This window comes from Bartonella sp. LB28NMGDW, assembly GCF_042194435.1.
In the GTDB taxonomy this organism is placed as follows: domain Bacteria; phylum Pseudomonadota; class Alphaproteobacteria; order Rhizobiales; family Rhizobiaceae; genus Bartonella; species Bartonella grahamii.
Map to the genome: position 1 here is coordinate 1 of NZ_JBHIMX010000004.1, position 57,671 is coordinate 57,671.

A 57,671-nucleotide genomic window follows, 5' to 3' on the forward strand; every position below is an offset into this window, starting at 1 on the left:
TGGAAAGATTGAAACGGGCTCGCATGAAGCTGTTAATGGGGGTCAGTTACATGATTACACCGAACAGCAGATGAAGACGGTTCTTGAAGATGCCAATAAGTATACGGATGAGAAAGTTTCTCATATTGTAAAAGATGGAGTTAATGAGGCTAATTCGTATACGGATATGAAGTTTGAAACGTTAAATTATGCTATTGAGGATGTTCGAAAAGAGGCAAGACAAGCTGCAGCGATTGGTCTAGCGGTGTCAAACTTACGTTACTATGATATACCAGGATCTTTAAGTGTTTCATTTGGTAGTGGTTTATGGCGTAGTCAATCCGCATTTGCTATTGGGGCGGGTTATACATCTGAAGATGGAAATATTCGCTCGAATGTATCTATTACGAGTGCTGGAGGTCACTGGGGGATAGGTGCTGGAATTACTCTGAGGTTGAGATGATAATAGAAAAAATGGCTGTTATTGTAAAAAAGAGAAGTATGTTAGTAAAGGTTTTGTTTGCTCTTGCCTTAATAGGCAAGAGCGAAAGCTTTGCTAATGAGAACAATAATATTTATACAGTGCATCCACCGCACTTATCGATACCTAAGGGAGAACCTGGTGAAACACGTCGAATTATTATGCAGTTTTATGACTGGACTTTGATTTGTGACGAAAAACAAAAGCTTAAACATAAGCAAGGTATATGTAATGTGACACAGACTGTTCATGATCAAGAAGGAAATACCATTTTTAGTTGGTCTCTTGTGTCTACGACAAGTGGTCAAGCAGTGATGCTTTTTCGGACATTGCCAAATTCTGATATAAATGTTCCGATTCAAATGTTTGTAAAAGGTGTTAAAAAACCTGTTCTTATTCATTATACGCAATGCAATGAAACTGTTTGTTTGGCACAATCGCCTGTAGGGCCGGTTTTGACTAAACAAATAGAGCAGGACAATAAAGTACGTATTTCCTATAAAATTAAAGAAGGAAAGGTATTTTCTTTTACTGTACCATTTAAAGGATTAAATGCGGCACTTAATTCTTTACGTCCTTAGAATCCATCGAGTGTTTTTAACAAGATTTATTTTTCATAAATTGTTGTATTATATTTTTGAGTGTAAATTATAAGGCCAAATAAGTAAGAATTTTTATATAATATGATATAGAGGTAATTTATTGGAAAGAGCGAGAGTTTTATGAATATAAAGTCACAATAAGTTCTTTGTATGTAATAGAAATTCAAGTTAGTAATTTCCATAAAGCTTAAAGAGTGATTTCGTTAGTTATTAAAAGTAAAAAAGATTAGCAATACTCGATTTAAAATAATTAAAAAGATAGCTTCCTTACAATAATAAGTAGGCTAAATTCTTTTTTAAAGCTTTAAATGGATTTTTAGAGCGATCTGATTAAGCATTAATATTTTTTAGATAAATTTATAATCCTAGAGAATTTTTTGAACGATAGTTTTAATTGGTATTCACAAAATAACAGCTATTGTAATTGCATTTTGTAGTACTACGGAACTTTTATTCCAGCATAATCAAAGCCATTTCATTGTATACAACAAACGAGGCTCGTGTGTGGATAACGAGATTGAAAAAAGAAAAATTTTTTTATAAACCGTACTAATGTATAGGTTGTTGTGACCTTAAGAGTCAGCAAATAGTATTGTTATAATAGAGGTGTGCTCCGTGTAAATGGTATAAAGAAAAGAGCAAAATTTATAAAAATTGATGCGAACGTAAACGATTAATTTATAGTTTTAAGTACATAAAGAGAAGCATGATTTTACGGAAACAATCAAAAGATTATACAAAAATCTGAATGATGCTAGTGTAGAAAATTTTAATGATAGGCAAAGAAAGAATGATTTTTTGTATTTATCATTTGATGCTGCATTATTGCTTTATTTAGGAATGAGCAGAAGAGTTTTCGCGTTTATTTATTGGGGGGAACGCTCAAGGGATAAAAGAAATGACCCCGTTAAATTATGGTTCAAAAGAGTTAAAGCGAGGAGAAATATACGATACCAAAGCAGATCAGTTGTATGATCAGGGCGGTAGTAATACAAATAATCGTTCTGCATTGTCACGAACAGAGGCATACTCTGTCTTTGTTGATATAAAGAGACAACAGAGAAAAAAACATTATGAACAGAAACAGGCTTTTGTTCAATCTGAGACAGCTTTTGAGTTTCATAGTCAGATAATGATAGGTGCTCAAAAAACAAAAAAACTCAAAGCGCCTTTTCTTCGACGGTTCCCTCCAGTAAAATCTCCACCTCTTTATGCGGCACTCGATCTCGGAACGAATAATTGTCGTCTTCTTATCGCATCTCCCAGTAAACCTGGATATTTTCGTGTTGTTGATGCTTTTTCTCGTATTGTACGATTGGGAGAAGGTTTAATAAATAACGGTTTTCTTAATACACAAGCTATGGATCGTGCGATTGAAGCATTAAAGATTTGTCATTTAAAGCTAAAACAAAGGCATATTAAGTGTTATCGCTTGATTGCAACAGAAGCTTGTCGTTCTGCAGAAAATGGTAGACATTTTATTCAGCGTGTTTTGGAGGAGACAGGTCTTGAATTGGAAATTGTTGATCGGCAAACAGAAGCGCGTTTTGCTGTTACAGGGTGTAGTACACTTGTTGAACCAAATACTGACGCAATTGTGCTTTTTGATATTGGAGGAGGATCATCAGAAATTGTGCTACTTGATGTTTCTCAAAAGCGTTCTTTTCGTTTAGCGAGACAAATTATCGCTTGGACTTCTCTTCCCGTTGGTGTTGTTACGCTTGCTGAACGTTTTGGAGGGAATGATATTAGCTTAGACGATTTTGAAAAAATGAAAAGCTATGTGCGAGGGTTGTTAAATAATTTTTCAGATCGTCATAAATTAGGAGAGTTAGCGCAAGGTTCGAAGTTTCATCTTTTGGGAACTTCTGGTACGGTTACGACTTTAGCAGGAATGTATCTTAATTTAGAGCGTTATGATAGGAAAAAAGTGGATGGCATTTGGATGAATGATGCAGACATTACACTTATGACACAACGCCTATTATCATGGGATATAGAAAAACGTGTCATAAGTCCTTTTATTGGGCGCGAGAGAGCAGATTTAGTTTTAGCTGGTTGTGCAATTTTAGATGTTATTCGGGAAGTTTGGCCAAGCCAGCGTTTAAGAGTTGCTGATCGTGGATTAAGGGAAGGAATTTTGATAGATCTGATGTTACGCGATGGGGTATGGTGTCGTCATAGAAAGAGCAGAGGTTCCAAGCGTTAGAGAATTAAATATGGAGACAATGAATAACGATGAAAAAAACAACAAAAACACCGAGAGGTGGCTATGGAGGTTCAGGGTCACATGAATTATATCAGCGCGTAAAAAAGAAAGCAGGAACCATTAAAGCTTCATCACGACGATGGTTAGAGAGGCATCTGAATGATCCTTATGTTCATCAATCAAAAGTAGATGGTTATCGTTCGCGTGCGGCTTATAAACTCATTGAAATTAATGAGCGTTATAGGTTTTTGAAAAAAGGTCAAAAGGTTATTGATCTAGGAGCAGCACCTGGGGGCTGGTGTCAGGTGGCTGAGCGTATAGTAGGGTCAAGTGATGAAGATCCTAGCGTTGTTGGTATTGATTATTTACATGTTGATCCATTGCCTAGAGTTGCCATGTTGGAAATGGATTTTTTGCATACAGATGCACCGCAGAAATTAATTGAAACTTTAGGGACCAAACCGGATGTGGTTCTTTCTGATATGGCAGCACCAACAACAGGTCATCGTCAGACGGATCATTTAAGAACGATTTATTTATGTGAAGTTGCGGCTGATTTTGCTCTTTCGGTTCTTAAGCCTGGGGGACATTTTTTAGCAAAGGCTTTTCAAGGAGGAGCAGAAAACACTCTTCTCACGATATTGAAACAGCATTTTAAAAAAGTTTATCATGTTAAACCACCCGCAAGCCGATCAGAATCAGTAGAGCTTTATCTTCTAGCACTTGAATTTAAGGGAAAAACAAAAATACAAGAATAGCGCCTTCTTTTAAGAAGACTTAACTTCACTTAACCTATTTAGATGTGATGATTTTTTTCTCAAAGAGTTATTGGCGATATTGACAGTTTTTTTGTTATCAATGATGAAAAACTGGTAAAACTAATGTATTGCCTATAGAGGTAGAGAGATTGATTCCTCAGAGAGTGCTTCCAATGAAATTTCTTGATCAAGCTAAGGTTTATATTCGTTCTGGTAACGGAGGTTCTGGAGCAGTATCATTTCGTCGTGAAAAATTCATAGAATTTGGGGGACCTGATGGGGGGAATGGAGGACGGGGTGGTGATGTTTGGGCTCTTGTTGTTGATGGGCTTAACACGCTGATTGATTATCGCTACCAACAGCATTTTAAAGCAAAAACAGGGGGGCATGGCAAGGGTCGTAATATGACGGGTGAAAAGGGTGATGATGTCATCCTTAAAGTTCCGGTTGGGACGCAAATTTTTGAAGAAGATAATACAACGTTAATCTGTGATTTAACAGAAGTGGGACAGCGCTATCGTCTTGCAAAAGGAGGGAATGGCGGTTTTGGGAATCTTCATTTTACAACATCGACAAATCGGGCACCGCGTCGTGCAAATCCAGGTTTGGCTGGAGAAGAGCGTGCAGTATGGCTTCGTTTGAAGTTAATTGCTGATGCTGGGCTTGTTGGTTTACCTAATGCTGGAAAATCAACTTTTTTAGCTTCTGTAACGGCTGCAAAACCAAAAGTTGCAGATTATCCTTTTACCACTCTACATCCTCATCTTGGTGTTGTACGTATTGATGGTCGTGAATTTGTTTTGGCTGATATTCCAGGATTAATTGAAGGAGCGCATGAAGGTGTGGGAATTGGAGATCGTTTTTTAGGACATGTGGAACGTTGTCGCGTACTGCTTCATCTAATTTCTTCTCAAGAAGAAGATGTAGCAAAAGCATATCAAATTGTGCGTCATGAACTTGAGGCATATGGAAATAATCTAAGTGATAAGATTGAAATTGTCGCTTTAAGCCAGATAGATACTCTGACAATTGAAGAGCGTAAAATGAAACAGGAAGCTTTGCAAAGAGCAGCGGATCAACCTGTTATGATGTTTTCTGCGGTTAGCCGCGAAGGTTTAGAAAATGTGCTGCGTGCTGGTGCACATATTATTGAAATGTCACGCAAAGAGGAGATTAGTGGGGATAGCAAGGTTGATTGAGATGGCTTTTGGATCGCAAAAACTTACACACTATAAACGTATTGTGGTCAAGATTGGATCTGCCCTTTTGGTTGATCCTCAGACAGGTTTACGGGTTGAATGGCTTAAAAGCTTAATCAGTGATGTTGTTGAATTGCACAAAAAAGGCGTAGAGATATTGTTGGTGTCTTCAGGCGCTATTGCTTTAGGAAGGACATTGCTACAGCTTCCTAAAGGGGCTTTGAAATTGGAAGAAAGTCAGGCATGTGCTGCTTTGGGGCAAATTGAGTTAGCAAAAACCTATGGTGATGCCCTTGCTCAACATGGGCTCAAAACAGGCCAAATTTTGCTCACTTTATTTGATACAGAAGAGCGAAGGCGTTATCTCAATGCACGTGCGACGATTAATGTGCTTTTACGTTTTAGAGCAGTACCTGTTATTAATGAGAATGATACTGTTGCGACAAATGAAATTCGTTATGGTGATAATGATCGTTTAGCTGCACGTGTGGCAACAATGATGGGGGCAGATCTTTTAATACTTTTATCTGATATTGATGGTCTTTATACAAAGTCTCCCCATAGTGATCCAACGGCTGAATTTATACCTTTTGTTGCATCCATTACGCATGATATCGAAAAAATGGCAGATGTTGCTGTTTCAGAGTTTTCACGGGGAGGAATGAAGACCAAGCTTGATGCTGGAAAGATAGCTAATGCTGCTGGAACGGCGATGATTATTACCTCAGGCAAGCGTATGAATCCTCTTGCTGCAATTGACAAAGGTGAACGCAAGAGTTTTTTTGCGGCTGGTGAGAAATCTGTTAGTGCTTGGAAAACATGGATTTCTGGTCATTTAGATCCATCTGGTGTTTTGACGATTGATCAAGGAGCCATTAAGGCTCTTGAATCAGGAAAATCATTATTAGCTGCAGGGGTTATTGCCGTTGAGGGAAATTTCCATCGTGGGGATACGGTTGCAATTGTTGATACAAATGGGGTTGAGATTGCGCGTGGACTTGTAAGCTATGGCAAAGATGAGGCTGTACGCATTATAGGATGTAAAAGCGAAGAAATTGAATCTATTCTTGGGTATGAGGCGCGCTCTGCTATGGTGCATCGTAATGATATGATTTTACGTTGCTTGACCAATTCTGTTTAAAAAAGTTACTTTTGTTTTTATTGTTTTGGCAGAGTGGATGATACGATGACTTTAGAAGAACAAATGAAAGATATGGGACAAAAAGCACGTTATGCCGCTGCAGCGTTGGCTGTTGCTTCTTCTGAGCAAAAGAATAATGCATTGGAAATGATCGCTTTAAGTCTAGAGGCTCAATCAGATGAAATTTTACGAGCGAATTGTCAAGATTTAGAGAATGCTGCTCAGAATAATTTGAAAGCTGCAATGATTGATCGGCTAAAATTAGATGACTTGCGTTTACGTGCAATGATAGACAGTGTTCGCCAAGTTGCTCGTTTATCTGATCCTGTTGGACAGGTCATGAGTGCGTGGAAACGTCCAAATGGGCTTCATATAAGTCGTGTACGAACACCTCTTGGTGTGATTGGTATTATTTATGAAAGTCGTCCAAATGTTACAGTTGATGCGAGTTCTTTGTGCTTAAAAGCAGGTAATGCTGCGATTTTGCGCGGGGGTTCGGATAGCTTTCATTCTTCTCATGCCCTTCATTTAGCTTTGGTACAAGGTTTAGAACGCTCTGGTTTACCTAAAGATGCTATCCAAATGGTTGGAACGACAGATCGCGCTGCCGTTGGGGAAATGCTCAAAGGATTGGATGGAGCGATTGATGTGATCGTACCACGTGGTGGAAAGAGCCTTGTTGCCCGTGTTCAGTCTGATGCACGTGTTCCAATTTTTGCTCATCTGGAGGGACTTTGTCATATTTATATTGATAAATCGGCAAATTTAGATATGGCACGCAATATTATTTTAAATGCAAAGTTGCGGCGGACAGGGATATGCGGTGCTGTTGAGACAGTTCTCATTGACAGCCAAGCATTAAAAAAATTTCTTCCTGTTTTAACTGCTTTACAGGAAAAGGGGTGTGAAATTCGTGCCACAGAAGATATTGTTTTTCTTATGCCAGATGTCAAATTAGCTTCTGAAGAAGATTGGTCGCATGAATATCTTGATGCTATTCTTTCTGTTAAAACGGTTGAGGGTGTTGAGGGAGCCATTTCTCATATCAAGCGTTATTCATCAGGACATACGGAATCGATTATTGCTGAGGATTTGGAAGTGGTAAAGAAATTTTTTAATCATTTAGATTCAGCTATTTTGCTGCACAATGCGTCCACACAATTTGCTGATGGAGGTGAATTTGGTTTTGGAATGGAAATTGGTATCGCAACAGGAAAAATGCATGCACGTGGCCCGATAGGTGTTGAACAGCTAACTTCATTTCAATATCATGTTAAAGGAAATGGTCAGGTTAGAGCTTGAGAACACCATTTTTTCCATGGAAAAATTGTATGCCACATGTTGAAAGATCCAATGTTGTGGGTCTTTTTGGTGGTTCCTTTAATCCACCGCATGCGGGGCATCTTCTTGTTGCAAAAATTGCCATTCGGCGTTTGCATCTTGATCAGTTATGGTGGATGATCACTCCAGGAAATCCTTTAAAGGATTGTACACAGTTGCTCTCTTTAGAGGAGAGAATGCAATTAAGTTTTAAACTTATTGACCACCCGAAAATTCGCTTAACAGGTTTTGAACAGGCTATAGGGAGTAAAGTATCAGTAGATACAATTTTTCATATTCTTACCCATTATAGTGACGTAAATTTCGTATGGATTATGGGGGCAGATAGTTTTACGACGATACATCATTGGTATCGATGGCATGATATCGTTTCTATGCTTCCTATTGCGATTATTGATCGTCCTTTAGGCAATCGGTCAGCACTTTCTTCTCCTATGGCACATATTTATCGTCGTTTTCGTTTGGATGAGAGAGAAAGTAAGCGATTACCTTTTATAAAGCCACCAGTTTGGACTTATTTGCATGGACCTTTATCTTTTCAATCTTCAACAAACCTGCGTTTGAAAAAGAATGATTTTTCTTGAACATTTCATAAGATTCTGCTTCTCTTTAGAGAAATCTCTTTTTTAGATTCCACAACGATAAGAAAGGATATTGATCTGAAAAACATTGCACACAAACACTCTTGCGATAGTATGCTTTCAAAAGAAAAAAAAGTTTTTTCTGTTAGTGAGAGTCTTGAAGTTATTCTCAAGAGTTTAGAAGATACAAAAGCAGAAGATATTGTTACTATTGATATTCGAGGAAAGTCATCTTTGGCTGATTATATGGTCATAGCTTCAGCAAATTCGCAGCGTCATGTATCTTCTGTTGCTGATCATTTATTACATACTTGGAAAGATAGTGGGCAGGGGCTTGCGCGTGTAGAAGGGCTTGCTGGAGGTGACTGGGTATTGATTGATACAGGTGATATTATCACTCATCTTTTTCGTCCAGAAATTCGTCTTTTTTATAATTTAGAAAAAATATGGATGACTCCGGATTTAAACGATACAGCTTTGCGTTTCTTCGGAGATCATTAAAATGCAAATTTCTATTTTTGCGGTTGGTCGTATGAAAAGTGGGGCGGAGCAAAAATTAGTTCAGCATTATTTGGATCGTTTTTCTAAAGTTTCTGGAGTTGTAGGCTTTCATTTAAAAAAGTTACAAGAGATACCAGAAAGTCGTGCTCAAACAGCGTGTCAACGTATGGAGGAAGAGGGGAGAAAACTTATTGAATTTTTACCTGAAAAATGTCGATTAATTGTGTTAGATGAGCGTGGAGAATCGATTTCTTCAACTTCTTTTTCTGAAAAATTGAGGTGTTATCGTGATGAAGGCATTCGAGATGTTGTTATTGCTTTGGGAGGACCTGATGGGCATAATGAACAAATAAGGAAGCATGCTGATTTTCTTTTATCTTTTGGTTTGATGACGTGGCCACATCAAATTGCACGTATTCTTCTTACAGAACAACTTTACCGCGCTGTGACAATTGAAAATAATCATCCGTATCATCGTTTTTAATATTTTTGTGCAATTTTTAGCACTTATTTATATATTTATTAATATTGTTTTAGCTGACACCATTTAAAGCATCTCTAATGTATACGATGAGGTGTCATGGTTGGGCAAATGAAAAAGCTTCTTCATAGAAAGACGCTATATTTATATGGGGAGTGCGTGATATTTGTCATTTTGCTCTTGAGTATGTTTTTTTGCTTTTCTGTATCACATGCGGAAGATACAATGAGGAGTACGCAAGCACATAAAGAATTAGGAGAAATTCGCCAAAATATTTCACTTTCGCGTGAGCGTGTTGCTTTTCTTACGCATCAAGTTGAGCATTTAAAAAAAGATCAACGTGTTTTGAGTGATGCACTCATAAAGGCGGCTAAAGAAGAACGTACAGTAGCAGATGATATTGCTAAAAGGGAAGAAAAGCTTAAAAAAATGATAGAAGAGCGGGTACAAGTCTATCAAAGTTTAAAAAGTCGTCGCGCTGAATTTGCGGAAGTTCTTGCAATTTTGGAACGTATGGGATTGAATCCACCTCCTGCTCTTATGATACAGCCAGAGGACGCGTTGGCTTCTATACGTAGTTCTGTTTTATTAGGTACTGTTATTCCTCAGATGCAAGAGAAAACGCGAGATTTAACACAGAAACTCAAGGAGTTGACCAATTTGAGTAATTCCATTACTACGGAATATACGGCATTAAAGACAAAACTGCAAAATCAAGCAGAGCAGCGAAAACGTCTAGAGCTTTTATTAGACAAAAAAAATAAACTACAAAAAAAATCAGAAAAAGAACTTACAGAACAACAACAAAAGAATATTGCTCTTGCTAAAAAAGCGCAGTCTTTGGAAGAATTGATTTTAGAGCTCGACCGTCAGTCAAAATTTAGCTCTGATGCATCAGTACAGGTACGGAAAAGTTTGCAATTGTTAGAACAGTCCAATTTTGAAAGCCGAAAAGGTTCTTTACTTTTTCCTGTTTCAGGAAAAAGAATACATCACTCTAACAAGAATTCGCAGATTACGCGCTTTGGTGAAACGATAGAAACAGAGTCAGGAGCTGTTGTTATATCACCTGTGGATGCTTTTGTTGCTTTTGCTGGGCCATTTCGTTCTTACGGACAGTTAATTATTCTCAATGTTGGAAATGGTTATCATATCATTCTTACTGGAATGTCGAGAATTAATGTAAAACAGGGGCAGTTTGTTCTTTCAGGTGAGCCTCTGGGTATAATGGAGATGCAATTTATTTCAAACAGTGTTGCATTGGATATAGGAAAAACTTCTCCAATGCTTTACATTGAGTTTAGAAAGCAGGGAAAACCTGTAAATCCAACTCCTTGGTGGCAGACTGAAAAAATAAGAAGGAGCCAAAATGATTCGTAAAGTTATTCTTTTGGTCGCTGGGGTATTGCTCGGCGCCTGTTCAATGATTATGGTGCAGTCTGTTGCTGCAAATAATGAAGATAATGCATATAAAAAGCTAGCTATATTTGGCGATGTTTTTGAGCGCGTGCGTATGCAATACGTTACAGTTCCAGATGATAAAAAGCTTATTGAAAATGCTATCAATGGCATGCTCACATCACTGGACCCTCATTCATCTTATTTGAATGCTGAAGAAGCCAAGGATATGCGGGATTCTACGAAAGGAGAGTTCGGAGGTCTTGGTATTGAGGTCACTATGGAAAAAAACTTAATTAAAGTTGTTTCACCAATGGATGATACTCCCGCTTCAAAAGCAGGTATTCTAGCAGGAGACCTTATTTCAAAAATTGATGATGTACAAACGAATGGTCAAACATTGAATGAAGCTGTTAATAAGATGCGAGGTGCTCCTGGAACACCAATTACCTTAACAATTATTCGTTCTGGCGTTGATAAGCCATTTGAAGTGAAGATTGTTCGTGATATTATCAAAGTAAAAGCGGTGAAATATCGGGTTGAGGGTGACATTGGATATTTAAGAGTTATCCAGTTTTCTGAGCAGACATTGAATAATCTTCTGGCGGCAATTAAAGATATCCAATCTAAAATTCCTGAAGATAAGCTAAAAGGTTACGTCCTTGATTTGCGGCTTAATCCGGGTGGGCTTTTAGATCAAGCTGTTAGTGTTTCGAGTGCTTTTCTCAATAAAGGTGAAATTGTGTCGACTCGTGGGCGCAAAAAGAGTGATGTGACAAGATTTGATGCGAAGCCAGGTGATGTCATCAGTGGAAAACCGCTCATTGTCCTTATTAATGGTGGTTCGGCAAGTGCTTCTGAAATTGTTGCTGGTGCATTACAAGATCATCGTCGTGCAACAATTTTAGGGACGCAGTCTTTTGGTAAAGGATCTGTTCAAACAATTATTCCTTTGGGTGAAAATGGAGCTTTACGCTTAACAACAGCACTTTATTACACGCCATCTGGCACTTCTATTCAAGGGACAGGGATTACGCCTGATATTATTGTAGAGCAACCACTCCCTGAAAAATATAAGGGTTATGATGTAAAAGTTGGTGAGTCTGCATTAAAAGGACATATCAAAGGAAAACGAGAGAGTAATAAAGGATCTGGTTCAGCTGCTTTTGTTCCGAAAGACCCTAAAGATGATATTCAATTGAATGAGGCCTATAAGCTGTTACGAGGTGAAATGGCAAATGCAGCATTTCCACCAGATCCCAATAAGGATGTGTTAAAGTGAGAAATGATATCTATAGCTTGCGATTTTGAGGAATATTAAATGGATGCAGGTATTAATTTGAAGATTCTTCCATATCGCAAATGTGTTGGGATTGTAGTCTTTAATCATGAGGGTAAAGTTTGGGTTGGGCGTCGTTTAATGGCGCCCATTCATGCAGATATTGACATATCTCATCGTTGGCAGCTTCCTCAAGGAGGGATTGATGAAGATGAAAAACCATTGGATGCAGCATATCGTGAACTTTATGAAGAAACGGGTATTCGATCTGTAAAGTTAATTAAAGAAGCACAAAATTGGTTCCACTATGATTTTCCACAAGAACTTATTGGGTGCACATTAAGCAATAAGTATCGTGGGCAAATACAAAAGTGGTTTGCTTTCCAGTTTACGGGAAAGCTTTCTGAAATTGCGATTAACCCGCCACCAGATGGCAATAAAGCGGAATTCGATCAATGGAAATGGATCGATCTAGAAACCCTTCCGTTGATTGCTGTTTCTTTTAAAAAGCACGTTTATACGAAAGTGGTCAGCGAATTTCGAGGTAGCCTTAGACCATTATAAAAGCTATATGATGATGAGAAAGCTTTTTTTATTAAGATGCTTTATATTATAATAAATAATAAACATGTTTCTCTTTTATGTAAAGAACAGGAATATAAAATGAAAAAGTTATTTAATTTACTTATAGTTTTTACTCTCTTGAGTATTTCATCTGTTGCATTTGCAACAAGTTCAAAGCCTCCTGCATCAAAAGATGCGGCAGCGACATTGCCAAATGGAGCTTCTTCTTTGACTGAAACCTACGGTTTATGGACTATTAACTGTGGTATACAAGAAGGGAAAAGAATTTGTTTTATGCACCGTCAAGAAGTGAATGAGCAGGGGCGTGTTGTTGTGGCTATGGGCCTTACTCTCGATGCTGAGGGTGTTGTATCTGGTAATTTAACAGTTCCTTTTGGTATTTTGGTCTCTAAGCCTGTTCGTTTACAAGTTGATGAGGGAAAAGCTGTTATCGAAACTGGTATTCGGACTTGTGTACCAGCAGGTTGCATGGTTCCTGTCGTTTTTGACAAAAATCACGTAGCAGCTTTACGTTCTGGAAAACAGTTAAAGTTGGCAATGACAATTGCTGCTGCAGGTGAACCAGCTTTGAATGATTTATTTGTTCAGCTCAATGGTTTTAGCAGTGCTCTTAACCGTTTGACTGCTTTGCAGAAATAATTTTAAAAATAAAAGCGGCCTTTAAAAGGCCGTTTTTATTTTGTTTGTTTTTTATATATTAATAATTAAAACGATGAGATTTAAGATTAATCCTATAAGGGATATTCAGATTTTTTGCTGTTTCTTCTATTTTCATGTGCTATTTTTAATTTTGATATTTGTTTTCTAGCTGCATCGTCATTAAATAGAGAGATGAAGAATTTAGATGTCTGGTTTTTATTCAAGAAAAAAGAGTATTGAAGTATAAAACCATTTTTTGATACACAAACCTGCTTTAATGAAGGTTTTCTATACGCTCTTCTGTTTCCTTGATTGAAAGGGATCACGCATGATTTATGCATTGCTTCGGACGATTGATTTGATTTTTGATATTTATATTGATATTTTAATCGCTAGTGTTATTTTTTCTTGGCTTTATGTCTTTAATATTATAAATTCGCGCAATCGCTTTGTTGTTTTGATAGGAAGCTTTCTAAATCGTCTTACAAATCCTGTTCTAAGCCGTATCCGGCAAATTTTACCAAATTTTGGAACAATTGATATTTCACCTATTGTAGTGTTCATTATTATTTATTTTATTCGTAATTTCATGTGGCGCGTTTACGCAAACATGTATTTATAGAAATATTATTTGAGGCGAATACATGTTTTATCAAGTTGATAAAAATAACTTGATTTTGTTTGTATATCTCATTCCCAAATCATCTGTTGACAAAATAATAGGGGTTGAATGTAGAGATGGTGAAAAACAATATCTGGTTATACGCCTTCGTGCTGTTCCTGAAGATGGAAAAGCGAATAAAGCTCTCATTAAATTTCTTGCGAAGCAGTGGAGAATACCGTCTTCTTCTATTTCTCTGAAAAATGGCGCAATATCTCGCTACAAACAACTTTACTTTTCAACACATTTAGAAGAGTTAAAGCAGATATGGCAATCCTTTAGAGATTGCATCTCGTAGAAAAAATAAATAATAAAGCCTATTATAAAAACAGGCTTTATTTTATTAAAATCGTTATATTTTTTTATTGCGCTCAACAGCTTGCTTAATTAATTCATAAGCAAAGTTTTTATCACGCCATCCTTCAATTTTAGCCCATTTTCCAGGTTCCAGATCTTTGTAATGCTTGAAGAAATGTTCAATTTGTTTGAGAGTAATCTCGGGTAGATCTGTATAGTCATGAATATTGATATAGCGTTTTGTTAATTTTGGAGTGGGAATGGCAATAATTTTTTCATCTTTACCACCATCATCTTCCATCATCAGAGCTCCGATGGGGCGAACATTGATAACACAACCAGGCATAAGTGGACGGGTATTACAGATAAGGACATCAATAGGATCACCGTCATCTGAAAGCGTATGAGGGACAAAACCGTAATTTCCAGGATAAACCATTGATGTATGAAGAAAACGGTCAACAAATAATGCGCCCGACTTTTTATCCATCTCATATTTTATTGGTTCACCACCAAGGGAGACTTCCACAATAACGTTAATATCTTCTGGTGGATTTTTGCCTACGGGTATTTCCTTAATATTCATAGAGACATCCTTTCTGGGATATAGTGAGGCTCAATACAATTAAATATTTTACCAAAGAGATTATGAAATTAACTTGAAATTGATGCACGTGTTTTTTCAAAACGTTTACGTTCATTAGGATCAAGATAGAGTTTGCGGAGACGAATATTTTTAGGGGTTACTTCCACAAGCTCATCATCTTGTATCCACGATAAGGCACGTTCTAATGTCATTTTAATGGGAGGCGTTAGCTTTACGGCTTCATCTTTTCCGGAAGCGCGCATATTGGTGAGTTTTTTTCCTTTTAACACATTAACTTCTAAGTCATTATCTCGTGAGTGGATGCCAATAATCATACCTTGATAGACTTTCACACCCGCATCGATGATCATAGGTCCACGATCTTCAAGATTAAAAAGAGCATAAGCGACAGATTCACCGTTGTCATTTGAAATCATAACACCATTAACACGACCAGCAATGTCTCCTTTATAAGGTTCATAAGCATGGAAAAGGCGATTCATAATTGCTGTACCACGTGTGTCCGTTAAAAGTTCAGATTGATAACCAATGAGTCCTCGGGTTGGTGCATAAAAGACAAGGCGGACACGATTACCTCCAGAAGGGCGTAATTCCACCATTTCTCCCTTACGTTCAGACATTTTTTGTACAACAGTACCGGAATATTCTTCATCAACATCGATAACAACTTCTTCGATTGGCTCAAGAGTTATTCCATTTTCATCTTTTTGCATAACAACACGTGGGCGTGAAACACTAAGCTCAAATCCTTCACGGCGCATATTTTCAATGAGAACTGCAAGCTGTAATTCTCCTCGCCCTGAAACGTAGAAAGAATCTTTATCGGCTGATTCTTCAATTTTAAGAGCGACATTGCCTTCTGCTTCTTTTAACAATCGGTCACGAATGACACGACTTGTTACTTTATCGCCTTCAGTTCCAGCAAGGGGACTATCGTTGACGAGAAAACTCATAGTAACAGTAGGAGGATCAATTGGTTGGGCAGTAAGGGGTTCATTAACAGCAGGATCACAGAAAGTATCAGCTACGGTACCTTTTTGTAGGCCTGCAATCGCAACAATATCACCAGCACTTCCTTCTTCAATGGGTTGCCGTTCTAAGCCACGAAATGCTAAAATTTTTGAAATACGCCCAGTTTCTAAAAGTTTTCCATCTTGTCCAAGAACCTTGACACTTTGATTGGGTTTTAGAGAGCCAGAATGAATCCGCCCTGTAATAATTCGTCCCAAAAACGGATCCGCTTCAAGAATAGTTCCAATCATGCGGAACGGTCCTTCTGCTACACTAGGAGAAGGGACATGCTGTGTCACAAGATCAAATAAAGGACCTAATCCATGATCTTTTGGTCCCTCGGGGGCTTCAGCCATCCATCCATCGCGTCCAGATCCATAAAGAATAGGAAAATCAAGCTGTTCATCGGTTGCGTCAAGAGCAGCAAAAAGGTCAAAAACCTCATTAATGACTTCATCAACGCGTGCATCCGGTCGGTCAATTTTATTAATAGCAACAATAGGGCGCAAACCCACTTTCAATGCTTTGCCAACGACAAATTTTGTTTGTGGCATTGGTCCTTCAGCAGCATCAACAAGTACAATGGCTCCATCAACCATATTTAGGATACGTTCAACTTCTCCGCCAAAGTCGGCGTGTCCTGGTGTATCAACAATATTAATTCGAGTATCTTTCCAAACAACAGATGTCACTTTCGCTAGGATTGTAATTCCACGTTCTTTTTCAATATCGTTTGAATCCATCATACGTTCGCTTGTACGCTGATTATCACGGAAGTTTCCTGATTGCTTGAGAAGTCCGTCTACAAGCGTTGTTTTCCCATGGTCAACGTGGGCAATGATGGCAATGTTACGCAATTGCATAAATTTTCTTCTTTTCGTTTAATGAAATTTCATTTGAGGCAAAGTCTTTACATTCTTTGCCTGACTATTAAAAAACCTTTTACATGTTTTTTTATAATTTTGGAAGATGGAGGCAATATTTTTATGGCAAAACTATTTATCCAAGTCTTTAAGGCTCTATTAAGCTTCAATTGCTGGAGCTTCGTAAAAGGATTTTTATAGTACGTATGTTCTATTCTTGAGCTAAGAATTATCCCAAAAATCACCGTCAACTTGATTTTTATCAATATGATGTAAGGAATTTATATGAGCTCTTGTAAGAGTAAGTAAGTATAAAGCTAGCCGTATTATTGTTGTTTTTTTGCAAAGAGATTGATAAAAATCCGGAATATCTCTTAATTCATAGCCAATTTATTACAACTGTACGATATTTTTATTCTAACACAGCTTTTTCTTATTCTATAACTTGTCAATCAAAATCCAGATCTAATGCAACCGTGTATTTGAGGTAAATATTGAGACGATTAAGCATTTTATAAGAAGTTCTAGCTTTTGTATGACAGATTGGGGCAAGAATTATATCTGTTTTATTTATTTATTTATGAAACCGGAATACAGTCTTTTTTAGAAAGAAGATGAAGGCATCAAAAGAAAATTCTTATCTTTGCCGTTAAGCCAAACTTATGCTTTCAAAAGCATCTAAGCAATATCTTCTAAGCCATGGAGATAGTGCATTACCTCACACTTTTGTTAATCGCATTCTCTAATAGGAGTATGCTTTTCATGCCAAACAGAACGCTTCAAACAGAATACACTTGTTGTTGCATATTCATGTACTTAAGAGAGTTTTCTGAACGTACACTAAATCCATTCCATGATAGGGCTCATAAATGATGTAATATACGTGAATAGTATACCTATCAACACCTTTGTGAAGAAATATAAAGCCTATAGAGCATATCATTATTATTCTTTCTCAGCTGTCAATATTGCAACAGTTTTTGATACGAGAGAGAGGATATAAGGAGTATTTAATTTTTTTCTTGAATAGTTTTTAGCTATACACCAATCCCGTTTGTGACTGGCAAGAAGATGACTTTAATTGATTTAATATGAGAAGCTTTATGATGAGGCAAATTCACGATATTCGGAGCTGTTATTCAATAAAAATAATAAATTGTTTATGGAGCGGTGCGCTAGAAAATAAATTAATGGAGCTTATTCTCTTCTGGAAAGATCTTAGGTTACATGACAAAGTCTTTCCAGAAGAAAGAGTTTCTACTTTACATGTTTAAAGAAGAGTTCCTGACAAAATGATGGAAGCTACAGAGAAATAGATTATAATGCCCATGACATCTACTAAAGTTGCCACAAAAGGAGCAGAAGCACTTGCTGGATCAAATTTTAAACCTTTAAGAATAAAAGGCAGCATAGATCCAGAAAGAGAACCAAAGGTAACGATTCCGACTAAAGCTGTACCTACTGTTGTCGAAACAGCAATCCAATGTTGCCCATAGTCGTAGATACCGAATTGTTGCCAAAGAGCAATGCGCGTAATGCCAATAATTCCGAGTAAGAGACCAAGAGATAGTCCTGTTGGAATTTCACGAATGAACACTTTCCACCAGTCTTTCAACGTGAGTTCACGTAAAGCCAATGCACGGATAATAAGGGATGTAGCCTGTGAGCCGGAATTTCCTCCTGAGCTCATAATGAGAGGTATGAACAGTGTAAGAATAATCGCTTTTTCGAGTTCTGTTTCGAAATGTTGCATAGCACTTGCTGTCAGCATTTCACCGACAAAGAGTAAAGCGAGCCATCCGCCACGTTTTTTCATCATTTCAGGAAATTTAATTTGCATATAGGGCTTATTAAGCGCTTCCATACCCCCAAATTTATAGGCATCTTCATTCATCTCATCAACCATAGTATCAAGCACGTCATCGACGGTTACAATGCCAATGACATGGTTACTTTCATCAACTACAGGCACAGAGAGAAGATCATGGCGCTGGAAAAGGCGTGCGATATCTTCATGATGTGTGAAGGGCGATATTGTAATGGGCGAGTCATGGGTAGGGACATTAAGAATTTGTTCATCAGGTGAGGCAAGAATAAGGTTACGCAGTGAAACAGCTTTGAGAAGAATACCTGTTTTAGGGTCAATTACATAGCTGGTATAAACGGTTTCACGTGTTCGCTCGACCTCACGAATGTGATCCAACGTTTTTTGTATAGTCCAGTTTGAAGGAACGGCTATAAACTCTGTTGTCATCAGTGCCCCTGCTGTATGATCAGGATAACTGGTGAGTTTTTTAAGTTCAGCGCGCGTTAAGGGTTTAAGCAAGGCATAAAGTCGTGTGCGGGTTTCTTTATCCATTTCTTGAAAGACGTCCGCAGCAGCATCGGCAGACATGCCATCAAGAATTTCAACTGCACGATTTATAGGGAGAAGTTCTAGGATGGAAGCAGGTTGCTCAAGCTCTGGTTTATCAAAAAGTTCGATAACATAATCAAGAGGCAGAAGACTAAGAATGGTTACACGTTCCATGATATCGAGGTCATTGATGATATCAATAGAGTCTGCAAAATGCTGATTTTTTAACTTTTCAGCGAGAGCTTCAGGAGAAAAATTTTTGAAGTCGAAGGTCGTTTTAATTTCAGTCATGATAAAGTACCTCCTGAAGAGTTGGAGAGTTGTAAATCTAGATAATAGATGAGATAAAAACAAAAGTTTATGGAAGATTTAAAAAACTCCCCAGCTATATTCCCAATTGTTAATATTTGAAGTAAAGTCAATGGTAAATTATAGGTTATAAACAAGTTTCTGAATCAATAAAACAAGAATACAGTTTAATTTGAGAATAATATAAAAGCGTAAATGTAAAAATCAGTTCTGATTTTTACCATCATTTCTTTGATGCAGTTTTGCGATTTTCAAAAGGATCTACAGCAATATTTTCTAAAGAGTGGAGATTATGCCTTTCTTCAAGTGTTTTTATTAATATGCAATTGTATTGTGATGTGCGAACGAATAATCTTTATTTCTCCAATATAATATGGTTTGAAATGAAAGAATTTTACGATTTCTAGATTTTTTTATTCAATAGCGTTTGGAAAGGTCGTTTTGAAACTCACGAAATAGTTTTAGTATATTATCAATTTGTGTCGTAAAGATAATCGTTACAGCTTAAATTTATAATGGAGACATAAAGTATTATGACAAAAGCAGCAGTGCTGGACTGGAAGGGATTTTCAGGTCTTCCTGATTTTTCTTCTATCAGTGATGAAGATTTTAAACCCGCTTTTGAACAGGCTCTTCAAGAAGCCGAAGAAGAACTAGAGGCGATTGCGATGGTGCAAGAACCACCAACGCTTGAGAGTTTTTTGCAGCCTTTTGAGCTTTGTGGCAAAGCGCTTGATCGTGTTTGTTCAATATTTTTCTTGCGCACCAGTGCTCATACGAATGTATTAATTCAACAGCTAGAGCAAGAGTTCGTTGTAAAACTTTCTCGTTATTCTTCAAAAATGATGATGGATGCACGGATATTTGCAAAAATAGATGTGCTTTATAAACAGTCGCAGCTGGGCATATTTGAGAGTGAAACAACACGTGTTCTTGAATTATGGTGGAAAAAGTTCGTTTGTCATGGGGCAAAACTCGATGAAAAAGCTAAGAAACGGCTTTTGGAAATTAATGAAAGACTTGCTTTTTTAAATGCTACTTTTGGACAAAATGTCTTAAATGATGAAGCTGAATGGATTCTGTTTTTAAAACAGACCGACTTATCTGGTTTACCGCAAGATCTCATTGATTCAATGAAGGAAATTGCGTGTGAAAGAGGTAATGAAGAAGCGTATGCATTAACACTAGCACGTTCGATTGTTGAACCTTTTTTAAAATTCTCTGATCGTCGTGATTTGCGTGAGGTTGCATTCCAAGCTTGGGCTAAACGTGGTGAAAATAATAACAAGAATGATAATAAAACAATTATTGTAGAGATTGTTGCGCTTCGAGATGAGCAGGCGAAATTATTAGGATATAAATCTTTTGCAGATTTGAAACTCGATAATACCATGGCTAAAAGTGTTGATTCCGTTATGGATTTGCTTATGCCTGTATGGGAGCGTGCAAGAGCGAAGGCTTCTACTGAGCAAATTGAATTACAAAATTTTGCCAACAATCAGGGCAGCAATGAATCTTTAGCTGCTTGGGATTGGCGTTATTATACTGAAAAACTTCGCACTGAAAAACTTTCTTTCGATAGCGCTGAAATTAAATATTATTTTCAGCTTGATCGTATGATTAAAGCGGCTTTTGGGGTAGCAGAAAAACTCTTTGGCATTACGTTTGAAGAAAAAAATGCTGTTGCACTTTGGCATCCTGATGCACGTTTGTGGGAAGTAAAAAAGTCTGATGGAAGTCTACTTGGGCATTTCATTGGTGATTATTTTGCACGTTCTTCAAAACGGTCCGGTGCGTGGATGAGTAGTTTGCAATCACAATATAAATTGGATGGCGGACAAAAGCCTATTATCTACAATGTTTGTAATTTTGCTAAACCACCCAAAGGGGAGGTTGCTCTTTTATCACTTGATGATGCGCGTACGCTTTTCCACGAATTTGGGCATGCATTGCATGGTTTGCTTTCTGATGTCACATGGCCATCTGTATCGGGAACATCTGTTTCACGTGATTTTGTTGAGCTGCCTTCTCAACTTTACGAACATTGGTTAACTGTACCAGAGATATTAAAATCTTATGCTACGCATGCAAAAACAGGACATCCTATGCCGCAAGCATTAATGGATAAGGTTTTGTCAGCACAGACATTTAATGCTGGCTTTGCTGCAGTTGAATTTACTTCATCAGCTCTCGTAGATATGGCTTTTCATAAAGGACAAAAGGTAACTGATCCAACAGGATTTGAACGCCAAGAATTAGAAAAGCTGCAAATGCCTGATACAATTATTATGCGCCATCGTCCTCCACATTTTACGCATATATTTTCAGGTGATGGTTACGCCGCTGGTTACTATTCTTATATGTGGGCGGAAGTCCTTGATGCTGATGCTTTTCAGGCTTTTGAAGAAACGGGAGATGTTTTTAATTCAGAGCTTGCTGATAAGTTGAAACGTTTTATTTACTCTGCTGGGGGAAGTCGTGATCCAGAGGAGCTTTATAAAGCTTTTCGGGGACGGATGCCTTTACCAGAGGCAATGATTAACAAACGTGGACTATAAGATATAACGGTATGGTTAATACCATGCCGTTTTCATATTATTCGAAAAATGCAGTTGTGATTTATACGAATTCTCTCTTCATTATAGCTCTGTAAACAGAGTTTTTTATCTTGTTCACCTTTTGTTTATGAAGGAAATTAGATTTTGTCTTTTAAAGAGACATTATGGGAAAGAAAAATTATCAGCTCGATCTTTTTGATGCCCATTTGGTGCAAACCATGATTTTTTTATAAAACTTGACTTTCTTTTGCCTAAAAGGTGAGTGTTTTGTTGTGCCATATCATCGAGGCTCATTGGAGGCTGACGCATAATATTACTCCGCTCTTTATTCTCTGATTCTTGTATAAGTTTTTGAATAGCTTGATCGGTTGAGTAAGGATTTTTATGAGAAAAGGCATAAAAATTTAAAATATTTTTCAATGGTTTTTCTAAATAAGAGGCAAGTTTTTTCTTTCCTTCAGAGGTGAAATGCATGCCATTATTGGTGCGTAATTTGGTTATTTTTCCATTAATATCATAGCCTGAAAAAGAAAAATTTCCTGTCTCATCACTAAAGCCGCTCCAGATATCGAGGAAATATCCTCCTGCTGTTTCTGTTTCTTGTTTATAGAGCACATTAAAAATTTTCATTTTTTGTGTCAAAAGGTCATTTCTAAAGGCAGGTTGACTTATCCATATCCATGATTTTCTAGAGGCATGAAGACTTTCAACAATTTCGATAATTCTTTGTTTGTAGATGTGCATCCATTCTGATTGATCTGTGTTAATTGTTCTATAAGAGTCTGTGATTGGTTGATTATCATTTGCACCGATCATCATGATAATAACATCGGGGTTATTTTGATCAATGAGTTTAGGAATATTGCTTTGCCAAGAATAATAATTCGTCCGAACTAAGCCGGAAGCTGGCATTGTATTGTTCATGATAACGATATCGCTATTATTTATAAAAAACTTCTTAAGTGCATCGGCAACAGCAGAAGCTGTAAAATCCCCTATGACAAGAATGCGCTTTGCATTCTCATCTTTTAGCTTTTGTATGTTTTTTTGTGTTACGATCTTTTTTTGCGGCTTGTCTATTTTTTGTTCTATAATTTGCGGTGGTTGTTGCGTCTGTTTGTTATGTTGTGATAACCATTTGAAGAAGTTCGTTGCTTTACTTGGGGATGGCTGTATGATCCCCACAATGGAAAGTGAAAATAGCAATAATGCCAAGTATATCAGGCGAACAGAAGACAAAACCTTAGTCTCCATTATTGTTTGCGAAGGAGAAAAAGCACTTGAGATGATGGATATCCATTTGCTTTTAGACCGTGACGTAGTTGAAAGGCTTTAATTGCTTTGCGAGAAGCTGTTCCGATTTTTCCATCAACATTCCCTTTGTAATAGCCCAGTGCACTTAAGCGAGATTGCAGTTCTTTGCATTCTTGGAAAGTAAGAGGTTGAAAAGGTCTTTGCCAATCATGCACCAATCCAGGATGTCCAGCGATGCGGTCAGCAAGAAGAGCAACAGCAAACGCATAACGATCTGCATTATTATAATGTTTCAGAACAAAGAAATTTTTTGTGACTAAAAATATAGGTCCTTTTGCTCCATCTGGATATTTTAATATTGCTTGTTCAGCTAATGTAGGAAGAGGATGCCCATTTGCGTGTTTTACACCTAATTTTTTCCATTGTTCAAAGGAATACCAGCCTTCAGGGAGGTTTTCCCCCTGCGGTACTTTTACCTCTACTCCCCAAATAAGATTAGATTGCCAGCCATTTTTGTGGAGAAGGTTAGCAGCAGTAGCCAGAGCATCTGGAACAGAGTTCCAGATATCACGCCGTCCATCTTTGTCCATATCAACTGCATAGGCGAGATAACTGCTTGGAATAAATTGTGTATGCCCCAATGCACCGGCCCAAGATCCAGTGAGTTGAGAGCGTTTAATTTCGCCACTTTGTAGAATTTTCATAGCAGCAATCAGCTGTGTATATGCATATTTTGCACGTTTTTTATCAGTATAGGCTAAAGTTGCAAGAGAACGAATGGTGTCACGCATTACACTTTTATTAGCTAAAACTTTCCCATAGTTGCTTTCCATTGACCAAATAGCAAGCAGAATATTGCGGTCAACACCAAAACGTTTTTCAATTTGAAGAAGCCATTTGTTCCATTTTTGAGTTTGGCGCCGTCCTTCCTCAATTGCAATATCATGGACACGATTATCGAAATAGTTCCATGAAGGAGCAACAAATTCCGGTTGGTATGCGGCACTTTTTAGAACTTCTGGATCAATTGCATTAACACCTTTAAACGCCATATGAAACGTATAAGGGGTAATATTGTGAGCAATAGCTATTTTTTTAAATTCTTTAATCCAGTGTTTAAATCCGCTATCAGCATATGAAAGGGATACAAAAAACATTAAAAAAGCAGAAAAAATAACGGCAGAGCCAGTGAGAAGAGTTCTCCAATTTATGGACTTCTCTAAAAAAGAGAAAGTCTTCAATTCTGTTTTTTGCATTTTGAAATCCCCATTAATATTCAATTTATTAGATGTGCAATAACTTTATTTTGTATTTAGTTTAATCGATAATATGATCAAGAAGGGGAGAAAACTGAAATAAATAATTCGTTTTAATCCTTTCAATAAATTCTCATACTCTTTTTTACATTTTTGATTGCCCATTATAATGATAATCAAAACAATAAGATATCTTTTTTACCATTTCGTAAAAACATATGTTAAATAAAACAAAAAATATATGAATTCATTGAGGAGGGTGAGTGTGCGTAAAATCCGGAAAGCTGTATTTCCAGTAGCAGGTCTTGGTACGCGTTTTCTTCCTGCGACAAAAACAATTCCTAAAGAAATGCTAACAGTTGTTGATAAACCTGTTATTCAATATGTTGTGGATGAGGCGAGGGAGGCTGGTATTGAGCATTTTATTTTTGTGACTGGACGTAACAAAGCAGTCATTGAGGATTATTTTGATGCGCAAGTTGAATTATACACGACACTGGCTGAATGTGGAAAGAAAGAAGATCTTGCACATTTATACCGTTTACAGCCATTACCAGGGTCAACTTCTTTCACTCGGCAACAGCAACCTTTGGGATTAGGGCATGCTCTTTGGTGTGCGCGTGAATTAGTTGCAGGGGAACCTTTTGCTTTGTTATTACCCGATATGCTGATTCAAGCCAAAAAGGGATGTCTTTCTGAGATGATTAGTCTTTATGAAAAGGTGGGCGGGGGAAATATTATTGCCGTTCAGGAATGCGATCTTGAAGAAGCACATAAATACGGTATAGTTGGCAAAGGTAAACAGATTGCAAATGGTTTTAAAATCACAAAAATGGTAGAGAAACCAGTGTTAGGAACGGCACCATCAAATTTGTACATCAATGGACGTTATATTTTGCAACCAGAAATTTTTAATATTCTTTCCACTCAAGAACGAGGAACAGGAAATGAAATTCAATTAACAGATGCTATGATACGGCTTTCAAATGAGCAGGATTTTTGGGGTTTGCAAGTAGAAGGGCGCACTTTTGATTGCGGTTCTAAAACTGGTTTCATTGAAGCCAACGTTGCATTTTCTTTGGCACGCGCTGATATGCACAGCCATGTTTCTGCCTCATTGAAAAATTTACTGGAAACCATTAATGTTGAAAAATGATATAGATCTCTCATTTAATTTTATTGATCGAATTTGATTATGATAACACCGTCTCCTCATATGGCTTTGCAAGGTGCAGTTGCATCAGCGCTTAAAACACTTGCCAGTGAAAAGCAGGGGCTTGAAGCCCTTGAAAAATCTCTTCTGGGAACTCTTTCTTCTTCTGTTGAAGCGGCTGTTCAAACTATTAGAAAAGCTCGTGGACATGTGGTCATTACTGGTCTTGGGAAAAGTGGTCATATAGGGACAAAAATTGCAGCAACCCTAGCTTCAACTGGAACGCCTGCCTTTTTTGTTCACGCTGCAGAAGCCAATCATGGTGATCTTGGTATGATTGGATCTGATAATGTTATTCTTGCTTTATCATGGTCTGGTGAAACTCAAGAGTTAAGTGGTATCATAAGTTATGCGGCGCGTTTTCGTATCCCCCTTATTGCGATGACATCAAGTGAGTACTCTGTATTAGGACGACAAGCTGATATTGTTTTATTATTACCAAAGATAGAAGAGGCTTGCCCCCATGGTTTAGCCCCTACAACTTCAACAATTATGCAATTGGCAATGGGAGATGCATTAGCGGTTTCTCTTTTAGAAATGCGTGGTTTTACCGCAACGGATTTCAAAATATATCATCCTGGTGGTTCTCTTGGTGCAAGCCTTAAATACGTGTGTGATATTATGCATGAGGGTGATAATATGCCTTTGGTTATGCAGGGAACATCTATGACTGAAGCGATGAATGTTTTGGTGGAAAAGCATTTTGGTTGTGTTGGTGTTGTGAATCAAGAAGGCGAACTAATTGGAATTGTAACCGATGGCGATCTTGCACGTAACATGCATTTTAATTTATCAAAATTTAATGTTGACGAGGTGATGACCAAAGCTCCTAAAGTTGTAAAACCAAATACACTTGTTGGTGCAGCAACAGCTTTTATTAATGATCATCATATTGGTGCATTTTTCGTGGTTGAAGATAAAAAACCGATAGGAATTGTTCATTTTCATGATCTTTTGCGCATTGGCGCTGCTTAGATTAAAGTTCCCTATCAAATAAAATGTTATTTTAGGTTAAAATAGATTGAATGATACAAAGTAACAATTTTATTGTGAGGTGGCTTTACTGATATTTGGTGGAAGAAAATGATTATTTTATGCATTTCATAATGTTTAGAAAATTTTCAAGGTAAAAATTATATCCGTATCTTTGCGTATTTTAGAGAGGATTTTCTATCAGGAGGAGAAAGGATCACCTCCTGTTTAATGTATGTGCTCCCTCTGTTCTTAAGAGAGGCTTCCTTTGTACCTTGTCTAAGATTTCCGCTTAAGGAAAAACTGTGCTCCTGTATGCGAGGTGCAGAGAAGTTGTGTGGCATCATATGACACTGTACAATTGACTCTAGAAATTGTTCCACGGAGAATAGAGCGTATTTCAATTTCTATATTTTGGGCATTGAGATAATTATATACCCCTTCTGATAGTTTTTCTTCTGTATCTGCTGCACGCGTTTCAAAAACACCATTGTGGAAAGAAGAAATAATACCATTCTCATCAACCCATTTTCCATCAATTCCAGTTGGCATATTTGAGTTATAATATTGCGAAAAGCTACAGGCACCTAACAGCAAGGTGGTAATTGTAAGACATAAAATATGATAGGTATGTTTCATTTATTGCACTCTATTTAGATTATTTTGCTCTCTAGCTTTTATAACATTATCAAATACTCCATGAGTCAATATGAAAAATTTGATGAAAATCAATGAAAAAGCAAAAAAATGGAAAAAAATGCCTTAATGTTGTATTTAATTAACAGCTTGATGAAGTTCGTAAGTGAAACACAAGAGGTGAAATATTTCTTATGGTTTACAACAATTTTTATATTAAGCTGCTGAGTAGTCTCAAAGGAGATTATTGACATTATGGTTGGTCCTATTCTTGTTGCGAGTGAAGATTATGGAAGACGGATAGAACTTTCTGCTATGCTGCGAGGTTTTGGCTATCGTGTCATTGAAGCAGAAAATGGTCTCCGTACGATTGATCTTTTACACAGGCGTAAAAACATTGTGCTTGCACTCCTTGATGTCGTTATGAGTGATTTGAGTGTGAGCGATTTAATTAAAATGATTAGAGTTGCTGGTGTTTCTGTTCCTATTGTCGTTATAGCACAACAAGAGAATCAGAATTTACTCCAGAAAGCTTTAACAGCTGGAGCTATTGATTATTGGATCCACCCAGTAACATTATTACGCGTAAGGGTTACTTTGGATATTCTTGCTCTTATTTCTGCCTTGGAGCATGAAGTTAGAGATATTCGGCGAAAAAAAGAGAATCATTTACGGTTTTCTGATCTTTGCATAAAAAGTAGAGCTATGCAGATAGTGTTAGAACAATCGAGACAAGCAGCAACTTCTTTACAGAATCTTTTGATAGAGGGGGAAGTTGGAACAGGACGTGAAACATTAGCTCGGATTATTCATCATGAGGGATTATTCTCGGAAGGTGTTTTTATTCGCTTTCAATGTTCAGCCATTGTTGATCCAGAAGAAGAAAATCAGCAGTGGTTTAAAGAATTCCTACCATTGGTTTCTTCTCTTGAGAAAGGGACACTTTGCCTTTGTGATATTGATCGACTTGAGCCCATACAGCAAAAACGGTTCGCTCATTACCTTAAAGAAAGGGAAAGGAATACAAAAGGAGATTTTTTCCCTTTTCGGATCATTGCTATTTCAACATCGCGTTTAAAGGATTTGGTTAAAGAGAACTTTTTTTTGCATAGTTTGTTTGAACAATTTTCTCACTTGTCTATTAGCGTCCCTGCTTTGCGAGAATTAAGGGATGATTTTCCAGAGATCACACAACGTTTGATTGATCGCATTATCACCGAAACAGGGCGATCACATGTCCATGGTTTAGCAGGATCTGCTCTTTCCTTGCTTATGCAGTATGATTGGCCTGGCAATAGAAATGAGCTTGAAAACTTTTTATTTCGTGCGATTTTACTCAGTGAAGGACCGTTATTAACTGTTCGAGATTTTCCGCAATTAATGGGAAATCCATTAATGAATGTTCCCAATATCATTGAGGGTGCTATGCAAGAAGATAATGAACAAGAATCGATAAAATTTTTGAATACAGATGGGCATGTGCGTACTTTTGCAGAGATGGAACATGATATTATCGAGAAAGCGGTCAAACATTATAAAGGACATATGAGTGAGATTGCGCGCCGCCTTCATATTGGTCGCTCTACACTTTATAGAAAAATGGAAGAATTACGAGCAATAAGAAATCAAGAACGAAAGTAAAATTCATAACAAATCTCTCTTCATGACAAGCATGAGTTTCAAAAAAATAGAGTGGATTTTGATAAAGTCCGTGGGGGGGCTTAAGAAAACAATCATTTATTGCAAAATTTATCTATAGAGGATGATTTTGTAGATTTAAAACAAATATAAATTTTATGTGACTATTTTAATCGTCTGTTTCAGTTTATACAATTTTAGTTAAGTTTATATTTATTAAAGCAGAGAGGCATTTTTAAAAACTTTTAAATACTACCGCTAAAATTTTTGTATCATCAATATTAAATTTATACTCTCTTAAGCAAGAAGTGGCATTTTATCTGCTACACGGTTAAGATAAAGTGATTAGGATTATCGTTTGCATTACTGATGATGCGATAGCTTAAAATAGAAAGTTTGTCCTCTTTGACTCTTTTACATATTGTTATTGGTTTTGTTCTCTTTTTTTTTATTGCATCTATGTTGGCAATCTACACTTATGGGCGTTTTGTGAAAAATGCTAGGGGGCAATGTTCTTATGCGTTACCTATTCAGAAAGATGAAACTAAGCTTGATCGTATCGTCAGTCAATTAGCTGAGGAAGAAAATGGATTGGGGATTGATAAAGATGCTCTTTCCCTCATTATCAGCAATTTGGACGCGTTTTGCGTTCGTGCAATAGGAGCTGCAGAGGCTGGGCGTAGCCTTGATCTGATGTATTATATTTGGGATGATGATTTAACAGGGCGTCTATTATTAAGTGAAATAGTTAAGGCAGCGGATCGGGGTGTTCGGGTACGGCTTCTTTTGGATGATATTAACGCTCAAGCACGTGATCCAGCTTATATTGCGCTAGATAAACACCCTCATATTGAGGTGAGAATGTTTAATCCAGGACGATCGCGTAAAGGTGGATTACGCCGTGGTTTAGAGATTATATTACGGGCGATTACTGTTACACGTAGAATGCATAATAAAGCTTTTATTGTTGATGGTAGGATCGCTTTTGTAGGAGGACGTAATCTTGCAGATTCTTATTTTGATGCTGGTGAAGAATCCCATTTTCGAGATTTAGATTTGATGTTAATCGGACCCTCTGTTAAAAAGGTGGAAAGCATTTTTGATGATTTTTGGAATAGTGCTGTTGTTTTGCCAATTCATACTTTGGTTGTTCCTAAAAGCGCAAGTGATCTTAGCTATTGGAAGGATAAATTACAAAAATTTCGGGATTCCAAGGTTGCAAAAGTTTATTTAGATTATGTCAAACAGCACATTAATTTTGATTGTTTTATTCAAACAGGAAGGCGGTTATTTTTAGCAGACAAAGTTGTTGTTCTTTCTGACCCTCCAGAAAAAGCATTGCGTAAAAAAGCAAGCAATTGGCTTATGAAGGCACTTTCAAAGGTTATTGGAAATGCCCAAAAAACGGTTCAGATTACGTCACCTTATTTTGTTCCTGGTAAGGTTGGAACGCAGAATTTTAGTAATTTGGTTTCAAAGGGTGTTGATGTAAAAATTCTGACGAATTCTTTAGCAGCTACTGATGTAGCACTGGTGCATGGGGGTTATGTATCGTATCGTAAGGCGTTGTTGAAAAGTGGTGTTAAGCTTTATGAATTAAAATCGGAGGGCAACACCCATGGATTACGGTTGTTTCGATCGAGTAAGGCAAGTTTACATGCCAAAGCTTTTTTAATTGATCGTAAAACAGCTTTTATTGGATCTTTAAATTTTGATCCCAGATCAGCATCATTAAATACAGAAATGGGCATTCTTTTTGAATGTGCTCCCATTACAGCAAGATTAGATTTGTTGTTTTCTGAAGAAACAACAGGAGAAATGAGTTATCATCTGCGTCTTGGTGATAATAATCGTATTTATTGGGATTTTATTGAAAATGAAAAAAAATATAGCATTGACCATGAGCCAGAAAGCAATTTTTGGCGTCGCACATTTACAAAAATAATAAGTTGGTTACCTATTGAATCACAATTGTAAATTTTTATAAACCACACTTAAAAAAAATATTTATTTTTCTTTTCATTTTGTTTGTAGCATGGCATAATTTTTTGCCAATCTACCATGTATGAGAACCGCAGTTGTATTTTAAAGCTCCTTGCGGTGTTTTATTATAAAAGGAATTTTGCTATGGCAAAGATTGTTGAAACGGGGACAGGTGCATTGGCACTGACTTTTGATGATGTACTTTTACAGCCCGGTCATTCTCTTGTTATGCCTAGTCAAGTGGATCTCAGTACGCGCATTGCAGCGGATATTAAGCTCAATTTGCCATTGCTTTCTGCTGCAATGGATACGGTAACAGAATCGCGTTTGGCAATTGCTATGGCTCAAGCTGGAGGTCTTGGAGTTATTCATCGTAATATGTCTCCTGCAGAACAGGCAGAAGAAGTCCGCCAAGTAAAAAAGTTTGAATCTGGTATGGTTGTTAATCCGGTGACAATTGGACCAGATGCAACACTTGAGGAAGCGAAATCTTTGATGCGCTCTCATGGCATTTCAGGTATTCCGGTTGTTGAAAATAGTGTTAAAGGTGAGACAGCAGGACGACTTGTTGGTATTTTGACCAATAGAGATGTTCGTTTCGCATCGGATCCAAAACAAAAAATTTATGAATTAATGACGCATGAAAATTTGATCACGGTGCGTGAAAATGTCAAACTTAATGAAGCAAAATATCTTTTACATCATCATCGTATTGAAAAATTATTAGTTGTGGATGAACAAAATCGTTGTGTCGGACTGATAACAGTTAAGGATATTGAAAAAGCAAAATTAAATCCAAATGCTGCTAAAGATTCTCAAGGGCGTTTGCGTGCTGCAGCAGCCAGTAGTGTTGGGAATGGAGGGATTGAACGTGCTGAACGCCTCATCGACGCGGGTGTTGATGTGTTGGTTATTGATACAGCGCATGGGCATTCTCAACATGTGCTAGAAACTGTTGAACGAATTAAAAAGATGGCTTCCTCTCTAGCTGTTATTGCTGGGAACGTAGCAACTGCTCAAGCAACGCAGGCATTGATTGACAGTGGTGCAGATGCGGTAAAAGTTGGTATTGGTCCTGGCTCTATTTGCACAACGCGTATTGTTGCTGGTGTCGGTGTTCCTCAACTTGCAGCCATAATGAATGCTGCAGAAGTTGCTGAAAAAGCGGGCATTCCCATCATTGCAGATGGTGGAATCAAAGCATCAGGTGATTTTGCTAAAGCTTTAGCTGGTGGGGCTTGTGCAGCGATGATTGGATCTCTTTTAGCAGGTACAGAAGAAAGTCCTGGTGAAGTTTATCTCTATCAAGGCCGATCTTTTAAAGCCTATCGTGGTATGGGATCTGTTGGTGCTATGGCACGAGGATCGGCAGATCGCTATTTTCAAGATGATGTTCGTGATGAACTTAAGTTGGTTCCTGAAGGTGTGGAGGGGCAGGTGGCTTATAAAGGTCCTATAGCATCAGTTCTACATCAGCTTGCTGGTGGACTTCGTGCTTCAATGGGATATGTTGGAGCAAAAGATCTCGTAGAGTTTCGTGAAAAAGCAACATTTGTACGTATTACGAATGCGGGACTCCATGAAAGTCATACGCATGATGTTTCTATTACACGGGAGAGTCCCAACTATCGTGGGCCAGTTTAAAGATATAAGAGCATAATGTCATATCGCATAAATTTAAATCTTCCGAGAACGAGAAAGGAAGACTGCGCTTTTTCTGTTTGTGATTTGGTGTAATAATCCCAAAAAGGAAAGAATTAGAGGTCAAAACTCTAACTCTTTCTGTTAAGACTATATGAAATAATTTATATAAAATTAGAATTAACTTTTTGTAGTCTTCCGTCCTGTCTTTGACGCACGTTGGCGAGTGTTTGTCTGATCACTTTGGACGGATTTCTTTCCGTTGTTTGAGGGCATTGTGTTATGACGGCTTTTAGATGAAGTTGTTTTTTCATTATTATAAGTCATTATTTTCTCCTTTTAAATTGTCTGGCAGTTGCCAGTAGAGTAAAAACGGTCATGCCAAATAGTGGTTCCAAGCATTTTCTAAAAAGTTAATTTTTTGGTGAACGTAAGATAAACTTTTTTAATTTTATGAGAAGATTTTTTCTATTTTTTCAGAAGGATAGCCATAAAAGATGGGAGATATTTGATTTTTTCTGCTATTCAGATAATCCTCATAAATTTTATTTAAAGAGTTTATTTTTTTCGTAATGCATGGCGGAAATAAGGTCTTTATGGATAACTGCGTATCTTTTAGTATAAGAGGTAGAGGGATAAAAAAGTGAATGGGCAGAAGATGAAAGGAAAAATCTAGATACTCTAATATTGGATCTTATAAAAAGTATGATCAAATCATTTTAATGTTGAATGTAAATTTTTAATGGCTTTGAGAAGGTTTTATTGGCAAGAAGAAGATAATATTATTTTTTTAGATGATTTAATTTTATTATTTTAATGGGAGAAATGAATGCGATTAGGTGGGCGTTTGCAAGCAGCAATAGATGTTCTCAAAGAGATAGAAATGAAGCATCGCCCAGTAGGAGAAGCTTTAAAGGATTGGGGCCTTTCTCATCGCTTTGCTGGAGCAGGTGATCGCGCAGCTATTGGTACAATCGTTTATGATGTGTTAAGACGACGCTATTCTTTACAATGGCGTATGGAGAGTGATGATATCCGAGATATCGCTTTTGGTGCCTTATTAGATTCTGGAAAAATGACGCTGGAGCAAATTGACGGTGAGTTGGCAGAAGATCGGTTTGCACCGCAGTTATTAGGAGCTAAACAGCGTAAATCCTGGCAAGGTCAGCAATTAGTGGATGCTCCAGACTATATTCGTGGTGATATCCCGCAATGGTGTCAAGCGCATCTTCGTCCTTTATTTGGTGATAATTGGATCACTGAAGCGGCTGCGTTAGCAACGCGTCCTTCTTTAGACCTACGGGTAAATAATCTAAAAGCAACACCAGAAAAGGTGTTGAAAGAATTAGCAAAAACCAAACTTAAATCTTTGCCATGGTTTGGGCAAGCTTTAAGAATTGCACCGATTGAAAAGTTTAACCGTCATCCTCATATTCAAGTGGAACCAGCTTTTCAAAAAGGACACTTTGAAATACAGGATTTAGGATCTCAAATTGTTGCTCACCTTGTGGAAGCGCAAGAAAGCATGCAGGTATTAGATTATTGTGCAGGTGCTGGGGGCAAAACATTAGCTTTAGCTTCTGATATGAACAATCGTGGGCAGATTTATGCTTATGATTCAGACAAAGCTCGTTTGGCTCCTATTTTTGATCGTCTTCGACGCGCTGGTGTTCGTAATGTACAAATACGAGTGCAAAGAGAAGAATTAAAACCATTAACAGGTCAGATGGATAGAGTTCTACTAGATGCGCCATGTAGTGGGACAGGAACATGGCGTCGTCGTCCAGATGCGAAATGGCGTTTAACATTAGAACAGGTGAAACAACGCCAAACAGAACAGAGGGCTATTTTGAATGAAGCGATAGCTTATCTTAAGCCAAAGGGGCGCCTAGTTTATATTACCTGTTCTCTTTTTACAGATGAAAATGAGAAACAAATTTCCCATTTCCTTCAACAACATTCTCATTTTGCTCCAATAGATATGCCAGCGCTTTGGCAGAAACATTTTAGTTTTTCTCCTGTGCAACCAGTTTTTTCAAATTATGGACTTACTTTGTCGCCAGCCACAACACAAACAGATGGGTTCTTTTTATCTGTGTTGCAAAAAAAACATTGATCTATATTTTTGCATTTTTTATCATAAATTTTATGAGAATAATCTTTTTCTTAAGAAAACAGGCTTGTGAAAAGAGAAAGATTGAATCATAACTCTCATGAGTTTTCTTTTACAATTGTTGATTGGTTTTCTATGAGCATATCGCATCCAGACACTGTTCTTATTATTGACTTTGGTTCACAAGTTACACAACTTATTGCACGACGGGTACGAGCAATGGGGGTATATTGTGAAATTGCTCCTTTTCAATTAGCTTTAGAAGCTGTGCGCCGCATAAATCCTAAAGCTATTATTTTATCAGGGAGTCCTTATTCCGTTATTGATGAGGGCTCTCCGCGTGCTCCAATGGAAATTTTTGAGGTGGGTATTCCGATTCTGGGTATTTGCTATGGTGAACAAGTCATGTGTGTTCAGCTTGGAGGAAAGGTTGAAGCTGGACATGAGCGTGAATTTGGGCGTGCTTTTTTGAAAGTGCAAGAAGAGAGTGCCCTTTTTGATGGAGTGTGGGAAAAAGGTTCTTGTTATCAAGTATGGATGAGCCATGGTGACCGTGTGGCAGCTTTACCAGAAGGTTTTCATGTCATAGGGACCTCAAACGGAGCTCCCTATGCGGCTATTGCTGATGAAAAAAGGCATTTTTATGCAGTACAGTTTCATCCTGAAGTTATCCATACACCAGATGGTACAAAACTTTTGCAAAATTTTATTCATAAAATCTCTGCTATTAAAGGTAGTTGGTCAATGGCTTCTTATCGTGAGCAGGCAATTGCTACGATACGAAAAAAAGTTGGGAAAAGTCGTGTGATTTGTGGTCTTTCAGGAGGAGTGGATTCATCTGTTGTAGCGGTACTCCTTCATGAAGCCATAGGAGATCAACTGACATGCATTTTGGTAGACCATGGGCTGATGCGCAAGAATGAAGCAGAAGAAGTTCTCACGCTCTTTCGTGATCATTATAATATAGAGCTTATTCACGTTAATGCTGCCGATATATTTCTTAATGCTTTAGAAGGTGAGACAGACCCAGAAAAAAAGCGCAAAACGATTGGTCGCCTTTTTATTGAAGTTTTTGAAGAAGAAACTAAAAAAATAGGAGGTGCAGAGTTTTTAGCACAAGGGACGCTTTATCCAGATGTTATTGAGAGTGTGTCTGCTATTGGTAAAACGGTAACCATTAAAAGTCATCATAATGTGGGTGGGCTACCAGAACAGATGAATATGAAACTTGTAGAACCGTTGCGTGAGCTCTTTAAGGATGAGGTTCGCTTGCTAGGGCGAGAGTTAGGATTACCAGAGCAGTTTATTGGTCGCCATCCTTTTCCAGGTCCAGGTCTTGCAATTCGCTGTCCAGGTACTGTAACCCGTGAAAAATTAGAAATTCTACGTGAAGCAGATGCTATCTATCTTGAGGAAATCCGTAAAGCTGGTCTTTATGACGAAATTTGGCAAGCTTTTGCTGTTCTTCTTCCTGTTCAAACTGTTGGCGTGATGGGGGATGGTCGCACTTATGAATTTGTTTGTGCTCTTCGCGCCGTCACATCTGTAGATGGAATGACTGCTGATTTTTATCCCTATGATATGGCGTTTTTAAGTAAGACGGCAGCACGTATTATTAACGAAGTTAGAGGGATTAATCGTGTTGTATATGATGTAACCTCAAAGCCTCCTAGCACTATTGAATGGGAATAATTAAAATGAAGGATAAGTCTTTTTAAGAATAAAATATGACTGAGGGTTTGATATTCGAAAAGTGTAGAAAAAATCATTTAAAAATGATAGTGTATTTTCATATGATATAAGCCGGTATCTGGCAATCTGTACGCTAATATCGTTTAAAATTGAGAAGTGCGGAATTTTGCATGTCTGAGAAAAAAATTGTTGCACACCGTGGTGGAGCTCATCTTTATCCTGAAAATACTCTTTTGGCATTTAATAATGCTATAGCGTTAGGTGTTGATGAAGTTGAGTGCGACGTTCATTTGCTGAAAAGCGGTGAAGTGGTTGTCTTTCACGACTTTCGTCTAGACCAATTGGTTGGAAAAAAGGGGTATATTCACGACATTGATAATGAAACACGCAAACAACTCTGCGTAAAAGGAAGCCAAGAAGCACCTCCCTTATTAGAAGAGGTGCTTGATCTTTTAACACCAACGAATATCGCATTGCATCTTGAAATCAAGACATGTGGTGAAGTGGAGCGTGAAACAATATTATCCCAAAAAGCGCTTGCGCTAATAAAAAGCCGAAATTTATCAGAACGGGTTTCTGCAATTAGTTTTGATCCTTTGATCCTTCGTCCTTTTATTGAAGCAGGAATATCATCTGGTCCATGTGTTGATAATTTTGAAGGTGATATGTACCGTCATTTTTCTGAATGGAAGCAATTAGGTTATTCTGATCTAAGTTTAGATGGCTCTATTGTTTCACAGGACTTTATTGAATCAGCTCTTGAGGCTGGTTTTACTGTAGGGGTATGGACAATTAATGGAAAAGCTCGGTTATCACATTGGCTTGACATGCCTGTACATTATATTACGACAGATCAACCTGATCTCGCATTGCAATTGCGTGCGCAAAGGTAAAAAATACATCAATACAAAGAGAACTATATATCCTCATAAAGCTAGCGTAATGAAAGAAGAAAAAATATCGAATATATAACAATAATACATTGATTTATAATGATGATTAATAGTTTATTCATGTGAATAAGAGACTTTAATACGTAGGATTCTCTTATTTCGAATCTTTTTACAATGAATCAATCAAAATCATTCGTTTGCACATTACAAGCAGGGTTGGTGTGTGGATAAAAGATTATTGAAAAAAGAATAAAAATATTCATTTAACGTATTTAAAATGCAAGACTTGTTAAAGCATTAGGATCTCATATAATGATGTCGTTTTGCACTTTTATGAAGTGAAAATGATAGCATGCAAAAAGTCTTATATACTTTAGTGGAGAGGTTTTATAGCTTATTTTATAGGCGCTATCATGAAATGTAGATGTATTGAAAGATTTTTTAACAGCATGGAAATTGGTCATAAAATGTCATTTTGTTTTGCGTGAGGGGCATGATTTCACTACAAGGAAGGAGACTATTAAGCGCTTCAAAATGATTTTCTTAATTTTAAGAAAATTTCTATTTATCTCTTTGTTAAATTCAGGAGAAATATCGTGTTAAAGTTATAAGCCGAAACTTATAAGATAAATAACAAAAGAATAAACAATTCTTTAAAAAAAAGTAAATCCAAATATTAAAATAGTCATTGAGTGACATTTACGATCTACATCTTTTTACCAAGTGACTTTGCTTATTTAAGCCATCTCACTTTTTTCAGATAGTTATAAACGCGTATCTCGTTAATATATAAGAAAGCTTATAAAAGAAAACGAAAAAATTTAAACAAATTCATTTGACCTTTTGGTGGTTCCTGTTTAAATGAAAGAATATATTTCTGAAATAAGACTGTCATAGCATGTTCATGTGTAATACTATAAATTTAGGGGTAGTTTGTATTCCATCACTTCAGAAAGGGTGAACCATGAGTCGTTTTTATCTTTCCATAGCGGCCACGGTTGCTATCATAATGTCCACAGCGGGAATAACAGCAGGTTTTGCGCAGACAAAAATCAGCTTTTGGCATTCTATGAGTGGTGAATTAGGAAAGCAAACTGAAAGTCTCATTAACGATTTTAATGCAAGTCAATCTGAGTATAAAGTTGTTCCTTCATTTCGCGGCGAATATGAAGAGGGGTTGATTTCACTCATTGCGGCATTTCGTGGAAAGAAACAGCCAGTTCTTGCCCAAATTTATGACGTTGGTACTGGAACTATGATGGCTGCAAAAGGTGCAATTTATCCATTTTATCAACTTATGGCTGATACAAAACAAGAATTTGATCTTACAGATTATTTCCCTGCTATTAGTGGTTATTACTCCGATGAACAGGGGCACATCGTCTCTATGCCATTCAATATTTCAACTCCCATTCTTTATTATAACAAAGATATCTTTAAAAAAGCAGGGCTTGATCCAGAACAGCCTCCTAGAACATGGCAAGATATAGAAGACTTTTCCAAAAAAATTCTTGAGACTAAAGCGGCAACTTGCGGTTTTACGATGGCTTATGCTGCTCAATGGATTGGTATAGAAAATTTTTCAGCGTTGCATAATGTTCCTTTTGGAACGAAGGAAAATGGCTTTAAAGGACTTGATTCAGAACTTACATTTAATGGACCTTTACAAGTGCGTATGTGGACTGACCTGAAAAAGTGGTCTGATCAAGGTATTTTCCGTTATGGTGGTCCAGCAGGTGCATTAGATTCAACACCAATGTTTATGGCACAAAATTGTGCAATTTTTATGCAATCTTCAGGATCACATGCTGGAATTGTTTCTGAAGCTCAGTTTAATGTGGGGGTTGGTATGCTACCTTACTATAAGGATACAGAAGGAGCACCACAAAATTCAGTTATTGGGGGCGCTTCTATTTGGGCGTTTAAGGGCCATACCCCAAAGGAATATGCAGGGGCAGCTGCTTTTCTTAAATTTCTTTCAAAAACAGAAAATCAAGCAAAATGGCATCAGGAAACAGGTTATCTTCCAACCACAAAAACGACTTATGAATTGAGCAAAAAACAACATTTCTATGAAAAAACGCCAGGTGCGGATATAGCTATCAAACAGATTAATCTTAATCCACCAACAGTTAACTCGAAAGGGATAAGATTTGGTAATTTACCACAAATCCGTGCCATTCTTGATCAAGAGTTGGAAGCTGTTCTTAGTGGTTCAAAAACACCGAAAGATGGTTTAGATGAGACCGTTGAACGTGGAAATAAACTCTTGCGTGAATTTGAAAAATCTAATCATTAATTTTGTTTTATTGTTAGACATTAAAGACTCAACAAAAACAGTTGAGTTCTTTTTGTTTATCTTTTTAAAGTCTCTACATTTAAAGAGCCCTACGAATGCAAGAAAAACATGCATATTTTAAAAATAGTCTACTTTCTTACGGACTGCTTTTCCCTCAGCTTCTTGTGACTTTTTTGTTTTTCTTCTGGCCTGCTGCTCAAGCAATAAAATCATCTTTTGAGCGTGAAGACCCTTTTGGCTTTACAACAACATTTATTGGTTTTGAAAATTATCTAACGGTTCTTTCTGATCCTACTTATCGGCAATCACTTCTTACAACCGCAGTATTTTCCATCTCAGTTACTGTCGCTTCAATGACAATATCACTTCTCTTAGCGGTCTGTGTTGACCGTGTCATCCGTGCAAAAAAGGCTTATACAATGCTTTTGCTCTGGCCCTATGCTGTTGCTCCAGTATTGGCAGGTATATTATGGCTGTTTATCTTTCATCCCACCATCGGAATTATTCCTTTTCTTCTCGAGAAAATAGGGGTGCTATGGAATTATCGTATTAATGGCACTCAAGCAATGATTCTTATTGTCATAGCGGCTAGTTGGAAGCAAATTTCTTACAATTTTCTCTTTTTTCTTACAGGTCTTCAGTCTGTTCCGCGTTCTCAAATAGAAGCAGCCGCCATTGATGGTGCTGGTCCCTTTAAACGATTTTGGACTGTGGTCTTCCCGCAAATTTCACCAACGACGTTTTTCCTTCTTATTGTCAATGTCAATTATGTTATGTTTGATACCTTTGGTATTATTGATAATACAACTTCTGGAGGTCCTGCGCGTGCAACGAGCATCCTCGTCTATAAAGTATATGACGATGGCTTTAGAAATCAAATAATCGGTGCATCAGCAGCACAATCAACAATATTGATGTTGATGGTTATTGTCTTAACCTTTATTCAGTTTCGCTGGATTGAGCGCCGTGTACAATATTAGGAAGTAAATTATGGTTGAAAATCGCCCTGTTTTGAAATTTCTAACCCATATTACTCTCATTATTGGCATTATCATTATTTTCTTTCCAGTTTATGTTGCTATCATTGCATCAACCCATAGTTCAGCAGCATTCAACTCAGGAACACTTCCTCTTTTACCTGGGAAGTATGCTTTGGAAAATTATAAAACAATCTTTGGTGATGGCCTCGCACAACTCGGTCTTCCCAACCTCTGGCCACTCTTAATGAATTCACTCATTATGGCTCTTGGGATTAGTATTGGGAAAATTATTATTTCACTTTTGTCTGCTTATGCAATTGTTTATATGCGTTTTCCTTTCCGAAAAACTGCTTTTGTTCTTATTTTTGTTACATTGATGCTCCCTGTCGAAGTTCGTATTCTTCCAACCTATGAGGTTGTTGCAAAATTGGGGATGATCGACACCTATAGTGGAATGATTATTCCACTTATTGCATCTGCAACCGCTACATTTTTATTTCGCCAGTTTTTTCTGACTATTCCAGATGAACTCTTAGAGGCGGCACGTGTTGATGGTGCAGGTCCAGTTAAATTTTTTAAGGATATTCTTCTTCCTCTCAGCAAAAGCAATATCGCTGCTTTATTTATCATTATGTTTATTTATGGATGGATACAATATCTCTGGCCTCTTATCATCACAACGGATCAAAAGCATCAAACGATCCTTATTATTTTAAAACAGCTTATTGTCGAATCACTTCAACATGATCCTCAATGGAATATACTCATGGCAGTATCGGTTGTTGCCATGGTTCCCCCTGTTCTTGTTGTTATCTTCATGCAACGGCTTTTTATCAAAGGCCTTATTGAAACGGAGAAGTAATTATGGCCATAATCCAGTTATCAAATATAAAAAAACGGTATGACAACGGCATTCTGGTCATTGATGATTTAAACTTAACTGTTGCTGATAAAGAACTTCTTGTTCTTGTCGGTCCTTCAGGGTGTGGGAAATCAACCTTATTGCGTATTATAGCAGGACTTGAACAAGTTACTTCAGGTGAATTATGTATTGATAACGAACGCATCAATGATCGTGAACCAGCTGATCGTGATATTGCTATGGTTTTTCAAAATTATGCTCTTTATCCCCATATGACAGTTCGTGGAAATTTAGAATATGGTCTTAAAAATCGTAAAACTCCTAAAGAAGAAATTAAAAAACGCATCGCACATGCTGCAAAACTTTTGGAGATAGAATCATTTCTTGATCGTAAGCCACGACAATTATCAGGAGGACAACGTCAGCGTGTTGCAATGGGGCGTGTGATTGTACGCCAACCCCGTGTTTTTCTTTTTGATGAACCTCTTTCAAATCTTGATGCAAAATTGCGGGCGCAAATGTGTATTGAAATAAAAACACTACAGCGTTCACTAGGAACGACCAGCCTCTATGTTACCCATGATCAACTAGAAGCTATGACATTAGCTGATAGAATAGTCGTTTTGAATAAAGGAGCTATCGAGCAAATTGGAACACCAATGGAAATTTACGACACTCCAGCAACAACATTTGTTGCTGATTTTATTGGTTCTCCTCCTATGAATTTTCTTGATCGCCATGTCTTAGAACAACATTTAGGGCATTCATTTTCTTATGGCGAAGAAACTGATCTTTTAGCATTCAGACCTGAAATAATCTTATTGGGCGAACATCCAGATAAAGGACCTGTCTTTCACACAAAAATTGAGCTTATCAAGCCTATTGGAACAGGTTGCCATGTTTTAACGCGCTGGAATGATATCATCTTTACGATTGAAATAAAAGAACGCTTGACACACGACTATGGGCAAAAACTAAGTTTCACTGTCGCTCATCAGAATTTTCATACTTTTAATAAAAACACTGGAAAGCGCACAAATAATAAGTAAGCATTAATTGATGTGACACGACTTTCTTTTATGTTGCGTCATGATAATGTTGTGTTTTGACTTTCTCGATTACATTTACAAAATCAGGTTGTACCCGATGTGATTAAAAACAAAATTTTAAAAGTTTTGGTAATGATCTATTGTTCCATGGCGCTGAGAGTGTCAAAATATTTATATGAAGAAAATTTGCATTTTCACGGTCTGTAAGAAGAATATTATTTTCAAACCTCAAACATAATAAAATCATTTTCATTATAAAAAATATCAATATAAAATAACCATTCATTAACCATATGTTTCTTGATGTAATAATTTATGTATCTTATAAAAAGTAAATGAGGGAAATAGAGGGAACCAATAATTCACAGATGAGAGGGGATGCGCCCCATATCTTAGCTCTGATCCCTAACATAAGAAGTCTATTTGATCCAAAAAATACGACGCTGTTCTAAATAGCCTGTACGAGAATAGGCATATTTTATTTTACCGCTGACCATATGATCTTAAATGGTTTCAGAGCTTCTATAAGAAGCTTTTATTTTTTCTCATGTAAATCACTATGCAATTTTCAGCTAGGGTATCTGGTCAGTTGCAAAAGAAATCACTGAGAGATAGAAGGCGCGCTTGTTTTAAAATTTTCATTACTTTTAATGATAAAAGCAGATGAAACACATCTGTAACATCCCATCAAATTTTCTATATTCTTGAGTTAAAAAATTGCCTATAGATCATCCTTAGACAGATCTTTATGAATATGACATAAGGGATTGGTGCGAATACCTATAAGAATTAGCAGGGACAAAGACAGTTATCTTGTTGTTTTGCAAAGCATTTTATAAAAGCTGATATATTTTTTTAATATATTGCCAGTATATTAATGGTTTTATGATATTGCATTCTTATAAAGTGCGTACTTTTTTGTTGCTTATAAACCAACCTAAACTTTATACAACAGTATGTTTGAGACAAATATGAAGACGGTTCAGTGCTGTATTCAGTTTTTTATCTCTTTTGTAGAAGATCTTAATGTTTTGTGATGGCATCAATGATGGTATTCACATTATGTTCCATCATATCGAGATAAGTTGCTGCGGGGCCATTTTTATTTGACAATGCATCAGAATAAAGTGTCCCACCAATTTTCAAACCTGTTTCTTTTGCAATCTGTTTTATGAGACGGGGATTAGAGATATTTTCAACGAATAGTGCAGCTGCTTTATTCGCCTTAATTTGTTTGATAAGTTTAGCAACATCGGCTGCGGTTGCTTCAGCTTCTGTTGAAGCACTTTGAGGGGCGAGGATAGTAAAACCGTATTCTTTTGCAAAATAGCCAAAGGCGTCATGAGATGTGATAATGATACGTTTATCTTTAGGGATGGTAGTAATTTTTGTTTTCAGGGTATCTTGTGCTATTTTAAGTTTTTGGATGTAGGTTTCGGCATTTTTTTTGTAGCTTGTGCAGGATTGTGGATCGATTTTACAAAAAGCAGCAGCGATATTCTTCACATAGATTTTGACATTGGGAATTGTTTGCCAAGCATGTGGATCAATAACGCTGTGGTGATGATGGGCGTTATGTTCTTGATTTTTCATTTTGAGGGAGGGAATGTTAGCGCTAACTTTGACAAGAAGTGCTTTTGTACCGCTTGCTGTAATGAGGCGATCAATGAATCCTTCTAAATGAAGTCCGTTGATGAAAATAATTTGAGCATTTCTAAGAGCTTGAACATCATGGGGGGTAGGTTCATAAGTGTGGGTATTTGCATTGGGACCTACAAAAGTGGTCATAGAGATATGGTTGTCTCCTACATTTTTTACGAGATCTGCGAGAATAGAAAAGCTCGCAACAACTTTGATTTTATTGTTTGCAGAAGCAGAAAATGGAGAAAAAGAAAGCAATAAAGCTCCAAGAAGAACAAATTTTTGAGCAAACTTAGGCACATTTTTTTCCTTAAAGTGAGGAGGTATAAAAGAGGTGGGGAAACCATGTTACAATAAGTCCACGTGGACTTATCAAGCAGGAAAAAAGATAAATAAATCCTGCGGCAATGATGATCGCAGGGCCGGAGGGAAGTGAAAGATGAAAAGAAAGCAGGAGACCACATACGCTAGAAATGATTCCAAAAAGAGTGGAAAGTGCGCAAATAGGGCCTAGCCGTGAAAACCAAAAACGGGCTGTAATAGCTGGAATCATCATAATGCCAACGGAAAGTAATGTTCCTAGTGATTGAAATCCTCCAACCAGATTCAACACCACAAGTCCAAGCAATGAAATATGAATATATTTACTCAATGGAGAGAGTGATTTAAAAAAGAGGGGGTCAAAGCTTTCTAAAACGAGTGCACGCCAAAAAATACAAAGGCTGCATAGTGTAATCAGCATTATAGTAGTGATTAACCAGAGGGTTTGTGCATCAAGTGCAAGAACCGATCCGAATAAGAGATGAAGCAGCTCAATTGTTGAGTCTTTTAGTGAGATAATAATGACACCTGCCGCGAGTGCAATAAGATAAAAGACAGTCATGGATGCATCTTCTTTCTGAAAGCTATTTCGTGAAATTAAAATGGTTGCTAAAGCGACAATAATACCAGCGAAGATGCCACCAAGTGTCATAGATATGAGGGAAAAGCCACAAATCAGAAAAGCAGTTGCAACACCAGGAAGAATGGCATGAGAGATAGCATCTCCTGTCAAGCTCATTCCACGGAGCATCAAAAATACACCAACAGGACAAGCGCTAATAGACAGGAAAATAGAACCGATAAGGGCGTTTTGCATAAATTGGAAATCAACAAAGGGAGCAAGAAAAAATGCATACACGTCTTATAACCTAAGAAAGAGAGGATCATTGATGGGAAGATTTTGTTTTTGTGCGCTAATAGGAAAAGAATTGGATGTGAGAGGTGGCATAACGTGATGAATAGTGTTGTTTAAAAACTGTGTTGTTTCTCCATAAAAGGCGTTTTGTTGATTAATTTGAATCATTTGGGGGAAAAATTCTTGCACGATGAGAGGGTTATGGAGTGCTGTGAGAACTGTGCGTCCTTGCTGTTGCCAGTATGTGATCAGTGCAAGAAGATCTTTTTGGGTCTTATGATCTACACCATTGAAAGGTTCATCAAGCAAAATAATATTGGCATCTTGCACAATGATACGTGCAAAAAGAGCGCGTTGTAATTGCCCGCCTGATAATGTTTCAAGCGAACGGGGTGCGAGTTCTGTAAGCCCAACCATTTCAAGCGCATTTTGAATCTTAGAATCATAAGGGCGCTGGCTTTTCCATAATCCACAAAAAGACCACAGCCCTGTTTTTACAAGCGTTTTCACATCAATTGGAAATGTTTGATCTACATCACATTGCTGAGAAAGATAAGCAATGCGGCTTTTTTTTGGTTTTGTAATTTTTCCCTTAAGAGGTTTAATCAATCCGGCGATGGCTTTTAGCAGTGTCGATTTTCCAGCGCCATTATCACCTGTTATTGCGACCAATGAACCAGCTTTTAACTTCGCTGAAAAGTTCTTTATTGCTATTCTATTTCCATAGCCTAATGTTGTCTTATTGAAGTGCAGATCCATATTTTTTACCATCGTTGCTTATTATTTTGGAAACTATGTAATAATATAACGTTTGTCAATAAAATGTTATATTATTACATAGTTTTGAGAACTGAAAATTTTAGTGTGAAGATCGTGGAAAATTAAAAATAATAATTGAATTCACCTTGACGAAAGAGAGAGAGTATATACTATATATAGTATCAAAATGATTGGTGATTCTAAATAAGCACAAGAGAGGGTGTTAGTGTGTTTCGTTTGGTATCTAAGTTATTTCCATTATTGTAAAGAGTTTATTGACCAAGGGCATAGCAGTATTTTTGCTGAAGGATCTCTTTTGGAAGGATTCCTTTCGTTTTTGTAATTGATTTTTGCCGAAAAAGAGTAAAACAGAGCTCTTGAAAAACGGTAGTTTAGAACGTTAGTTTTTTAGACAGCAGGAGGGAATTGTAATGCAAGCAAAAGATTGTTTATAACTGGGGGGCTTTGCCATTTAAGTTATAGAATAATCGCTTATTCTCATCATAGTCTTTGAAGTTATTTGATGAGGAATTCTGTTATGTTCAGGAAGCTGTGTACTATTCGAAAATAACCACATGTTTTGCGTACAATTTCTGTTTTTTTGTTATTCTTGAGTACTTATAAAATTATTAGATTGACCCTTTAGGGTTGATTATTTGGAATTGTGAAAGTTGAAGAAAATGTCGATCACTATTTATAGCAAACCATCTTGTGTCCAATGTGATGCTACACGCCGTGCTTTTGATGCAAAAGGCATTCATTATCGCGTTGTTGATATTTCTTGTGATGAACAAGCATACAGTTTTGTTCAATCTCTGGGGTATCGTCAGGTTCCTGTCGTTGTTTGTGGTGAAAATCATTGGTCTGGTTTTAGACCAGATATGATTAGTGGTCTTTGTGCTTAATGGGGCTTATTGTTTATTATTCGAGTGCAACGGGTAATACAGAACATTTTGTCTCGCAACTTGGTCAACGACTCTTCAAAATTGATAAAAGAAAGCCTTCTGCATTGGTTGGTGAACCTTATGTACTGGTTGTTCCTACATATGCAGATGGTGAAGGAAGAGGAGCAGTGCCGAAAGCCGTTATCCATTTTCTTAATGAAGCTGAGAACCGAAAATTAATTCGTGGTGTCATTGGTGGTGGGAATCGTAATTTTGGTTGTTATTATAATTTAGCAAGTAAAATCATTGCTGAAAAATGTTGTGTACCTTGCCTTTATCGTTTTGAGCTGCGTGGAACTGATGAAGACGTTCTTTATGTAAAAAAGGGATTGGAAAGATTTTGGAAACAATTGGTATAGGACAATCGCAGAAATCGGATCAGATTACTGATTATCATGCGCTGAATGCAATGCTTAATCTTTATGATGAGAATGGTCATATTCAATTTGATATGGATCGACTTGCCGCACGGCAGTATTTCCTTCAGCATGTTAATCAAAATACAGTTTTTTTTCATAACCTGAAGGAAAAAATAGATTACTTAATAGAAGAAGGTTATTATGAAAAAGCTTTATTTGATCTTTATGATTTTTCTTTTATTAAAAAACTTTTTAAACGTGCTTATGCATTTAAGTTTCGTTTTCCCACCTTTTTAGGCGCATTTAAGTATTATACAAGTTATACACTGAAGACTTTTGATGGGAAACGTTATCTTGAACGTTATGAAGATCGCGTCTGTCTTGTAGCTTTATATTTGGCACAAGGAAATAAATCTCTTGCTGAAAATTTTGTGGATGAAATTGTTACAGGCCGGTTTCAACCGGCTACACCGACATTTTTAAATGCTGGGAAAAAACAACGTGGTGAATTGGTTTCGTGTTTTTTGCTACGTGTTGAAGATAATATGGAATCGATAGGTCGTGCGGTTAATTCGGCTTTGCAGCTTTCAAAACGTGGTGGAGGTGTGGCGCTTTGTTTAACCAATTTGCGGGAAGCTGGAGCACCAATTAAGCAAATAGAAAATCAGTCCTCAGGTGTCTTACCGGTGATGAAACTCTTAGAAGATTCTTTTTCTTACGCCAATCAGCTTGGGGCACGACAGGGGGCTGGAGCTGTTTATTTGCATGCCCATCATTTAGATATTATGAAGTTTTTGGATACAAAGCGTGAAAATGCTGATGAAAAAGTTAGAATCAAAACGCTTTCGCTTGGTGTCGTTATTCCTGATATTACTTTTGAGCTTGCACGGAATAATGAGGATATGTATCTCTTCTCATCTTATGATATCGAGCGTGTGACAGGTAAGCCCTTTAGCGATATTTCTTTAACGGAGCATTATCGTTCTTTTGTTGATAATGCAAAGATTCGTAAAAACAAAATAAGTGCACGCGTTTTTTTCCAGACATTAGCAGAAATTCAATTTGAATCAGGTTATCCCTATATTTTATTTGAGGATACTGCTAATCGATCGAATCCGATAGCTGGGCGCATAAGTATGAGCAATTTATGTTCAGAAATTTTGCAGGTGAGTGAGGCGAGTGAACTGGAGACAGATTTAACTTATCGCACGATTGGAAGTGATATATCCTGTAATCTTGGATCTATGAATATTGCCAAAGCAATGGAAAGTCCTGATTTCGGACAGACCGTGGAATCTGCTGTTCGTGCCCTTACTGCGGTTTCGGATATGAGTAATATTGCCTGTGTGCCTTCCATTGCGAAAGGCAATGCTGAAAGTCATGCGATTGGTTTGGGACAAATGAATTTGCATGGGTTTCTAGCGCGTGAACAGATCTATTATGGGTCTCCAGAAGCGATAGATTTTACCAATATCTATTTTTATATTGTGACATATCACGCCATACGGGCTTCCAATTTGATTGCACGTGAACGTCAAGAAATGTTTGCAGGGTTTGAAAAATCAGCTTATGCAGATGGACGTTTTTTCGAAAAATATATTGAAAAAGAATGGAAACCGCAATTTGCGCTTGTGCAAGAGCTTTTTGCGCGGAACAATATTGTTATCCCAGATCAAAAGGATTGGCAGGAACTGAAAAAATTAGTCATTGAGTATGGGCTTTATAACCGCAATTTGCAGGCAGTTCCACCTACGGGATCTATTTCCTATATTAATCATGCCACTTCTTCTATTCATCCAATTGCTTCAAAAATTGAAATTCGCAAAGAGGGAAAAATTGGGCGCGTTTATTATCCCGCTCCTTATATGGATAATACGAATTTAAATTTTTACCAAGATGCTTATGAGATTGGTCCTGAAAAAATTATAGATACCTATGCTGCTGCAACACAGCATGTTGATCAAGGTCTTTCATTAACATTATTTTTTCCTGATACCGCTACCACACGTGATATTAACCGCGCACAAATTTATGCCTGGAAAAAGGGTATAAAGAGTATTTACTATGTACGATTACGGCAAGTAGCGTTGAGTGGAACAGAAGTTGATGGCTGTGTTTCGTGTAGTTTATAGGAGATCATCATATGACAAAGATTACAACCAAAAATCCTGTTGTGTGCGCTGTTAATTGGAATAGATTACATGATGAGAAAGATCTTGAAGTATGGAACCGCTTAACTGGGAATTTTTGGTTACCTGAGAAGGTACCACTTTCCAATGATATTCCTTCATGGTCAAGCTTAACAGATGAAGAACGTAAATTAACAATTCGTGTTTTTACAGGACTAACGCTTTTAGATACAATTCAAAACACCGTAGGAGCCATTTCGCTTCTGGCTGATGCAATAACAGAGCATGAGGAGGCAGTGTTGACGAATATTGCTTTCATGGAAGCGGTTCATGCACGTTCTTATTCCTCTATTTTTTCAACCCTTTGTTCGACGGTAGAGGTTGATGATGCGTTTAGATGGTCAGAAGAAAATATTCATTTGCAGAAAAAGGCTAGATTAGTACTTGAGCGTTATGAAGCAAATGATCCACTTAAGAAAAAAATTGCTTCGACTTTGCTGGAAAGCTTTTTATTTTATTCTGGCTTTTATTTGCCCATGTATTGGGCCAGTCGCGCTAAGTTGACCAATACAGCAGATCTCATTCGACTAATCATTCGTGATGAAGCAGTCCATGGTTATTATATAGGTTATAAATTCCAATTGGGCTTTGCAAAGCTTGATGAAGCCAAAAGACAAGAAATTAAAGATTTTGCTTTTAACCTGCTCTTTGACCTTTATAATATCGAGTGCAAATATACTGAAGATCTTTATGATGCACTTGGATTGACAGAAGATGTTAAAATTTTTCTTCATTATAATGCTAACAAGGCTTTAATGAATTTAGGTTTTGAAGCTCTTTTTCCCCCTGAGGTTTGTCGTGTTAATCCCGCTATTTTGGCAGCTTTATCACCAAACTCTGACGAAAATCATGACTTTTTTTCAGGGGCAGGTTCTTCTTATGTCATTGGCAAGGCGGTTGCTACCACGGATGATGATTGGGAATTTTAATGTTTGCATGCAAATAGAAGTGCGCGGGGTATTCCACTTAGATCTTTACGCACTTCTAAACATTGAAAACCATTTTTTTTAAATAAATTGCAGACTTCATTTTCTTGAGAGTAACCAATTTCAACAGCGACATAGCTGTTTTCTTTTAAGTAGTTGGCTGCTTCATGAGCGAGTTTTCGATAAAAATCAAGTCCATCTTCCCCTCCTATCAGAGCGCGCAATGGGTCATGTAAGCGCACTTCTTTTGCAAGTTTTTTGATATCTTTTGCGGGAATATAAGGTGGATTGGAAACAATGAAATTAAAGCGATCTGCGACAGAATCAAACCAGTCGCTAAGAAGCGGTGTGAAGCGGTGTGCTACTTCAGCATTCTTTGCATTTTTTTTCGCTGTTTTAAGGGCATCTTCAGAAATATCGACTGCCACCGCATAGGATTGGGGAATTTGTTTAAGGAGTGTAATGGCAATGGCGCCACTTCCTGTTCCCATATCAAGGAATGTTGTTCTTCCCGAATTTTCGACCTGTTTTTGGAGAAAAGGGAGAACAAGATCTATCAGCGTTTCTGTATCAGGACGAGGTTCTAACGTCTCTTGAGACAATGTAAAAGATATACCATAAAATTCTCGTGCTCCTATAATACGATAGACGGGTTCGCCTGCAATACGCCGTTGTAAAGCCTGTTCTATTTGTATAATATGCTCAGAAGACAGATGCATATCTGGTTTAGAAATTCTTTCAGCAGCATTTATTCCTGTTATCCATTCAACGAGTATTTTCGCATCGAGATCGGCTTCAGCAATTCCTTTCGTGCGCAATTTTTCTTGCATTTGTTGGATGACATTCTTGAAAGAATATTTTCTCAATTATTATCCATTTCCATCAGCAGTGTTGTTTGATGATCTGAGATGAGTGCATGAAGAAGCTCATCAAGATCTCCCTCTAGAATGCGATCAAGCTTATACAAGGTTAGATTAATACGGTGATCCGTGACACGTCCTTGTGGAAAATTATAGGTACGAATACGTTCTGAACGATCACCAGAACCAACTTGGCTTTTACGAGAAGCTGAACGTTCACTTTCCGCTTTTTGTCGTTCGATATCGAATAAGCGTGCCCGTAAAATTTGAAGGGCTCGTGCTCGGTTTTGATGTTGTGATTTTTCTGCTTGTACGACCATAATTCCTGTTGGAATATGCGTGATACGAACAGCTGAATCCGTTGTATTAACATGCTGTCCTCCTGCTCCAGATGCACGCATTGTGTCAATACGAATATCTTCAGGGCGAATATCAATATCAATTTCTTCAGCCTCCGGAAGGACTGCAACGGTAGCAGCAGATGTATGGATACGTCCACCGGTTTCTGTTTCGGGGATGCGTTGCACACGATGAACCCCTGATTCATATTTCAATTTAGAAAAGACACCTTTTCCTGAGATAGTAGCAATAATCTCTTTATATCCGCCAACTTCTCCCTCACTGAGTGAAATAACTTCTACTTTCCAATGGTGAGCATGGGCATAACGTTCATACATACGGAAAAGATCACCGGAAAAAAGTGCTGCTTCTGATCCACCTGTTCCTGCTCGAATTTCAACAATAGCGTTTTTTTCATCAGCAACATCTTTAGGCAAAAGCAGAATCTGGAGTTCTTTTTCAAATTGCTCTACTTTTTTATATAACAATGGTAGCTCTTCTTGGGCAAGATTACGCATCTCTATATCTGTTTGTTTATCATTGATAATCGTTTCTAATTCTGTAATCTCTCCGTAAAGAGCATTTAATGCGCGTATAGAGGCAATAACGGGTTGTAGTTCTGCATATTCAGAAGCTAATTTGACATATGTTTCAGCATTTGGATTAGTCGTCATTTGGCTTTCAATTATTTCAAAGCGCTTTTCAAGCTGTCTCATACGATCTTGTGGCAAAGAAACCATGATAATATTGGCCTAATTTTTCATAATACAATTTTTATAATATTTTGTTGCAATGATTTTTCGTTATAATGCTGACAATGAATTACCGTATAGCATCATACAAAAAGGGGTAATAGAGCAAAAATTTTTTTTTGCCAATGGAAACTGTTATATCTTAAAGGTAAATTTTTATAAAACTTGATTTACCTGAGGTATTTTATCTAATGATATATAATCACTTTTTTAAGAGTTTTTTTTTCCGTAAAGTTCAAGGCGGTGATGAATAATATCATAGCCAAGGGACTTTGCAATTTCCTCTTGCAGCTTTTCAATAACATCAGAATGAAACTCGATAACTTGTCCTGTTTCTATATCAATGAGATGATCATGATGTTGCCCATCTGCTTGCTCAAAACGAGATGGACCACCACTAAAGCTATGGCGATGAATTGTTCCATTTCCTTCTAATGTTTTCATGGTTCGATAAACAGTTGAGAGTGAAATACTCGAATCTATTTTGTTTGCACGCTGAAAAATCTCAAATGCATTGGGATGGTCATTTGTATCAGTCAAAATATCAAGAATAACTCGTCGTTGACGTGTTACTCTTAAACCAGCTGTGCGCAATTCTTGCTCATAATTTCGCTTTTTATTCATTTTCATAGTTTGCTTTTCAAACAAAGGCTCCATGACAGTGTTTGTATTTTTTCTCTGAACCGCAAGGACAACGCTCATTACGTCCAACTTTTCCCCATGTGGTTACATCGTTAGGGTCACGATCTTGTGGATTAACAAATCTATTTTCTTGTGATCGTGCCCATAAGGTGGGAGCATTTTCTTGACTTTGATCATTAAAAACAGAAGAAGCAGCATCAGTTTGCTCAGGCATGGTCGGTTCTGTAGGTTGTTGAATGATTTCAAAGCGCATAAGCTTAGAAGTGACAATTCTGCGCAAATTTCTCAACATACTTTGAAAGAGTTCAAAAGATTCTGTCTTATATTCATTGAGCGGATCCCGCTGCGCATAACCACGAAAACCAACAACAGAACGCAAATGGTCTAAACTCACCAGATGTTCACGCCATAACGTGTCAATAGTTTCGAGCAATACTGCCTTGTGAAAATAAGCCATAACTTCTGGAGAATAGCGTTCAGTACGTTCATTTTCAAGTTTTGTAACAGCATCTGATACACGCTCTAAAATCTGCTCCTCGGCAATTCCATCTTCTTTTGCCCATTCTCTTACTGGAAGCTCAAGATTAAAGAGTTGTTGAAGTTCTTCTTCGAGAGTTTTTACATCCCATTTTTCAGAATATGTCCCTGATGGAATATAAGCCTCTACGAGATCCTCTACGACTTCATTGCGCATTTCAAGGATCATTTCTGATAAATCATCTGCGTTCATGATCTCCATACGCTGTTCAAAAATAACCTTGCGTTGATCATTCATGACATCATCATATTTTAGCAGATTTTTACGAATTTCAAAGTTTCGTGCTTCGACCTTTTTTTGTGCTTTTTCAAGGGCTTTATTAATCCATGGATGGATAATAGCTTCATTTTCTTTCAATCCAAGTTTTTGCAGCATACCATCCATACGATTGGAGCCAAAGATACGCATAAGATCATCTTGAAGAGAGAGAAAGAATTTTGAGCGACCTGGATCGCCTTGGCGACCAGAACGTCCACGAAGCTGGTTATCAATACGACGGCTTTCATGACGTTCCGTCGCAATGACGTAAAGACCACCAGCAGCTAAAGCTTTGTCTTTAAGCTTCTGAACATCTTTTTTTATTTCTTCAATTTTAGCTGTCCGCTCTGGACCTTCGGGGATATCCTGTAACTCTTGTCGGATGCGCATTTCAACATTACCACCAAGCTGTATATCCGTACCGCGTCCTGCCATGTTGGTTGCGATGGTGAGAGCTCTAGGAACTCCTGCTTGCGCAATGATGTACGCTTCTTGTTCGTGATAGCGAGCATTTAAGACTCTAAAATCGGTAATGCCTTCTTTTCGCAAACGCTCTGCCAATTGTTCTGACTTTTCAATAGAGGTTGTTCCAACAAGAATAGGCTGTTCTTTTTCGTGTGCTTGACGGATATCACGCACAATTGCCCGATATTTCTCTTCTGCTGTTCGATAAATTTCATCATCTTCATCAATACGTTGTATTGGCAAATTTGTAGGGACTTCAACAACGTCAAGACCATAAATATTTCTGAATTCTTCGGCTTCTGTTGTTGCAGTTCCAGTCATTCCAGATAATTTCCTATACATACGGAAGTAATTTTGGAAAGTGATGGAAGCAAGTGTCTGGTTTTCTGGTTGAATAGCAACATGCTCCTTAGCTTCTAACGCTTGATGAAGTCCTTCAGAATAACGCCGCCCAGGCATCATTCGCCCTGTAAATTCGTCAATAATAACGATTTCATCATTGCGAACAATGTAATCTTTATCGCGAGCAAACAGTTTATGAGCTTTTAGAGCATTATTGACATGATGAACGATAGCGACATTTTCTATGTCATAAAGACTTTCACCTTTAAGATGTCCAGCTTGTTCGAGCATTTTTTCAATTTTTTCAGTACCAACTTCGGTAAAAGTCGTTGTTTTTTGTTTTTCGTCTATTTCATAGTCTTCTGGAGTTAAGGCAGGAATAAATGTATCAATAAGGTTATAGAAGTCAGTACGATCTTCTAGAGGACCAGAAATAATAAGGGGTGTACGGGCTTCATCGATAAGAATCGAATCAACTTCATCAACAATCGCGTAATGATGTCCACGTTGGACCATTTGACTACGATCGAAGGCCATATTATCACGCAAATAATCAAAACCTAGTTCATTATTTGTAGCATAGGTGATGTCGCATGCATAGGCCTCTCGGCGGGCATCACTATCAAGATCATGAAGAATCACGCCTGTTGTAAGCCCTAGAAAACTAAAAATTTTCCCCATTGTTTCAGCATCACGACTGGCGAGATAATCATTTACTGTCACAACATGAACGCCTTTACCTTCCAATGCATTGAGATAAATTGGTAAAGTTGCCATTAATGTTTTACCTTCACCAGTACGCATTTCAGCTATGCCACAGTCGTGAAGGACCATTCCACCAATAAGTTGCACGTCAAAAGGACGCATGTCATAAACACGTTTTGCGGCTTCACGAACAGTTGCGAAAGCTTCTGGTAAGAGCAAATCAACACTTTCACCTTCACTAAGACGTTTACGAAAGGCATCTGTTTTTTGGCAAAGCTGCTCATCACTTAATTTTACAAATTGTTCTTCCAAAGCATTAATTTGTGCAACTTTTTGGCGGAGTGCTTTGAGACGTCGCTCATGAGCTGAACCAAAAAACTTACGGGCAAAAACACCTAAACTGACCATCTCTGGCCCTTTCTTTTAATTGTTGTCACTCTTGTTGGGTAATTCATACGCTTTCCCCATACTCTACATTTTCTTCAAGTTATCTGATATTATTAGAGACATCATGAAATGCAGATGGTACCATTATACTTGTTGGTGTGCAATTTTTCACTTTAATTGTAAAGTAGAGATAAGAGGCTAAGCGCTCTATGTCAACTTTAGGTACGCTATTTAACTGATACAATACAAAGTAATTTAAGATACAATATGTCATTTTTCTCTATTATCATGTTTTTCATCTGCATTAGATAGGATTGGAGCAACTGAGATAAAAGGACAATTTTATACTTTTTTAAAATAAAATTACTAATTTATTTCTCTATGTTTAAAGGTTAAAGTGTTATGGTAAAGAAAATTGGAATCTTGAACCTGCCTTCATTTTTAAGGAGTATATTTATGAAATTTAACTTTATCACGCTTTTTTTAGCATCAGCTTTATTGGCAAGTACAAGTTTAGGGGTGAGAGCCCAAGAAGGTTTGAATTCATCGTCGAATGATTTAAAGACTTTGGAGAAAACTTCTGAAAAAGCCGTTTCTCCTTCTCATGTTATGGCGGTTATCGATGGGAAAAATATTACAGCAGGCCAATTGGATGATTTAGCGCTTGAAATAAATCCTAATTTAGCACGTTTTCCTGATGAACAACGCCGTATGATGGTTCTAAAAGCTTATTTAGATATGCAGGCACTTGCAAAAGCAGCAAGAAGCAAAGGTCTTGATAAGACAGAAGCTTACGATAAACGTATGTCAGTCATGCGTGACAATGTTCTTCAACAGCTTTATTTTAAACAGGCGATTGTTGACAAAATCTCGGATACTGATTTGGAAGCTCTTTATAAGCAAGAAGTCGCTGCTTTACCTAAAGAAGATGAGGTTAAAGCGCGTCATATTTTGGTCAAAACAAGAAAAGAAGCAGAATCTATCATTAAGCATTTAAATAAAGGCGAAAATTTTGAAGAGATTGCAAAGAAAAGTTCAACAGATGGTTCTGCTGCTGTTGGAGGTGATCTTGGTTATTTTAGCCATGGTCAAATGGTCAAGCCTTTTGAAGATGCTGCATTTGGTTTAAAAATTGGCGAATACACTAAACAACCCGTTGAAAGTCCTTTTGGTTGGCATATTATTAAATTAGAAGATCGTCGTTTGAAACAACCTCCTGCATTTGATGATGTTAAAGAGATGTTGCGGACACAGCTGATAAAAAAGCGCTATCAAGAACTGATTGTTGATTTGCGTAGCAAGATAGATGTGAAATACCCTGATCCTAATGTTACGAAAATCATGGAATCGCTTCATCAAAATGGAACGCTACTTCCCGATGAGACATCAGATGAAGAAGATACGGAATAGCTAGGAAAAATAAGTGGATAGCCTCTTTAATAGATAATTTGCTAGGTTAGTTTTGTTCAAAAAGCCTAGCAGTTTTCTATGAGGGGTTATTGATCTGCAATTATTTCATTTATTTTTACAGAAAGCATATTGTGGTTTTGAAAATTTCTCCTTTGTCGCCTCAAAAGATCCAGGAGCTTTCTCCCTTATCTGGGGTACGGATAGCAACAGCTGAAGCTGGGATTAAATATAAAGATCGTACAGATCTTCTTTTCATCATATTCGATAAGCCAGTGAGTGTGGCCGGTGTTTTTACCCGTTCAAAATGTCCATCTGCCCCTGTAGAGCATTGTCGTGCATCGCTTCCTCATGGGGTTGCGAGGGGTGTTGTTGTGAATTCTGGAAATGCAAATGCTTTTACAGGAAGCAAAGGAAAGCGCACAACCGATGAAATCATCTGTGCAGCAGCGAACGCTTTAAAGGTTAGAGGAGATGAAATTTTTATAGCTTCTACGGGTGTTATTGGTGAGCCAATGGATGCATCGGGTATTGTCAATCTTTTACCAAGTATGGCAGAGACAGCAGAAGAGGGGAATTGGTTGGAAGCTGCAAAAGCCATAATGACAACGGACACATTTCCAAAACTTGCGACGCGCACTTTTGACTGTGGGGGAGAGAGTGT

Annotated in this window: 49 protein-coding genes (1 of these 49 running past the window's edge); 35 read left to right on the forward strand and 14 right to left on the reverse strand. The window is 37.4% G+C overall.

The window, feature by feature from the left end:
* The 16 genes from ACFIKG_RS03565 to ACFIKG_RS03640 all read left to right on the forward strand — a co-directional run.
* Positions 1-442 (forward strand): YadA-like family protein (locus ACFIKG_RS03565; RefSeq protein ID WP_375651784.1); only part of this gene is annotated, 442 nt, incomplete at its 5' end.
* Entirely contained in the window at positions 439-1,041 is a 603-nt protein-coding gene (locus ACFIKG_RS03570; protein ID WP_375625562.1) for an invasion associated locus B family protein, read from the forward strand. The genes ACFIKG_RS03565 and ACFIKG_RS03570, both read left to right, overlap by 4 nt.
* A gap of 919 nt (positions 1,042-1,960) precedes the next feature.
* Positions 1,961-3,271 (forward strand): Ppx/GppA phosphatase family protein, encoded by a 1,311-nt coding sequence (locus ACFIKG_RS03575; RefSeq protein ID WP_375651785.1) that lies wholly within the window; start codon positions 1,961-1,963, stop codon positions 3,269-3,271.
* A gap of 29 nt (positions 3,272-3,300) precedes the next feature.
* The gene (locus ACFIKG_RS03580; protein WP_273790641.1) at positions 3,301-4,029 is read left to right on the forward strand and encodes an RlmE family RNA methyltransferase; all 729 of its coding nucleotides are present in this window, start codon (positions 3,301-3,303) and stop codon (positions 4,027-4,029) included.
* A 173-nt stretch (positions 4,030-4,202) separates the two neighbouring features.
* Complete coding sequence (obgE, locus tag ACFIKG_RS03585) at positions 4,203-5,228, forward strand: GTPase ObgE (protein ID WP_375651786.1); 1,026 nt, start codon at positions 4,203-4,205, stop codon at positions 5,226-5,228.
* 1 nt (position 5,229) lies between these two features.
* Positions 5,230-6,369 (forward strand): glutamate 5-kinase, encoded by a 1,140-nt coding sequence (proB, locus tag ACFIKG_RS03590; protein WP_375651787.1) that lies wholly within the window; start codon positions 5,230-5,232, stop codon positions 6,367-6,369.
* A 45-nt stretch (positions 6,370-6,414) separates the two neighbouring features.
* On the forward strand, positions 6,415-7,671 hold the full coding sequence (locus ACFIKG_RS03595; RefSeq protein ID WP_375651788.1) for a glutamate-5-semialdehyde dehydrogenase: 1,257 nt from the start codon (positions 6,415-6,417) through the stop codon (positions 7,669-7,671).
* Positions 7,672-7,700: 29 nt separating this feature from the next.
* Entirely contained in the window at positions 7,701-8,294 is a 594-nt protein-coding gene (locus ACFIKG_RS03600; protein WP_375626679.1) for a nicotinate-nucleotide adenylyltransferase, read from the forward strand.
* Between the two features lie 111 nt (positions 8,295-8,405).
* Entirely contained in the window at positions 8,406-8,792 is a 387-nt protein-coding gene (rsfS, locus tag ACFIKG_RS03605) for a ribosome silencing factor (RefSeq protein ID WP_375626681.1), read from the forward strand.
* 1 nt (position 8,793) lies between these two features.
* Positions 8,794-9,276 carry a 23S rRNA (pseudouridine(1915)-N(3))-methyltransferase RlmH gene (gene rlmH, locus ACFIKG_RS03610; RefSeq protein WP_375651789.1) on the forward strand — a complete coding sequence of 161 codons (483 nt, stop codon included), beginning with the start codon at positions 8,794-8,796 and terminating at the stop codon, positions 9,274-9,276.
* A 96-nt stretch (positions 9,277-9,372) separates the two neighbouring features.
* The gene (locus ACFIKG_RS03615; protein WP_375651790.1) at positions 9,373-10,653 is read left to right on the forward strand and encodes a murein hydrolase activator EnvC family protein; all 1,281 of its coding nucleotides are present in this window, start codon (positions 9,373-9,375) and stop codon (positions 10,651-10,653) included.
* A complete protein-coding gene (locus tag ACFIKG_RS03620) occupies positions 10,643-11,953 on the forward strand; it encodes a S41 family peptidase (protein WP_375626687.1) in 1,311 nt (436 codons plus the stop codon). Before ACFIKG_RS03615 ends, ACFIKG_RS03620 begins: the two co-directional genes overlap by 11 nt.
* Before the next feature lie 39 nt (positions 11,954-11,992).
* Positions 11,993-12,514 carry an RNA pyrophosphohydrolase gene (locus ACFIKG_RS03625; protein WP_375648622.1) on the forward strand — a complete coding sequence of 174 codons (522 nt, stop codon included), beginning with the start codon at positions 11,993-11,995 and terminating at the stop codon, positions 12,512-12,514.
* A gap of 99 nt (positions 12,515-12,613) precedes the next feature.
* Positions 12,614-13,174: an invasion associated locus B family protein gene (locus tag ACFIKG_RS03630; protein WP_375626691.1), complete on the forward strand. Its 561-nt coding sequence runs from the start codon at positions 12,614-12,616 to the stop codon at positions 13,172-13,174.
* 328 nt (positions 13,175-13,502) lie between these two features.
* Positions 13,503-13,796 (forward strand): YggT family protein, encoded by a 294-nt coding sequence (locus ACFIKG_RS03635; RefSeq protein ID WP_375626693.1) that lies wholly within the window; start codon positions 13,503-13,505, stop codon positions 13,794-13,796.
* Between the two features lie 22 nt (positions 13,797-13,818).
* A complete protein-coding gene (locus tag ACFIKG_RS03640) occupies positions 13,819-14,133 on the forward strand; it encodes a DUF167 domain-containing protein (protein WP_375625575.1) in 315 nt (104 codons plus the stop codon).
* A gap of 54 nt (positions 14,134-14,187) precedes the next feature.
* Here the strand turns inward: ACFIKG_RS03640 and ppa are convergent, their stop codons facing one another.
* The 3 genes from ppa to mgtE all read right to left on the reverse strand — a co-directional run bounded on the left by ppa (position 14,188) and on the right by mgtE (position 19,260).
* Positions 14,188-14,718, reverse strand: a complete 531-nt coding sequence (gene ppa / locus ACFIKG_RS03645; RefSeq protein WP_375648623.1) for an inorganic diphosphatase — start codon at positions 14,716-14,718, stop codon at positions 14,188-14,190.
* Positions 14,719-14,786: 68 nt separating this feature from the next.
* Entirely contained in the window at positions 14,787-16,613 is a 1,827-nt protein-coding gene (typA, locus tag ACFIKG_RS03650) for a translational GTPase TypA (RefSeq protein WP_375626698.1), read from the reverse strand.
* A gap of 1,270 nt (positions 16,614-17,883) precedes the next feature.
* Positions 17,884-19,260: a magnesium transporter gene (gene mgtE / locus ACFIKG_RS03655; protein WP_012754587.1), complete on the reverse strand. Its 1,377-nt coding sequence runs from the start codon at positions 19,258-19,260 to the stop codon at positions 17,884-17,886.
* A gap of 551 nt (positions 19,261-19,811) precedes the next feature.
* Here mgtE and ACFIKG_RS03660 point away from each other — a divergent pair.
* The gene (locus ACFIKG_RS03660) at positions 19,812-21,836 is read left to right on the forward strand and encodes a M3 family metallopeptidase (protein WP_375626701.1); all 2,025 of its coding nucleotides are present in this window, start codon (positions 19,812-19,814) and stop codon (positions 21,834-21,836) included.
* Positions 21,837-21,998: 162 nt separating this feature from the next.
* Here ACFIKG_RS03660 and ACFIKG_RS03665 read toward each other — a convergent pair whose 3' ends face one another.
* Together ACFIKG_RS03665 and ACFIKG_RS03670 are read right to left on the reverse strand one after the other, a co-directional pair.
* Complete coding sequence (locus tag ACFIKG_RS03665) at positions 21,999-23,075, reverse strand: SGNH family hydrolase (protein WP_375626703.1); 1,077 nt, start codon at positions 23,073-23,075, stop codon at positions 21,999-22,001.
* Between the two features lie 14 nt (positions 23,076-23,089).
* Positions 23,090-24,346: a lytic murein transglycosylase gene (locus ACFIKG_RS03670; protein ID WP_375651791.1), complete on the reverse strand. Its 1,257-nt coding sequence runs from the start codon at positions 24,344-24,346 to the stop codon at positions 23,090-23,092.
* Positions 24,347-24,611: 265 nt separating this feature from the next.
* Here ACFIKG_RS03670 and ACFIKG_RS03675 point away from each other — a divergent pair, with 265 nt between their 5' ends.
* Both ACFIKG_RS03675 and ACFIKG_RS03680 read left to right on the forward strand, forming a co-directional pair.
* The gene (locus ACFIKG_RS03675) at positions 24,612-25,502 is read left to right on the forward strand and encodes a UTP--glucose-1-phosphate uridylyltransferase (protein WP_375648657.1); all 891 of its coding nucleotides are present in this window, start codon (positions 24,612-24,614) and stop codon (positions 25,500-25,502) included.
* Positions 25,503-25,541: 39 nt separating this feature from the next.
* Positions 25,542-26,534, forward strand: coding sequence for an SIS domain-containing protein (locus ACFIKG_RS03680; RefSeq protein ID WP_375626709.1), 993 nt, complete (start codon positions 25,542-25,544; stop codon positions 26,532-26,534).
* Between the two features lie 276 nt (positions 26,535-26,810).
* On the opposite strand, the gene ACFIKG_RS03685 is transcribed toward ACFIKG_RS03680, so the two are convergent.
* Complete coding sequence (locus tag ACFIKG_RS03685; protein ID WP_375625583.1) at positions 26,811-27,170, reverse strand: hypothetical protein; 360 nt, start codon at positions 27,168-27,170, stop codon at positions 26,811-26,813.
* A 252-nt stretch (positions 27,171-27,422) separates the two neighbouring features.
* On the opposite strand from ACFIKG_RS03685, the gene ACFIKG_RS03690 reads away from it, so the two are divergent.
* From ACFIKG_RS03690 to guaB, 3 genes are all read left to right on the forward strand, one after another.
* On the forward strand, positions 27,423-28,808 hold the full coding sequence (locus ACFIKG_RS03690; protein ID WP_375651792.1) for a sigma-54-dependent transcriptional regulator: 1,386 nt from the start codon (positions 27,423-27,425) through the stop codon (positions 28,806-28,808).
* 402 nt (positions 28,809-29,210) lie between these two features.
* A complete protein-coding gene (locus ACFIKG_RS03695) occupies positions 29,211-30,782 on the forward strand; it encodes a phospholipase D family protein (protein ID WP_375625585.1) in 1,572 nt (523 codons plus the stop codon).
* 150 nt (positions 30,783-30,932) lie between these two features.
* Positions 30,933-32,432, forward strand: coding sequence for an IMP dehydrogenase (guaB, locus tag ACFIKG_RS03700; protein WP_375626712.1), 1,500 nt, complete (start codon positions 30,933-30,935; stop codon positions 32,430-32,432).
* Positions 32,433-32,609: 177 nt separating this feature from the next.
* On the opposite strand, the gene ACFIKG_RS03705 is transcribed toward guaB, so the two are convergent.
* On the reverse strand, positions 32,610-32,756 hold the full coding sequence (locus tag ACFIKG_RS03705; protein WP_169728634.1) for a hypothetical protein: 147 nt from the start codon (positions 32,754-32,756) through the stop codon (positions 32,610-32,612).
* Positions 32,757-33,258: 502 nt separating this feature from the next.
* Here ACFIKG_RS03705 and ACFIKG_RS03710 point away from each other — a divergent pair.
* The 7 genes from ACFIKG_RS03710 to ACFIKG_RS03740 all read left to right on the forward strand — a co-directional run bounded on the left by ACFIKG_RS03710 (position 33,259) and on the right by ACFIKG_RS03740 (position 42,317).
* Positions 33,259-34,545 carry an RsmB/NOP family class I SAM-dependent RNA methyltransferase gene (locus tag ACFIKG_RS03710; protein ID WP_375625587.1) on the forward strand — a complete coding sequence of 429 codons (1,287 nt, stop codon included), beginning with the start codon at positions 33,259-33,261 and terminating at the stop codon, positions 34,543-34,545.
* A gap of 132 nt (positions 34,546-34,677) precedes the next feature.
* Positions 34,678-36,234 carry a glutamine-hydrolyzing GMP synthase gene (gene guaA, locus ACFIKG_RS03715; RefSeq protein ID WP_375649190.1) on the forward strand — a complete coding sequence of 519 codons (1,557 nt, stop codon included), beginning with the start codon at positions 34,678-34,680 and terminating at the stop codon, positions 36,232-36,234.
* Between the two features lie 170 nt (positions 36,235-36,404).
* Positions 36,405-37,127, forward strand: coding sequence for a glycerophosphodiester phosphodiesterase (locus ACFIKG_RS03720; protein ID WP_375626715.1), 723 nt, complete (start codon positions 36,405-36,407; stop codon positions 37,125-37,127).
* Positions 37,128-38,091: 964 nt separating this feature from the next.
* Positions 38,092-39,426, forward strand: a complete 1,335-nt coding sequence (gene ugpB / locus ACFIKG_RS03725) for a sn-glycerol-3-phosphate ABC transporter substrate-binding protein UgpB (protein WP_375651793.1) — start codon at positions 38,092-38,094, stop codon at positions 39,424-39,426.
* A 95-nt stretch (positions 39,427-39,521) separates the two neighbouring features.
* Positions 39,522-40,406, forward strand: coding sequence for a sn-glycerol-3-phosphate ABC transporter permease UgpA (ugpA, locus tag ACFIKG_RS03730; protein WP_375611841.1), 885 nt, complete (start codon positions 39,522-39,524; stop codon positions 40,404-40,406).
* A 10-nt stretch (positions 40,407-40,416) separates the two neighbouring features.
* Complete coding sequence (gene ugpE, locus ACFIKG_RS03735; protein ID WP_375626720.1) at positions 40,417-41,268, forward strand: sn-glycerol-3-phosphate ABC transporter permease UgpE; 852 nt, start codon at positions 40,417-40,419, stop codon at positions 41,266-41,268.
* Between the two features lie 2 nt (positions 41,269-41,270).
* On the forward strand, positions 41,271-42,317 hold the full coding sequence (locus tag ACFIKG_RS03740) for a sn-glycerol-3-phosphate import ATP-binding protein UgpC (RefSeq protein ID WP_375651794.1): 1,047 nt from the start codon (positions 41,271-41,273) through the stop codon (positions 42,315-42,317).
* A 1,023-nt stretch (positions 42,318-43,340) separates the two neighbouring features.
* On the opposite strand, the gene ACFIKG_RS03745 is transcribed toward ACFIKG_RS03740, so the two are convergent.
* The 3 genes from ACFIKG_RS03745 to ACFIKG_RS03755 are packed head-to-tail and all read right to left on the reverse strand — an operon-like array spanning position 43,341 to position 45,894.
* Entirely contained in the window at positions 43,341-44,258 is a 918-nt protein-coding gene (locus ACFIKG_RS03745) for a metal ABC transporter solute-binding protein, Zn/Mn family (protein WP_375625593.1), read from the reverse strand.
* 10 nt (positions 44,259-44,268) lie between these two features.
* Positions 44,269-45,138, reverse strand: a complete 870-nt coding sequence (locus ACFIKG_RS03750) for a metal ABC transporter permease (protein ID WP_375651795.1) — start codon at positions 45,136-45,138, stop codon at positions 44,269-44,271.
* Positions 45,139-45,141: 3 nt separating this feature from the next.
* The gene (locus ACFIKG_RS03755; RefSeq protein WP_375626724.1) at positions 45,142-45,894 is read right to left on the reverse strand and encodes an ABC transporter ATP-binding protein; all 753 of its coding nucleotides are present in this window, start codon (positions 45,892-45,894) and stop codon (positions 45,142-45,144) included.
* A 680-nt stretch (positions 45,895-46,574) separates the two neighbouring features.
* On the opposite strand from ACFIKG_RS03755, the gene nrdH reads away from it, so the two are divergent.
* The 4 genes from nrdH to nrdF are packed head-to-tail and all read left to right on the forward strand — an operon-like array spanning position 46,575 to position 50,315.
* The gene (nrdH, locus tag ACFIKG_RS03760; RefSeq protein WP_005774163.1) at positions 46,575-46,799 is read left to right on the forward strand and encodes a glutaredoxin-like protein NrdH; all 225 of its coding nucleotides are present in this window, start codon (positions 46,575-46,577) and stop codon (positions 46,797-46,799) included.
* Positions 46,799-47,197, forward strand: a complete 399-nt coding sequence (gene nrdI / locus ACFIKG_RS03765; protein WP_012754607.1) for a class Ib ribonucleoside-diphosphate reductase assembly flavoprotein NrdI — start codon at positions 46,799-46,801, stop codon at positions 47,195-47,197. Before nrdH ends, nrdI begins: the two co-directional genes overlap by 1 nt.
* On the forward strand, positions 47,179-49,329 hold the full coding sequence (nrdE, locus tag ACFIKG_RS03770) for a class 1b ribonucleoside-diphosphate reductase subunit alpha (RefSeq protein WP_375651796.1): 2,151 nt from the start codon (positions 47,179-47,181) through the stop codon (positions 49,327-49,329). The genes nrdI and nrdE overlap by 19 nt, the downstream gene beginning before the upstream one ends.
* An 11-nt stretch (positions 49,330-49,340) precedes the next feature.
* Entirely contained in the window at positions 49,341-50,315 is a 975-nt protein-coding gene (gene nrdF, locus ACFIKG_RS03775; protein ID WP_273722534.1) for a class 1b ribonucleoside-diphosphate reductase subunit beta, read from the forward strand.
* Here nrdF and prmC read toward each other — a convergent pair.
* The 4 genes from prmC to secA form a co-directional block, all read right to left on the reverse strand.
* Entirely contained in the window at positions 50,312-51,178 is an 867-nt protein-coding gene (gene prmC, locus ACFIKG_RS03780; RefSeq protein ID WP_375651797.1) for a peptide chain release factor N(5)-glutamine methyltransferase, read from the reverse strand. The genes nrdF and prmC overlap by 4 nt on opposite strands.
* Entirely contained in the window at positions 51,175-52,251 is a 1,077-nt protein-coding gene (gene prfA, locus ACFIKG_RS03785; protein WP_375625601.1) for a peptide chain release factor 1, read from the reverse strand. Before prfA ends, prmC begins: the two co-directional genes overlap by 4 nt.
* Before the next feature lie 222 nt (positions 52,252-52,473).
* Positions 52,474-52,965: a Fur family transcriptional regulator gene (locus tag ACFIKG_RS03790; protein ID WP_026500203.1), complete on the reverse strand. Its 492-nt coding sequence runs from the start codon at positions 52,963-52,965 to the stop codon at positions 52,474-52,476.
* Complete coding sequence (gene secA, locus ACFIKG_RS03795; protein ID WP_375626732.1) at positions 52,904-55,621, reverse strand: preprotein translocase subunit SecA; 2,718 nt, start codon at positions 55,619-55,621, stop codon at positions 52,904-52,906. Before secA ends, ACFIKG_RS03790 begins: the two co-directional genes overlap by 62 nt.
* Before the next feature lie 435 nt (positions 55,622-56,056).
* Here secA and ACFIKG_RS03800 point away from each other — a divergent pair, with 435 nt between their 5' ends.
* Positions 56,057-57,010 carry a peptidylprolyl isomerase gene (locus ACFIKG_RS03800; RefSeq protein WP_375625607.1) on the forward strand — a complete coding sequence of 318 codons (954 nt, stop codon included), beginning with the start codon at positions 56,057-56,059 and terminating at the stop codon, positions 57,008-57,010.
* Positions 57,011-57,141: 131 nt separating this feature from the next.
* Positions 57,142-57,671, forward strand: partial view of a bifunctional glutamate N-acetyltransferase/amino-acid acetyltransferase ArgJ gene (gene argJ, locus ACFIKG_RS03805; protein ID WP_375626736.1) — the start only. 703 nt of this gene lie beyond the right edge of the window; the window shows 530 of its 1,233 coding nt (coding positions 1-530); it begins with the start codon at positions 57,142-57,144; its stop codon lies off the right edge, out of view.

Bases quoted from the DNA above. Each gene is read 5' to 3' on its own strand.
- ACFIKG_RS03570 (WP_375625562.1), top strand. From the start codon at position 439: ATGATAATAGAAAAAATGGCTGTTATTGTAAAAAAGAGAAGTATGTTA.
- ACFIKG_RS03575 (WP_375651785.1), top strand. From the start codon at position 1,961: ATGACCCCGTTAAATTATGGTTCAAAAGAGTTAAAGCGAGGAGAAATA.
- ACFIKG_RS03580 (WP_273790641.1), top strand. From the start codon at position 3,301: ATGAAAAAAACAACAAAAACACCGAGAGGTGGCTATGGAGGTTCAGGG.
- obgE (WP_375651786.1), top strand. From the start codon at position 4,203: ATGAAATTTCTTGATCAAGCTAAGGTTTATATTCGTTCTGGTAACGGA.
- proB (WP_375651787.1), top strand. From the start codon at position 5,230: ATGGCTTTTGGATCGCAAAAACTTACACACTATAAACGTATTGTGGTC.
- ACFIKG_RS03595 (WP_375651788.1), top strand. From the start codon at position 6,415: ATGACTTTAGAAGAACAAATGAAAGATATGGGACAAAAAGCACGTTAT.
- ACFIKG_RS03600 (WP_375626679.1), top strand. From the start codon at position 7,701: ATGCCACATGTTGAAAGATCCAATGTTGTGGGTCTTTTTGGTGGTTCC.
- rsfS (WP_375626681.1), top strand. From the start codon at position 8,406: ATGCTTTCAAAAGAAAAAAAAGTTTTTTCTGTTAGTGAGAGTCTTGAA.
- rlmH (WP_375651789.1), top strand. From the start codon at position 8,794: ATGCAAATTTCTATTTTTGCGGTTGGTCGTATGAAAAGTGGGGCGGAG.
- ACFIKG_RS03615 (WP_375651790.1), top strand. From the start codon at position 9,373: ATGGTTGGGCAAATGAAAAAGCTTCTTCATAGAAAGACGCTATATTTA.
- ACFIKG_RS03620 (WP_375626687.1), top strand. From the start codon at position 10,643: ATGATTCGTAAAGTTATTCTTTTGGTCGCTGGGGTATTGCTCGGCGCC.
- ACFIKG_RS03625 (WP_375648622.1), top strand. From the start codon at position 11,993: ATGGATGCAGGTATTAATTTGAAGATTCTTCCATATCGCAAATGTGTT.
- ACFIKG_RS03630 (WP_375626691.1), top strand. From the start codon at position 12,614: ATGAAAAAGTTATTTAATTTACTTATAGTTTTTACTCTCTTGAGTATT.
- ACFIKG_RS03635 (WP_375626693.1), top strand. From the start codon at position 13,503: ATGATTTATGCATTGCTTCGGACGATTGATTTGATTTTTGATATTTAT.
- ACFIKG_RS03640 (WP_375625575.1), top strand. From the start codon at position 13,819: ATGTTTTATCAAGTTGATAAAAATAACTTGATTTTGTTTGTATATCTC.
- ppa (WP_375648623.1), bottom strand. From the start codon at position 14,718: ATGAATATTAAGGAAATACCCGTAGGCAAAAATCCACCAGAAGATATT.
- typA (WP_375626698.1), bottom strand. From the start codon at position 16,613: ATGCAATTGCGTAACATTGCCATCATTGCCCACGTTGACCATGGGAAA.
- mgtE (WP_012754587.1), bottom strand. From the start codon at position 19,260: ATGACTGAAATTAAAACGACCTTCGACTTCAAAAATTTTTCTCCTGAA.
- ACFIKG_RS03660 (WP_375626701.1), top strand. From the start codon at position 19,812: ATGACAAAAGCAGCAGTGCTGGACTGGAAGGGATTTTCAGGTCTTCCT.
- ACFIKG_RS03670 (WP_375651791.1), bottom strand. From the start codon at position 24,346: ATGCAAAAAACAGAATTGAAGACTTTCTCTTTTTTAGAGAAGTCCATA.
- ACFIKG_RS03680 (WP_375626709.1), top strand. From the start codon at position 25,542: ATGATAACACCGTCTCCTCATATGGCTTTGCAAGGTGCAGTTGCATCA.
- ACFIKG_RS03685 (WP_375625583.1), bottom strand. From the start codon at position 27,170: ATGAAACATACCTATCATATTTTATGTCTTACAATTACCACCTTGCTG.
- ACFIKG_RS03690 (WP_375651792.1), top strand. From the start codon at position 27,423: ATGGTTGGTCCTATTCTTGTTGCGAGTGAAGATTATGGAAGACGGATA.
- guaB (WP_375626712.1), top strand. From the start codon at position 30,933: ATGGCAAAGATTGTTGAAACGGGGACAGGTGCATTGGCACTGACTTTT.
- ACFIKG_RS03705 (WP_169728634.1), bottom strand. From the start codon at position 32,756: ATGACTTATAATAATGAAAAAACAACTTCATCTAAAAGCCGTCATAAC.
- ACFIKG_RS03710 (WP_375625587.1), top strand. From the start codon at position 33,259: ATGCGATTAGGTGGGCGTTTGCAAGCAGCAATAGATGTTCTCAAAGAG.
- guaA (WP_375649190.1), top strand. From the start codon at position 34,678: ATGAGCATATCGCATCCAGACACTGTTCTTATTATTGACTTTGGTTCA.
- ACFIKG_RS03720 (WP_375626715.1), top strand. From the start codon at position 36,405: ATGTCTGAGAAAAAAATTGTTGCACACCGTGGTGGAGCTCATCTTTAT.
- ugpB (WP_375651793.1), top strand. From the start codon at position 38,092: ATGAGTCGTTTTTATCTTTCCATAGCGGCCACGGTTGCTATCATAATG.
- ugpA (WP_375611841.1), top strand. From the start codon at position 39,522: ATGCAAGAAAAACATGCATATTTTAAAAATAGTCTACTTTCTTACGGA.
- ugpE (WP_375626720.1), top strand. From the start codon at position 40,417: ATGGTTGAAAATCGCCCTGTTTTGAAATTTCTAACCCATATTACTCTC.
- ACFIKG_RS03740 (WP_375651794.1), top strand. From the start codon at position 41,271: ATGGCCATAATCCAGTTATCAAATATAAAAAAACGGTATGACAACGGC.
- ACFIKG_RS03755 (WP_375626724.1), bottom strand. From the start codon at position 45,894: ATGGATCTGCACTTCAATAAGACAACATTAGGCTATGGAAATAGAATA.
- nrdH (WP_005774163.1), top strand. From the start codon at position 46,575: ATGTCGATCACTATTTATAGCAAACCATCTTGTGTCCAATGTGATGCT.
- nrdI (WP_012754607.1), top strand. From the start codon at position 46,799: ATGGGGCTTATTGTTTATTATTCGAGTGCAACGGGTAATACAGAACAT.
- nrdF (WP_273722534.1), top strand. From the start codon at position 49,341: ATGACAAAGATTACAACCAAAAATCCTGTTGTGTGCGCTGTTAATTGG.
- prfA (WP_375625601.1), bottom strand. From the start codon at position 52,251: ATGGTTTCTTTGCCACAAGATCGTATGAGACAGCTTGAAAAGCGCTTT.
- ACFIKG_RS03790 (WP_026500203.1), bottom strand. From the start codon at position 52,965: ATGAGCGTTGTCCTTGCGGTTCAGAGAAAAAATACAAACACTGTCATG.
- secA (WP_375626732.1), bottom strand. From the start codon at position 55,621: ATGGTCAGTTTAGGTGTTTTTGCCCGTAAGTTTTTTGGTTCAGCTCAT.
- ACFIKG_RS03800 (WP_375625607.1), top strand. From the start codon at position 56,057: ATGAAATTTAACTTTATCACGCTTTTTTTAGCATCAGCTTTATTGGCA.